The organism is Gemmatimonadota bacterium (assembly GCA_026706345.1).
Classification (GTDB): Bacteria; JAAXHH01; JAAXHH01; order JAAXHH01; family JAAXHH01; genus JAAXHH01.
Genome location: JAPOYX010000011.1, coordinates 405 through 58,075 on the forward strand (window position 1 = coordinate 405; position 57,671 = coordinate 58,075).

A 57,671-nucleotide genomic window follows, 5' to 3' on the forward strand; every position below is an offset into this window, starting at 1 on the left:
CGCACCGATTGAAGTGGTTATGAACCATATCTTGGCGTTTGAAATGTCGGTTTTTGTCGCGTGGTGTTTGAGTTCGGATTCCAACGATGCGATTCTCTCCCCAATGACAATGAGTTGGTCCATCAGCCACTGATCGTAACCGCCTTGAGGTTTCTGGTTTGAGTGGTCTGCCTTGGCAACTCTGTCAGTGTATTCAGTCATTTCATCCCTGATCCATTTCCCCAGATTCACCCGGTCCAAAGCCTGAGTAACGGAGAACAGGGCATATGACCTCACGCCCGGTTCTCGTCATTGAATCCTATGTCGTATTAGTCGCGGCCGAGAACGATTTCTCGCACCGGTCGCGCATTTTGTTTTAAACGCAACGATGGACCGCGCGCCGCAGGATGATGCGAGCGATAGCTGCGTACTATGAGTGGTTTTCGGGTGGTGTGGACTTAGTCGGGTCGCAATGCAGATACATGGACCCTGAGGACCGGAATATCCGGTACATCGCGAGGACGTTCAGGTCTGCCGGAAGAGCGGATGAGTAACTACGGAGTGCTTCAGGCTCTTTTCCCCGGGGACAGGCCCAGGCCTTCCCATACTCTTCCCAGGCCTTCCCATACCCGGTCGAACCTCAGCGACGCTTCCGTTTCGCCCCGGCAACTGTACCAGCACCGGTTGCAGTCGATCTTGCGGGAAACCGGTTTGTAGTCGGCGTATCCGGACTGTACGGGCAGTTCCGCGCAGGGCTTTACGTCGCCGTCGGGGGTCAGCTGCACCAGCCACTTGCCCGCCGCCGTGCAGGTCCGTGGGAGGGAATTCTGGAAATAGGCGGGGATGCGGCGCAGGTACCAGTCGGAATTGACGATGTTGCCCAGACGGGACTTCTGGTAGATCAGATCCTCGATCACGGATTCCAGCCGTTCGGCGTGACCGGTATCCACCAGGTGGGTTTCGTTCCCGTTCTTGAAGTCGCTGTAGCAGCTGTAGGAGACCTTAGCGCCCATGGTTCGCGCCAGATGCGCTATGGGGACGACGTGGTCCAGGTTGTCGCGCATGATTACGGTGTTGAAGATCACGTTGATTCCCCGGGCCGTCAACTGGGGCACGAGCGTGGAGATATGCTCGTACAGGCCCGCGATCCCCCGTTCCTCGTCATGTTCGCGGCCGATGTAGTTCAACGAAATCGAGATGTGGTCCATGCCGGCTTCCCACAGCGCCATGGCTTTTTCCACGGTCAGGAGAGATCCGTGGGTGACCATGCCGATATAGATGAAACCCAGGGACTCCTTGATGCGCCTGACCGCCTCGGGCAACTGCTTGTTGATCGTCGGTTCCCCGCCAGTCAGCGTGACCGTCAAGGGGTTCAACTTCCTGAGCGCGTCCACGTAATCGTAGTCGCCCAGCTTGCCCGAACGCTTCGTTTTCCAGTAGTCACAGAAATCGCAGGTGGCGTTGCAGAGGTACGTCACCTCCATGTTCACCGCCATCGGTCCGCCCTTCAGCCGCACCCAGAGGTACTTGAGCACGGAACGAAGCTTCCTGACGGGGGACATGGGACGCAACAAGGCCCGGTCGTACCCGAGATAGCCGGCATCCGGCTGCAATACGGGCGGCGCGGGAGGCGGCGGATAGCTTTCCACCGTCGGAGCGACCTGGATCTGTTCGGACATGGACTGCTACTCCTTCATCGCCGCATTCAGGCGGCGGCGACGAAACAGGTGCTATGCCGTACCTCAGGCGGCGGCGACGAAATCGGTACCGTCTATCTCGCCTTCGACCGAATGCCCCGTGAGACTCAACATGGAGGGAAACAGGTCCACGGTGCGTACGTAGTCTGCCGAAATCTGCGCATTCATGAACAACGGGACGTGCATGTGTTCGCGATGGAGCGAACCATGGGACGCCCTGTGTTCGGGATGCTCGTGCCGGATCCTCAGATCGTATCCCTTTCGGGCGCTGACGATCACGTCACCCGACCGGGCCGACCCAATGACCTTCAGGAGTTGGTATGGCGCGTCCGGATAGTCCGTGTCGAACGTGGCGGAAAGCGCCTCTTCCTGGGACATCTCTACCGGCATGTCGTCGTAGCCGAAGGGATCCTCACCCTCGCGCACCCGGTAGGACAGGCCGTTCCGCGTCTCCCGGATCTCGGCCATTCCCCGGCGTCCCCATACGACAACCCCCTGGTCGTGGGTTCTGACCGCCAGTCGTGGGTTCTGACCGCCACCAGGTCGATCGCTTCCTGTGAGAGCAGGGCTTCGACCAGGTCCGTATCCCCCATGGAACGGATCTCGTCACAGGAAGGCCGCTCCGCCCACGTATCGCCCTTCTTGAGGTAGATATGGGCCATTCCATTGCCGGACACCATCGAGGCCGCGTTGCATCCTTTACGCAGGATCTTCGGATAATACAGCGTGTTGAACCCCAGTTCGTCCAGAAACGACCAGAGTTCGAAGTGCGTGTGGGTGGTGGTCAGGCCATGGTCGCTGGAGACCACGAACAGCGTGTCGTCCAGCCTGCCTTTACGGCTGAGCCGTTCCGCCAGTCTGCCGAGCCCCCGGTCGAACGCGCGGTACGCATCCAGGGTCTCGTCCGAAAAAGGATCGGTGTAATGCGAATACTCGTCCACCGCGGGGAACACGACCGACAGGAAATCCGCCTCCCGGTCGATCGCACGGTCCACGTAACGCCACGCCGCGTCGTCCACGGCCTGCCAGCGGCCGGAGTAATGGGCATAGAGCCAGTACCAGTTCTTGACCAGCAGCGTCTGGTTCGCGAAAACATCCAGGCCTCGGTTCAGAAAACTGAAGACTCCGGCGGGCTGTTCGAAGTATTCGAATATGGTGCGGATATCCTCCCTGAGGTCCCTGTCCATATACAACCCGCCCGGGCCCACGTAACTGCGCGACTGGTTGAAATGGGTGAACCCATGGGACCTGGACCGGTCAAACCAGCGAATGCCGGGAAGATTGGATGAACCGGGCGTACAACCCGTAAGAAAGGGGACATGGGCCGGGCCGGTCGTGGACGGGAAGGAAGTCACCGTCTTCCGGTAGTCTCCCCGGTCGAGCACGAATCGCCGCAGGTTCGGAAACTCGCCCGCCTCGATGAAATCTTCCATCACATCCGCGCGGGCGCCGTCGACCAGGAAGAAGACACACCGCTTGAACGGCGTTCTCGCCATGCTGTCTCCTAAAAACTTAGGACATGGTCTTATGAAAAACGATCGAATCCTGCTATACAGGCTGCAGAATATACATGGTTTCTCATTCAGTTTCAAGGGTTTTCGCACGGAGGGTGCTGAGGAGTTCCTCGTAAGAGGACTGCCTGATCTTCTTGTAAAAGGCGTCCCGGTTGGCCAGCGCCACGCTCGCCCCGTCTATCACCATGTCATAGATGAGCCACTCTCCCTGCTTAAGCTCCATCTTGTAGTCGACGAGCGTTTTGGTGCCCTTGTACCATACCGTGGTTCTCACCAGCGACCGGCTGCCCCGCGTTTCCTCTCCGTCATACGTCGTATTGTCCGATCGCTTGCGCAGCTTCTCGAGCGCCCTGTTCTCCGTCCATAGACGCAGGACCGAAACGAATTCTTCCCGCTCGGCCGCGGTCCGCTCCCGCCAGTACCTGCCGAGGGAAATCCGGCTGTGCCGTTCGAAATCGAAACCCGAGACGACGGACTGGCGCACCAGGCTGTCCCGGACGGCTTCGGTCGTCGACCCGTCCACGGCGCGTAACGCGGCATCCCGTCGCTTCAGTGTCTCGACAGGCGAGGATACCTGCGCGTAACTCCCGAAAGCCGGCAAAGACACCGCCGCCCAGGCGGCCAGGCAGGCTATCCGGCGAATCTCACGGCGTAGCAAGTGCATGTCTTCCCTCCATCCATCCGCCCGGGTCAGGACCCGCGGCGATGAACCACGAAGTCGTCGTAATCCCCCTGCGAATCCGTCCCCGTCGCGTTGCCATCCGTCAGAATACCGATCCCCACGGCTTTACGGGGCGGTTTCTTCCCGAAGATCCGGACATAATCCGCATGCACGTCGACCGACTCCTCTACCCAGCGGCCGAGCTTCTCCTCCCCGCTTTCGAGCACGATCACGTGGGGACGGCCGATGCCGTCGCGCCGGTGGTACGTGCCCACCGGCAGTGTGGTGCTCCAGACGTACTTCAGGGTCTTGGGCACGCCGACGAAATTCTGGTCCAGGACCACGTATACGGCAACCGCGCTGTCGTTCCTGGAACCGATACGTTCATCCCCGCCTTCGGGCAGGACCTGCGCCCTCCAGCGCCAGGAAAGCACCGGATATTCGTTTGCGTCCCACTCTCTCAGTTGCTTGCGAATGATGATGGAGGAACCGTCGTCGGCTGCGTGGAGATACCGGTTGCCGTTTTCTTCCTGGACCGTGTACGTGTTGCGGGCCAGTCCATCGTCTCCCCGCCAGGCCTTCCAGGTCAGGGGGAAGCCGCCCGTGTCCGAACCACCGAAGTCTTCGATGATGATAGACTGTTGAAGATCATCACGGCGCTGGGGATGGTCCGCAGGGGCCGCCCGGGCGACGGCCGGAGTGAACGGATCAGTCCCGGTCCGGGGCCACGTAGAGACGGGTGCCGGCCTCATGTCCTCCGGAATGGGACGCAGGACGGAAGACGGATCGATGACCGCGGCGCAGCATAGAAGAACGCCTCCGGCCAGCCAACTAAGCGTCCTGCCCGCCCCCTTGCGTCGTTTTTTCATGATCCTGCTCCGTTTCTTCCGCTAGCGCTGCGTATTTGAAACTCCGTTACCCGTTACGTGGTCGAGTTCAGCCAGCGAGACCCGGTATTCAAACAGGGACTGCCGGTACGCATGCTGCATTTTAGCGTGCGCGGTATAGGCGTCCAGCAATTCCGAACTGTCCCCGGTCACGTCGAAACCCAGTGTCGCGGCCGTCAGCCAGGCCCTGGCGGAGCGGAGCGCCCGGTCGCTGTTGACTACGTTTGCCCGGGCCTCGATCACGTCCCTGTAGGTCTGTTCCACCTGCAGTTCAATCGCGTTCAAGGCCTGCGATTCCCTGCTCGCCAGAGACTCCAACTCCGCCTTCCGGGCCAGGTACTTGGCGCGGGTCAGGCCGAAATTGAAGTTCTGCCGCAACGTGATCACCGCGCCGCCGCGAATGAAATTGAACTCGTCCCTGAGAAACGGATTGTCGAGTTCCGGCCTGTGGGGCGCGATACCCCACTGGAGCGACCCCGCCAGGGCGATCTGGGGGTAGAAGTCGCTCTTGGCCACCTTCAGCAGCGCCCGGCGCGCCAGCACCCCCGCCCTGAGCTGCCGGATGTCGTGCCGCCGGCTCTTCGCCTGTTCGATGTAAACGTGCAGTCCCTCGAGCTTTGCCGGATCGGTCCCGGCGGCCACGTAGACGATATCGAAATCGCTGGAGCGATCGATTCCGAGGAGGGCCATCAGCGCCGCCTTCCCCATTTCGATCGACTTCTCGGCACGCGCACGGCTCTGTTGCACTTCGAATTCGAAGACGTCGATTTTCAGGAGGTCGTTCTGGCCTACATCTTCTGAATCCTCCTCGATCATCTCGTTTACGCGCTGTCTGGCTTCCCGCACTTTCTCTTCGCTTTCCAGGATGATCTCTCTGAGCTCCCTGGCCAGCACCAGACCGTAGAACAGCTTCTTAACCTGTAGCACCACGTCGCTTTTCTTCGATTCCAAGGCCGCCTCGCCCGCTTCGAGACCGAAACCGGCCGCCTTCTTCGCATTGCCGAGTTTTCCGAAGGTATACAGCGGCTGGACCAGTTCGATGTGTGTACGGGAGAAAACGCCCAGATCGGAGAGATCGCTCCGGATAGTCTCGATCTGTTCCGTATCGCCTTTTATTCCAGGCGCCGGTCCGAATATGTTGGTCCACTGCAACTGAGGCATTATACCGGCGAATCTCGCCTCGCTCAGCCTGGCTTCCAGGCCCTCTACGGCAAGGACAGCCTGTTCGATATCCGGACTGACCATCAACGCGCGGTCCACGCACTGTTCCAGCGTCATCCGGACCGCCTGGACGGTCCGGGGCGGTCCCTGCGCGATGACAGGCCCTGTAATCAGCAATGTCGCCAGCAGGTGGGTCAGCAGACGAAACACGATGCCTCCGCTTGGCATAGTCGTCGAATTTCTTCCTGACTTAAGTATATTAGACGCCGCTGTTCTCCAGTTGATCCAATAATTAATGCCGCCGTTCTCCAGTTGATCCAGGTAATTCCCGCTGACTAAGCCCGCGGAGATCGAGATCGGCAGCCGACAGCCTAAACAGACCGGTTCTCCTCGTCAGCTGCCGCGGGCTTCGACATCAGCCAGATCGCCCGCGTCCAGTGAAATGCCGCCGTGATCACCGTCCAGATGGCCACGAAGGTAAACGCCTCCTCCAGCATGCCGGCCGCCGTACCTCCCAGCAGCAGGAGGACGTTGGTGTTTCGCCGGGCGCCGATGCGACGAAAGAAGCGGTCCACGGGTTCGCAGTCGAACAGCTCGATACCCTGCCTGGACTTGAACATCCCCGTCGCGGTCTTGTCAAGCAGATAAAACAGGGTGATCACGGTACTCAGCACGAAAGGGCCGACCAGGGCTCCGCCGCCGCTGAGCATCCACCCCAGAGCCCAGTACCAGGTCAGTTCCCAGACCACGTCCAGGATGTGTTCGTAGCGGTCCCCGAACCGGGTGCATCGCACCGTCACGCGGGCCAGCTTGCCGTCGACTCCGTCCAGTACGCCGACGATGAAGGCGATGACCAGTCCGGCGATCAGGTAACCCGACGCCAGTTGCCCCGCGGCCAGCAGACCGGTAGTCAGAAAGGCGAGCACGATGGTGAGAGTGGTTACCTGGTTGGGCGTGACGGGACCGGCCGAAACCCATTTCGTAAGCACGTTCTCCAGGGGCGGGTGGATGAATTCCGCGGGGAAGTCCAGCGTACCCTTCTGCGCGGCGTCGATCAACAGCATTTCCGCCTGTTGGACCTTCCGGTCCGAATCGAGGACCAGCCAAAAGGGGGGCAGGCTGCGGCGGAGATCCACGATATAGGGATCCATATCGCGGAGATCGTAGACAGAACAGGCCGACTCCGGCGCCGTGTCCAGCGCCGACCACAGCGATTCGGAGCCGGTCCATGATGCCGCGAGCTCCGTAAGCAGATCCGCGTCGGCCACCAGGAGCCTGCAGGATGCCCGGACCGCCTGATCGACGGCCCTTCTGTTCGAACCGCCGTCGATCAAGTCCCGCAATACGCGGGGATCGTACAGGTGATGGGCGTCCAGGACCAGGGCCGTTTCGTCCTTTCCAGGCAGCCAGCGGGCTGGGCTTTCGTCGGTCCGTACGCAGTCGACAGCGCCAAGCTCCCGGAACCAGCGCCCGTCAAACCCGTCGATCCGGACACTCGATCCCCGCCCGGGTGCGGGTCCGACCACCGAAACCCGCCGGGCTCCCAGGGAGGCAAAGACCCTAAGGTGCCGTTCGAGCAAGGGAATGCCGTAAACCGGCCGCGCGGCTCCGGCCGCGGTGGCGTCCGTATCGGCGAATAAGACCACGCTGAATTTCAAAACGATTCAGACTCTCTTTCGAGACTAACCCGCGGCACGCGCTCGTCCTCAGTTTCCCGGCTTATGCCGCCCTCTTCCTCAGAAAAGGCAGCGCGCCGCATTGCCCACGCAGGCGCCGGAGTACGGTCCGGTCATCCTCTTCCAGTCCCAGCAGGCTCAGAACGCCCAGGTAGACGGCCAGGAAGATCGAGGGCAACGCGGCCGTGCGCAGCCACGGAACATCGGGCACGTAGCTTCCCGCCAGTAACGCGCATCCGAAGGCGAGGACCGCGGCGGAGCAGGGCTTCAAAAGGCGCCAGGCCAGAGGATGGATCCGGAACAGGTAATATACTTCGAACAGGCGGATCAGCGTGAGCAGCATGAACGACGCCAGCGTTCCCAGGGCGGCGCCCAGGATGCCCAGACTCGGAATCAGCCACAGGTTCAGAACGAAATTCACGGCTACGACCACGACCGTGTTGACGAGGTTGAGCCAGGGCCGGCCCGACATGATGAGCACGGTATCGCCCGAACCCATGGCGGCGTAGACGACCTGGCTCAGGGCCAGGACGACCATCGCCATGAACCCGGCGCCGAATTCGGGGCCGAACAGTCCAAGCAGTTCATTGCCGATCAACGACACGACGCAGAGGAAACCCACGCCGATGGTCAGCACCCACCGGGTGACCAGCCGCAGGTTGTGCTCCAGCCGCCGCAGGTCGTTCCGGTGGTTCAGTTCGGCGACGATGGGGCTGAAAATCGGGTCGAACCACTGGCGGACCTTCTTGGTCAGCAAGGCGATTTCGACTGCGATCACGTAAATGCCCACCTGCGCCGCCGGCAGAAAGTAGCCGACCATGAGCACGTCGAGCCGGATCATGACCATGTAGACTAGCTCGTAGCCCATTACCGGCAGCGAGAAGCGGGTCAGCGGGGTGACGATACGCAGTTTGCGCAATTGGACGAGGCATGCGCGCCAGGAATAGAACCTGGTGAACACGCGGACGGCGAACAGCAGGCCGCAGGCCAGCGCGGCCAGGTGGGCCGCGGCGATGCCATAGGTGCGCCAGCCCCAGTAGAACAATGCGCAGGCCGCCCCGAACAGCACCAGCGGCTCGACGACGCCCCGGACCATGGCATCGTATTTCATGACCTTGTGGGCCCGGGTAACGCCCAGGATGATGTGGGTCACGGCGATCAGCGGCAGGGCGACTGCAAGCAACCGCAGCATGCCGGTAAGCCGGGGTTTCTCAAGCAGGCCTTCCGCCAGCGCGGGCGCGCCAAGAAAGAGCGCGGCGCCGGTCACGGCACTCAGCAGCAACCCCACGCCCAAAGCCTGCGCGATGGTCCGATGGATGGCACCCGTATTTCCGTCCTCGCGCAGACGCGGGATGAAATTGACCAGCCCCTTGTCCAGCGAGAACTGACCGACCTTTGCCACGAGGTCCACGATGGTCCACCCGAGCATGTACAGGCCGAAGACCTCGGCCCCGAACAACCGCGTAAGGACGATGAACGAAACGGACTTTGTCAGTCGCGCCAGCGTTCCGATGAAATTGACGGCCGCGCCCCGGACGATGGTCAGTGCGTCGGATGCGGGCCGGACCGGAACCGGCTTCTCTCGGGTACGTGTCATGACGGGGAACTCGCCGGTCGGGACGTCATCCTGCTTGCTTCGATCAACAGGGTCCATCCCCGGTGGTTTCGGGTGAACAGGTTAAACGCGGCGGATACCATCCTGCCGATCGAGACCAGCCCCAGTCGGGTCACTGCCGCCGGTATCGCGTGCATGCGCTCCGTGGCATAACTCAGCCGGATCAGCGCCAGGTCCGGACTGGAACGAAGCAGGTATCGGTATCTTTCCAGTTTGAATCCACACGACTCGAGCAAAGACCCGACCTTCGGGTACGTGTAGAACTGCCGGACGGCGTGGAGTTCCCGGTGCTCGTCGCGCCACGCCTTGCCGATTCCCTCGAGGCTCAGGCTGTCCAGCGTCAACAGGATGCGTCCTCCGGGCCGCAGTACGCGCCACATCTCCAGCAGCGTTTGCCGGTCGTCGGGCAGATGCTCGAAGACACACAGGCTGATGACCGTGTCGAACTGGCCCGAGCGGAGGGGGAACGCGCCGGCATCGGCGCAGAAGAAGCCCGTAGAGGGCGTCTTGTGACAGACCGCGGCACGGCGCAACTGGTCCCGGTTCAGATCGAAGCCGAAAATCCGGGCACCCCGCAAGGCGATCCGGTAATCATAGGTCCCCTCTCCGCAGCCGATATCGAGGATGCGCTCGTCCCGGCCCGGCCTCAGCCAGCGCAACGCCGGGACCGTTTCCTGGACCCTGCGGAAATTGAAGTCCTTTCTGATCCGGAGGGAGAAAAAACCCCGAACCCGGTACATCAGCCCGCTCTGTCCGCTCATGTGCTCTGTCCGCTCATGTGCTCACATCCATAACCGGCCGGTCCCGCGCCAGCAGCCGGCCCGTCGAAATGAATATGGCGAGGCCCATGACCAGGCCGCCGGCCGTAACGGTCCAGAACATCCAGTTCAGGAGTCCCAGCGCGGCGAAGCACAGCAACAGCATGGTAAAGAAGTCTCTCTTACTCATCATCCGGAACACGTTGAGCAGCCGGGCGGCCAGGGCGCGGCGCCGGCCGACGGCATGCCGCTCGAAGGCCCGGTTGAACCGTACGAGACTGCCGCTCCCGCCGGTCTGCAGCAGATAGTAGTACATCACGAGGATCGACGCGGCCACGACGGCGACGGACCCTATCCCCAGAGACCGGACCACGGTCTCATCGGAGTCGCCCGCGTAAGCCCAGACCACGGCGGAAAAGAACGCCAGGTAGGTCAGGTTGTCCGTGATCGTGTCGAGCCACGACCCGTATTTCGATTCGCGGAAGGTCAGGACGGCCACCTCCCCGTCGCATCCGTCGAGAATGGACGAAACCTGGAAAAGAAAGGCGCCCAGCAGCACCGTCCAGTAGGTGCCGTCCAGCACGAACCAGGCTCCGAGCAGGCCGGAAAGAAACGTGACCAGGGTGACCATGTTGGGGGTGACCGGCACCTTGACCAGCCATCGGCTGATGCGGGTCGAAACCGGCCTGTTGACATACCGGGCAACCCAGCCGTCGGTGGGCTTCACGAGACGCCTGATCAGGGCCTTTTCACCGTGCGCCAGCATTTCGGGCGTATCGACGTCCTGCCAGAAACCCTCGCCGATGTCGAAGGCGCGCATCCTTCCTTCCCCGGCCAGCGCCCGGATGCCGTCGCTCAACGCGCACCCCCCGGGGCCGTCCACGGCTTCGAGGGCGTCGAACAGGGCCGGCGTACAATGGAACATGCCGGTGTCGACCGCGTTGTACTCCCGAAGTTCCTTGTCGATTCGGACCACCCTGTCTTCACGCACCTCCACCTTGGTGGCGTCGTCCAGGTCGTACACGGTTTCGATTTTCCGGTCGACGGCGAGCAGACACTCCCCTTCGGCGACCGGTTCTTCGAGCAGTCGCTCCAGCGTCCGTTGCTCGAACAGGTGATCCGCCATGAGCAGGACAAAGGGCTCGGCCAGGAGAGACCGGGCGGCCAGGACGGAAACACCGTTGGGCATGTGCCATCGTTCGTTGTGCACCCATTCGATCCGGCAGCCGTCCAGGCCGGAATCATGCGACAGAGTCTCGTGAAAGCGGTCCGCTTCGTACCCCGTTACGATGACGAAGCGCGTTATGCCGGCCCTGCCGGCCGTCAGTATGATACGCTTGATCAAAGGCACGCCGCAGAGCTTCAACAGCGGTTTGGGCACCGGACCGGTTACCGTTTGAAGGCGCGCGCCCGCGCCGCCGGCGATGATGAGCGCCGAAGTCGCGCTGCTCATATGCTGATCCATTTGTCGAGATTCAGATGGTCATGTGGACGGATGAAGGAACCAGAAGATGAGCCAGAAAAGACGAGCTAGAAGATTGCGGAAAAGCCCAAGGTCATCTCCGGGTAAAGAGGACGGGAGATGACATCCAGTTCCTTCCGGTAGGCCGCCTGTACCACCATGGCGACGTGCCGTTCCCAGAAGTAACGCATCCCTACCCCGGCGTCGACCATGGCCATGTGGCGGTTTTGCGGTCTGATCTCCAGGCCGGTGCCGCAGCCGAAGAAGGGTGTGAAGGATCCGCCCGGGACGGTAAGATTGTAGCGATAGAAAGCCCCGATTCGGGTAATCCGGTCGGCCTGCTCTTCTTCCTGGACTTCAAGCACGTCCCTGCGCAGGGACGTGCTGCCGAAACCGGCCAGTTTCCTGGCCCGAAGCAGATTGCCGGTGTATGAAACGCCGGGAGACCGCCCGGCATCGTCAAACGCCTCCGTATCATCCGGCCGGTGGATGGAAAACACGCCGCCGAACTGGTGGGTGGGCGTAAGGAAGTAACCGGCGCTCAGGGAGACGGTGGCCGGATCGAACAAAGCGTTACCCGTCTGGCCCACACCCTGCACCTCGATACGTCCCTGCCTGAGCCTGTTCCCCGCGGACCGGGGTCGATCCGGCACGAGCGCGGCAACGGAAGGTCCGGGGGCGGCGGGGCTTATACCCTGGTGTCCCACGGGCTCGAAAGCCCCGCTTGAGTAACCGGCGTTCGGTCTGATCATCATGGCAGCCGTGGACCTGCGCGGCGCGGGCCGGCCATCGACCATGATCCTGGGAAAATCATTACGGGCGACCGAATCCGTCCTGCGCTCAACCAAGCCGGCCGGAGAATCCAATCCGCCGGATTCCACGGCGCCATGCTCCGGCCGGGACGGGACCGGCTCGATCCGGCGGGGTTCCGGCCCGGCGATGATACCGCCAGTCCGCGCGGCGGCAGGCATATCGACCGAGCCAGCCAGGCGGGCAGGGCCGACCAGGTCGACTGGACCGACTGCCTCGTGCGAGCCGTCCGGACCGATCGGGCTGACCGGGCTGACCAAGCCGCCCAGGCTGACCGGCGCATTCAAATCGGAATGGAACAGGGGCATAACCGCGATCAGCGTACAGAAACCGACGGCCAGCAAGGAGAAGAGGGCACTTTGCTTCTGGCTCACCGCCGAACCGAGCAGGTCCCGGATACGTATGGCTACCACGGAGGCCGACCTCGCCAGTTCGAGGACCGCCTGCCAGTGCGTCCGGACCTTGCCCCCGGCAACCTTCAGCAGGGTGGAAGCGTAGCGCTCCGGATGACTGGATACACGGACGACGGCTGCGTCGCAGGCCCGTTCCGCTTCGATATCGATTCGGCGTGTAGCGTACCAGACCGCCGGATGGAAGAAAAAGAAGATCCTGGCGAACTGTACCAGGACGACCGTCAGGTGGTCCCGCCGGGCGTAGTGCGCCAATTCATGAAGCAGGACCTGTCTGAGTTCCGCGTCGGAAAGTTCCAGGATGCACCATGAGGGGATCACGACGACAGGCCGCCCCACGGCGATCAGCGCGGGTCCTTCAAACTCGTCCGAGACCCGCAAGGCCACCTTACGCTTCAATCCCAATTCGGCCAGGCAACTGTCGAACGACGCGCGTACCCGGAGGACGGTGACCGGAACGGCCCTGCGCTTTCTCCGCGTCAGCATGATGACCGCGGATACGACTCGGATCACTCCGAGACCGGCAATGGCGATCCAGGCCAGTCCCGTACCGGCATAGATATAGGTTTCCAGGAAGTAGCGACCGCCCGGGGCGGGTCCTGCGGCGTGTACCACGGGCGCCCACGGGATCTCGAACGGACCCGGCCAGGGCAGCACGACGGAGAATATCAGTTTAGCCAGTACCAGCAGCCAGAGGAAATGCCTGATCCTGGGCGGACAGCCCGGGTTCAATAAAAGCAACGCCCAGACCAGAACGCCCAGGATCAACGCTTCCAGGCTTGGCAGCCACAACAGGTCCACGACCCCGCGGCCCAACCGGTCGAAGAGCGTGATTGCGTAGCCCGGGTCAGTCATCCGATGCCTCCGAGGCCAACCGGTCCAGCAGATTGCGCAGGCTTTCGGCTTCTTCCGCGGTCAACGCGTCCGATTCGATCAGGTGCAGCACCAGGGACTGCGGCGATCCGGCGAACAATTTGTCCACGACCGCCGTTATGACTTCCTGGCGCACGCCTTCCGGCTTCACGATGGCGGTGTATACGAAGGCCCGACCTTCGCGGCTATGCCGCACTACGCCCTTCTGGGTGAGTATGGACAGGACCGTCTGAACGGTCGTGTACGCCAGGGGACGCTGGTCTCGAAGCGAATCGACGATCTGGCGCACCGTCGCCCGCCTCAGGCGCCAGACGACATTCATGATGTCGATTTCCAGGTCCGTCAGCGAAGACAGCTTCTTTCTGGCCATCCGGTCCCTTGTCCAGTGCACCGCGTCCGCACGCCGAAGCCGTGGCCGGCGCGAACGCATGACTAAGTTTTTAGTAGTTAAATATATGGCCCCATGTATCTTAATTAACGCGCTGGACGTGAATTGTCAATGCAAACGTTGTCCTCCCGGACGCCGGGAAAACCGACCGGTTCCGGACAAAATTCAGGTCTGATACCGGCCATGATGGAAGACCCCGTCTACTTCATTTCCGATGCCCACCTGGGGATCGAAGATTACGCGGCGGAGGAAGGTAGAAGAGCGCGCCTGCTGACCTTCCTGCGAAGCCTCCGGGGCAAGACCCGGCAATTGTACATCGTGGGCGATCTGTTCGATTTCTGGTTCGAGTACCGCACTGTCGTGCCGCGCCAGCACTACACGGTGCTGCACGCGCTGAGTTCGCTGGTCGAGAGCGGGGTCCGGGTAATCTACCTTGCCGGCAATCACGATTTCTGGCTGGGTACGTTCCTGAACGAGCAGGTCGGTGTGGAAACGGCCGACGGACCGCTGACCGTCACTCACCACGGCCGGAAGATCTATATCGCCCACGGCCACGGGCTCATATCCAGGGACCTTGGATACCGCCTGCTTGCGAAGATCATGCACAGCGCTTTCAGCATCCGCCTGTTTCAGCTGATTCATCCGGACTGCGGTTTCAGGATCGGCCGCCTGGTATCGCGGTTGAGCAGGCGCCACGGCACACCCACGGCGTGGGACCCGCGGGAAGCCTACCGGGACCTGGCCTTCTCACTGCTCGACCAGGGCTACGACGCAGTGGTCTTCGGGCACAACCACTACCCGACGCTGCAGCATAAGGGGGACAAGGTGTATATCAACCTCGGGGACTGGCTCCGGCACGATACCTATGGCGTGTTGCGCGACGGGGAGATGACCCTGGAGAAGCACGGGGCCGCGGGGAGGTAGTACGGGACGAGATAACTGGAAAGCGGGGGCGGTACCCGGGTGCAATCGCGATTGACCCTGTCACTCCAGGCTACCTGCAAGCATTCCGAAGAATGAAGCCCCGGCGCGTTCCTGCACCGGGGCCTTGCCGTTACCCCCGACTACGGACCGGGGTTGTTCCGAACGGTGTGAAAGATTAGGACGAGGGCTTGTTGATGATGATCGGTGCCAGAGGCAAGTCCTTTGCACCAGGAATCGAAACCACCAGGTACGCCGTCCCATGACCTACAATCCAGGTGTCGCCGGTCTCGATGGTTATTGTCCCTTCAGCGCCGTCTATCGCAGCCGGAGCAGCGTCTTCGGGAATGGCGATAACCTCCGGGCTCTGGCTTCGGACCGTCGCCGTCAAAGGATCGTTATTGTTGGTTGTCCTGCCATCGGGACCTACCTCCCGCACCCGGATTCGCAACACGATATGCTGATCGGGTTCGACCGCTCGGTTCACCGGAGGATCCGCATCGGGATCTGCAAGCGTCAGGGTCCTGGTACGGTCGGACGGTGTGGAGGGGTAAGGATTCATCACGTGCGTGATGACACCGGTACCCTCGGCGACGGTGACTCTGATCCCGGACTTGGACGCGACGCCCTGACCCCGGGCCGTGATCTCGGCCTCTCCTTCGCGTTTCGCCGTAATCGTGTTGCCGTTCACACTGACTACTCCTGGCTCGGAACTCACCCAGGCAATTAGCGCTTCGGCGCCTTCAATGGCTTCCCCGCCCTCTTCCTTGTTATAGGCGACCGGTGTCATCAACTCGATCTCGCCGCCGACCGGCAGAACATAGGATTCCGCTTGGTCTGGAGCAAACTCGATCCGTCTTATAACTTCGAGCACTTTGACCGTCAACCTGATCTCCACGCCTCTGCCCACGACCCTGATGGTAATCCTGGCGCCAGTGGCCGGCCGCACGGCTTCGATCATACCTCCATCGACCAGGACAGCGTCAGAATCGGACTCCCAGTCGAAACCAACGGTTTTCAGGAACGTACCGTTCTGTGCGACGGCCTTCGCGACGATCATGGTCATTCCGCCCACGGCCATGGTCAGATCCAGCGAATTCACTTCATTTCCGTTCTCATCAATCCTGGGGTCGTAATCAGGCGCGTCAAACACAGCGGCCATCATGTCATCGCCATCCTGGGTAAGCTTGATGTGATGAATGCCGGTCAGCGCTTCGCTCTCAATAATGTAATCCACGATACCCTGACCCGGAGGACCGGGTGGACCCGGTTCACCCCGATCGCCCCTGGGACCCTGCGGGCCCGGTTCACCCCGATCGCCCCTGGGACCCTGCGGGCCCGGTTCACCCCGGTCGCCCTTGGGACCCGGAGGACCGGCGGGTCCCCGCGGACCAGGTGGACCGGCAGGACCCACAGGACCCTGCGGCCCGGTCTCGCCCTGAGGACCCGGAGGACCGGCCGGGCCTGTCTTACCTTCGCATCCCGTCATGGATAACGCGAACGCAATCATCATTACTATGAGGTAGTGCATTGTTGTCTCCCGTTTATCGAATGTCTCTTTTTCTGTAAATGTCGCCGCGTAAAAGGCACGGATCTATACGGCCTCCCTTCCTATCCCGTGCGTTGTGAGGAACGGACACTTGCCCGCTGTCGAGATTGCGTGAATCCCGGTACCAACCGAATCGAATCATTCAGACACACATTTGTTATAGTTTAATTAATCAAAGATTTCTCTTATTTTAATTGTTTCATGCTTGATTTCATCTGGCCGATATCTTGTATTTAACCCGGACTATTACTATTGCCCAGACCCGGGTTCACGAGGAACAGGAGGAAGTCTCCCGGGACGCGAGATAGACGCGGCGCGCCGTGCGGGGTATTGTATTGTGCGTAACAGCGGGAGGTCGCGGGGAAAGATTCAGGCAGGATATTATGCTACATACGTATTTTAATTTACTTAAGTTATCTATGTTTCACTGTTCTTCGCGCCGTGCACGGTGCTTCCCGGTCTGCCCGGCCGTGGGCCACCCTGTAAAGGATGCATTCAGTCCACCGGAAGCAGCTACCCACCACCAGATATGAATAAAGACCATCACTTCAGGGTGCTCGAGAAAAACCAGGAGAAGCTGCTGGCACTCGTCGTCAGGTTGGAACACGAGGTGAGAGACTTGCGTATCCTTGTAAGGGAGATACTGCACGCCATGAAGAAGACGGAAAACCGCCGCTAGGAGAAGACCTGAATGACGTGAGCGTGAGCGTGAGCGTCTGCGTCGGGTTGCGACCCGGTCGCGGGTGCGCCGGGTCTGTAGCGGACGCCCGGAACCTATGACCTGGGCGCTACCCCGATTCCCGGTCTCTCCGGCAGAACCAGGCGGCCCCGGCACACGGCCGCCCCGCTGAAAGGATCGTTGGAAATCAACAGGTTGCCGTCCAGGTCGGCATAATCCGCCAGGGGGGACAGGTGGGCCGCCGCGGTGATGGCGACGGATGTTTCGATCATGCATCCGATCATGACCCGCATCCCGTGGGCCCGCGCCGTATGGATGAGACGCAGCGCCTCGCGGATACCGCCGCACTTCATCAGCTTGACGTTGACGCCGTCCACGAGACCGGCCATGGCCGGAACATCGGTAGAGACCAGCACGCTTTCATCGGCGATGATCGGCATAGGCGCCGCCTCGCGCACCCTGCGCCAGTCTCCCGGCGAACCCGGGGGAAGGGGTTGCTCCACGAGTTCCACGTCGAACTCTTCAAGGCACTTCACCATTTCCACGGCCTGATCCACCGTCCACCCCGCGTTGGCGTCGATCCGGATTCGCGCATCCGTTTCGCTCCGGATCGCCCGCATTATATCGAGGTCCCTTTCCGATCCGAGCTTGACTTTCAATGCGGGGTATCCGGCGGCTTCGCCAACCTTCCGGCGCACCGTTTCCGGTTCGTCGATACCGATGGTGAAGGAAGTAACGGGCGTTTTTCCGGGATCGAGGCCAAGCCATTTGTAGAGGGGTACGTCAAGCCGCTGCGCGGCGAGGTCGTGGAGTGCGATATCCACCGCCGCGCACGCCGCGGGATTGCCCGGAATCCGCGACACGAGGCGGCCCATCGTGGCCTCCAGTTCGAAGGGATCGCCGCCCAGCAGTACCGGCGCCTCCTCGAGCGCACCCAGCACCGACCCGGCGGATTCGCCATAGAAGCGGGAAGGCGCGGCTTCGCCTATGCCGGTCTGCCCGCCGCCGGAGATGCGTACGAGCACGTTTTTCTTGTGGGCGCTGACCTCGCGGGCGATACGAAAGGGATGGATGAGGTCCAGGCGGATCGTCTCGGTGCTGAAACGCATTGCGGCGGGAACCTTCGTCTAGAGACTCGTGAAGAGATTGGTCATGAGATCCAGGCAGATCTGCATCGGAATCAGGATCCAGGTCCGGATGATGCCCAGCCTGAGCATCTGGTCCGAGATGATCAACCCGATCAGCAGGATGGGGCCGTACATCTCCAGCTGGCCGTACCGTTGCGCCTGCGCCGGGGGCAGCAGTCCTTTGAGCACCCGCGATCCGTCCAGCGGAGGGATCGGCAGCATGTTGAAAAATGCCAGCGCCAGGTTGATGATGATGCCGTACCGGATCATCTGGCGCAGCGTATCGGTCAGGGCGCCGTCCGACGGAAAATGGGTGAAGACCCCCACCAGGATGAAGGCGAGGATGATATTGGACACCGGTCCGGCCAGGGCGATCCAGAGCATGTCCTTCCGGGGATTGCGCAGGTAGCGGGGATCCACCGGTACGGGTTTCGCCCAGCCGATGCCGAATCCGCTCATAACCGTAATGATCAGCATGATGGTACCGGCCGGGTCCAGATGCACCAGGGGGTTAAGCGACAGCCGCCCCATGCTGCGCGCCGTGGGATCGCCCAGTTTCCACGCCGCCCAGGCATGGGCGTATTCGTGAAAGGTCAGGGCGAAGAGGATCGCGGGCATGGCGATAAACAGGATGGTAAAATCAAACATGCGTACTCCTTCGCTTCGACCGCGGGTCCGTTCAGGTCGAGATATGGTTCCGGCGCGACCAGATTTCCCGCGCCGCACGGCGTTCCTCCTCCGCGGTCCCGATTTCGCCGTTTATCTTCATCGAAAGGACTTCGTCCAGGATCCGGCCGTATGCCGGACCCTCGGGGATTTCCAGCTCCTTGAGCGTTCCTCCGTCGATGGACAGGCGCATATGCCGGTGGTGGCGGTAGTAGGACTCGCAACGCCGTCGCAGCGCGTCGTCCGGATGGGTCAGGGTAAGGAACAGCATCGTGTCCTCCGAGATCGTCCGGACCGCGCGGCAGAAGTCCGCGGGCGTGTCGATCCGGTCCGATTCGACGGCCTGCTCGACGGAGGACCAGCGGGACATGTCTTCGATGGCCTTCCGGAGCCGCCGGTTGGGCTTCAGCCGGTCCACGACGCCTTCCAGGGTTTCCGCCCGGCGGGGCCTGAACAGCGCGACCAGGTACAGGATCCACCAGCCGTCATACGTGGAAGACGCCAGGTCGACGGACTGGCTGATCTCCCGGACCAGCGATTCCAGCCCATCGTCGGACGCGAGGGCGGGGTGGATGGCCTTGAGCGCGTCGAGTCGTCCCAGCCGGTTGAATACGGGCCAAGGATCGGGTTCGACGCAGATCAGCCTCAACTGCTCCAGCAGCCTGGGACCGGAAAGGCTCTCGATCATACCGTCCGAGACCGCTTCCCGAAAACTGTGCGCCGTCCCGCGCTCCAGCCTGAACCGCAGGCGCTGTTCGAACCGGATCGCCCGGAAAAGCCGGGTCGGGTCATCGACAAAGCTCCGGTCGTGGAGGATGCGGACCAGGCGCTTCCGCAGGTCGTCCCGGCCGTTGAAGGGATCGACCAGTTCGCCGAAGCTTCGCCCGTTCAACGAGACCGCCATGGCATTGATGGTAAAGTCGCGGCGCGCCAGGTCGACGTCCATCGACGCGGGCGCCACCCGGGGCAACGCGCCCGGGCGTTCATAGGTCTCGCCGCGGGCCGTGGCCACGTCCAGGCTGTTCCCTTCGGGCAGATCCACGGTGGCCGTCAGGAACCGGGAATGGGGCGTGCAGCGGCCTCCGACCCCGCGGGCCAGGCGGCCGGCGAATCCCATCCCGTCCCCGTCCACCACCAGGTCTATGTCCGTCCTGGAACGGCCCAGGAGCATATCCCGCACGGTCCCGCCGACCAGATACAGGTCCAGTCCCGATTCATCGGCGAGGCGCCCGGCCTGGCGCAGCCGCTCCCGGACTTCCTCCGGCAACTGGGCGATGGTTTCTTTCATATCCGATCCGGGTCAGGGGTTCAGGCCTCTTTCAGAAACCGGTGAACGATGATCCTGTTGTCGTTCCCTTCGAACTTGATCCTTCGAGGCTGCGTGCTGTGGCGGTATCCCCGGGCGATCATGGATTCGACGAAGGGGACGGCCGCCCGGCGGTCCGGATCGCTCGCGAGGAACATGCCCCCCGGTTCCAGCGCGTCGCTCAGCAACCGCTGGATCGGTTCGTGATTCGGCCTTTCGTACAGGATGTCCGAACCGATTACAATGGCGTACCTGCGGTCGAGATCCGGGTTTCTCCAGTCCAGGAAGCGGAAGGACACGCGTTCTTCCAGGCGATTCATACGGGCATTGTGCCGGGCGAAGGCCAGGGCGTCTTCCTCGTAATCGCACGCGGTGACCGCCAGGCCGGCCGCGGCCGCCGCGATGCCGGCCACGCCGATGCCGCAGCCCAGTTCGAGAATCTCCGATCCGGCAGGAGCGGGGTACTCGAAGAGGTGCCGGCCCAGCCCGATCGCCGAGGGCCAGATTTCAGCCCAATAGGGCAGGCGTTCGTCTTCATCGTAGCATTCCGGGTCGATTTCGTCGATGAGCACATCGGGATCGCGCACCGCCAGAATGTCCAGGTTCACCCACTTGCCAATGGCTATGGACTTGAGACAGACGTCGTAACGGCGGGCCAGCTCGGCGGGTGCGGCGAACGGTGGCATGGCCTTTGAACTTAACGGGGATCGACCCCGCGGTCAATCGAATTCAGGCTTGACACGGCGTGCCGGCCGGACTATTATGTTACGGTATTTTGGCGACGGAACCGCTGCCCGGCTCCGTTTTGACCGATACTGCTTCGTACTGTTTCGACGCATCCGCAAAGCCGGTTGTTTCAAGATGGCATGTTAAGCGAGGAGACTCGTATGACCTACATTATCGCAGAGCCATGCATTGACGTAATGGACAAGGGCTGTGTCGATGTATGCCCGGTGGACTGCATTCACACCAAGGACGGTGAACGCATGCTGTACATCGATCCTGAAGAGTGCATAGACTGCGGCGCCTGCGAGCCCGAATGTCCGGTCGAGGCCATTTTTGCCGAAGAAGACACCCCGGACGAATGGCAGGAATACATCCAGATCAACGCGGACTTCTTCAACGACTGACAGGTCTCCGGGCAGGGCGCTCGCCGCTGCCCGGGCGGTCAGGGCAGTTCGGGCAGTCCCGGGCTATTCGGCCGACGCACCGGCGCAGCCGGGCCCGGCGGAAGGCCGCCTTCCAGCTTTCTACACCATCGATCGATTCCCACCGAAGAGGATCGCGGTACGGCCGGGACCGTGCGGGGCCGAAAACGGATATGCCACATATCGGTTCTGCCGTGCACGGCCCGGGGCGCCGGCCGGCGCCATCTCAGACTACTTTGTCGAATATTATATCCCCAGGCACGTAAAGCAGCACAAAGCCACCCCCGTAAACCCACGGTAACGGTCTCCATTCATGAAGGCACGCACCGTAAAGAACTTCCTGCTGGCCCTGTCCTGTCCAAAGCGCACCGGATTGATCTACACGGTGACCCGCTGGCTGGCGGAGCAGGGCTGCCACGTCATCGAAAGTGATACGTACATCGATCCGTACAGCGAGCGGTTCTTCATGCGCGTGCATTTCGGCGGTCCGGTAACCCTGGGATCCCTGTGGCGGACCTTCGCGCCCCTGGCGGAAGAGCTGGAGATGCAGTGGGACCTGTCGGCCGACGACACCCGGCCCCGTGCCCTGATCATGGTGTCGCGGGAACTGCACTGCCTGCTGGACCTGCTGAATCGCACGCGCATGGACAAGCTTCGGCTGGATACTCCCCTGATCATCTCCAACCACACGGACGCCGAACAACTGGCGAAGGAATCGGCCATCGACTTTCTGCATCTTCCGATTACGCCCGAGAACAAGGAGGAGCAGGAGGAACGCCTGATCGACGAAATCGAGGAAAACAATATCGACTTCGTCGTACTGGCCCGGTACATGCGCATCCTCGGCCCCGAGGTCTGCGCGCGGATGGCGGGACGCATCATCAACATCCACCACTCCTTCCTGCCCGGATTCAAGGGCACCCGCCCCTACCACCAGGCGCACCGGCGCGGCGTGAAGCTGATCGGCGCAACCGCCCATTACGTGACGGCCGACCTCGACGAGGGTCCGATCATCGAGCAGGACGTGGAAGCGGTGACCCACCGCATGTCGCCGGCGGAACTGACGGCCGTGGGACACGACATCGAACGCATCGTGCTCGCGCGGGCCGTGCTCTACCATATCCAGCGCCGGGTCCTGATCAACGGACGCCGTACCGTCGTGTTTCGATGAATATACGGATTGAAAGCGAAGACCGGCCGGGTCTAGCGGCTTTGGAAAAGCGGGGGTGTGAATCCCGGGGTGAGCGGCTAAATTGAGCGCGGGAGTGTTAAGCGCGGGTCGAGCGCCGCCGGGAAGGAGCGGGAGTGTTAGCGCGGGTCGACAGGCTTGGGGCAGAATGGGGAGCTGCCGGCTCAGGCGTACTGGTCCATCAGGGCGTCAATGGTCGCCTGCTCCGTGCCGTAGGCCTTGGCGTACACGTCCTGCAGCTTGTCGGTATAGGTACGGTATTCGTCCTGGAAGAACACGCCGCTGTGGAAAACCCCCTCGCCCACCTCTTCCATGGCCATGTCGATCGCCTTGATCCGGTCGCCGGTGTTCCAGCCGTCCGGCAGCGGCATGAAGGACTCCTTCCAGGGGTCGTAGGTGTTGTAGAAGGTGGGGCAGGGACTCATGGCGTGGACGAAGCCGAACCCGGGATGATCGAGCCCCTGGCCGATGATCTTCGCCATTTCCGTCGCCTGGCTCGAGAAGGTGCGCGCGACGAAACTGCAACCGTACACGATCACCATGGCCAGAATGTTCAACTGGCCTTCCAGCACTCCTTCGTAGGGCGCCATCTTGGGCATGGACACGCTGCGCCGCAGCGCCTGCATCCCCGGGGGCGTGCTGGGTGACGGCTGGCCCTTGGTCAGTCCGTAGACCTGGTTGTCCATCACGATGTAGGTGATGTCCTGGTTGCGGCGCACGGCATGGGGCACGTGGCCGCCGCCGATGGCGAACCCGTCGCCGTCGCCGCCGACGGCGATGACCGTCAGGTCGGGATTTGCCGCCTTGACGCCCTGGGCCGCGGGCAGCGCGCGGCCGTGGACCACGTGCAGGCCGTAGGCGTTGACGAATTCGGGCAACCGGCCGGAACAGCCGATACCCGATACGATGACCACGTCCCTGGGATCCAGGTTGCGTTCGGCGAGGGCGCGCTGCAGCGCGGCAAGCACGCCGAAATCTCCGCATCCGGGGCACCACGTCGGCTTGACTTCGCTGCGGTAATCCTTGAGCGTGCGCTTGACCGGTTGTGTTGCTCCGTCAGCCTGTTCGGTCCGCTCGGGCGCCTTGGTTTTGGCGGTGTCGGCCGTACGGACTTCAGCCATACTGTAGCACTCCTTCGATGTACTCCTCGATTTCACCCGCCTTGAAGGGCAATCCCGTTATGATGTTGAACCGCTGCAGCGAAACGGCGAGACGGCCCTGCAGGTAATTCGCGAACTGGCCGCTGGCGTTCAGTTCCACCACCGAGACCACCGGGATGGACTCGATGAAGGCGCGCGCTTCTTTTTCCGGCAGGGGATGCAGCATCTTGAAAATCAGGGCGGCCACCTTGTACCCCTTCGCCAGGGTCCGGTCCAGGGCTTCCAGAATGGGACCCTCCGACGATCCCCAGCCGATCAGGCCCAACTGGGCGTCCTCCGCGCCGTACCGCTGCACGAATCCGGGTTCGTTCACGGCGGACTCGATTTTCTGATGCCGTTTTTCCGTCATGCGGATATGGGCTTCGGGCGAGTAGTCGATGTGGGCGTGCTCGTCGTGTTCCAGGCCCGTCGCCACGTAGTGCTGGCCATGACGGCCCGGCAGGGGCATGGGAGAAACGTAGTCGTCCGTCATCTCGTACCGGTCGAATTCCTGCGGGGAGACCTCGCCGTTCAGTTCGGGCTGCTTACGTTCGACGATCTCGATCCGGCTCAGATCGGGGCGGGACATGACCTGCGCCCGCTGCGAAAGATGCTGGTCGCTGAGCAGGATGACCGGAGTCTGGTATTTCTCCGCGAGATTGAAGGCCTTGACCGCCGTGTAGAAACAATCCTCGGTGTTGGTGGCCGCGATCACGATGCGGGGCGCCTCTCCGTGCGCGCCGTGAATGGCCAGGTTCAGGTCCGACTGCTCCGTCTTGGTGGGCATGCCGGTACTCGGTCCGCCGCGCTGGACGTCGACGACCACGAGAGGGATCTCTTCCATGGTGGCCAGGCCGAGCGCCTCGACCATGAGGGACAGCCCCGGGCCCGCCGTGGCGGTCATGACCTTCGCACCCGTGAAGGAAGCCCCGATGGAGGCGGTAATGGCCGCGATCTCGTCTTCGGTCTGCATCAGGACGCCGCCCACCCGGGGCATCGCTTTCGCCAGCGTCTCCATCACGTCGCTGGCGGGCGTGATGGGATAGCCCGCGTAATACCGGCATCCAGCGGCCAGCGCGCCCATGCACAGCGCGTCGTTTCCCGTCATGATCAGCTGGGCATGGCCGTTCTTGCGCTCGACGGCAACCCGCAGACCCAGGTCGATGCCGTTTTCGTCCACGTATACATAGGCCTGCTTCAGCGCGTTTATGTTGGACTCGAGAAACTCCTTACGGCGGCCCCACCGGCTTTCGGCCACCATCTGCTTCGCCGAATCGAAGGGAATGCCCAGGCAAACGGTCAGGATCCCGAAGGCCAGCACGTTCTTCGACTTCATCGTCTTGATGACGGTCTTCGTGATCTTCTGGAGCGGCACGCCGATCTGGGTCAGCGCCAGGCTTTCGTCCGCCTCGCATTCGTCCGGATCGTATATAACGACGCCGGTGGGCTTGACCTCGCCCACGTGAATGTCGTAATTCTCCTGGTTCCAGACCATCAGGATGTCGAGCGCGTCGCCGGGCGAACGGACCGGCGTGTCCTGCACCCTGACCTGGGTCATGGAGGCCCCGCCCTTGATCTCGGCCGGGAGGTTCTTGAAGGTATAGATATAGAGACCCGACCGGGCCAGCGCTTCGGCCAGCACGTCGCCGACGGTAAGCACGCCTTCGCCGTTCTCTCCGGCAATGCGTATGGTCAGATCCAGTTGATCCATCAAACGGCCCTTCACATCCGTCCATCCGGCGGATTCGGCAAAATCATTTGATTATACAGGGTTGAACACCCGAAAGTCAATTCTAATCGTTACGGAATCGTAACATCTTTACCTATTCGCACTTATCTGTACGCTGGACCTCCGGCGGGCTCCTCGTGGGTGGTCCGGGGGCGGCTGCCGGCGGGGCGGGCCCTTCGCACCGGACAACGGGACACACGGCAGCTACCAGCCGTGTATCCGGTGGCCCTGTCCCGGAAACCATATGATGTCCACGAGGTTGGACAGGACCAGTCCTGTGCAGAACCCGACCAGCATCCCCATGATCAGCGGCTGGGCGCGCCGGAACAGGCTTATGCCGCCGGAGCGGAGCAACAGGACCTTGACCGCCCAGGCCAGGAAGAGGGTGAACGCCCCGTTGTCTATCGCCACGCCCCGCGCGATCATAAGTCCCACGGGATGCAGCGGCCATCCCGGAAACTTGTAGCGGAGGAAGATCAGCGCCATCATGAGGAATCCCCCCAGGAAGAACCAGGCCGTTTCCATGGCCGACATCCGGGTCGGGTTCTGGATCCATATCTTGACGCTCTCGAAAAAGTGGATGTTCCCCGTGGTGAAGGCCCACTGGTCGAACTGCGACGCGCCGACGGTCTCGTATCCGGAATAGACGGTATAGGCGACACCGACCAGGAACGCCAGGGCAAAGGCCCCGCAGATCACGGCGAACATCAGTTTCTTGTCGGTCCAGACCCGGTCCCCTAACCGGGTGATATGCGAAACGGAGACCATGGTAAAGGTCTTCCAGTTGCGGGCGAAGGCATTGCTCAGGCCGAAGGCCGTAAGGGACGACGGATCGATGCCGGAGGAGCCCACCCCGCGTATGAGGAACTCGTGGGAGTTCATGGGGAGGTCGAGGGCGACCAGGCCGGTTTCCGCCACGATCCGGGCCACGCCGACGTAGAAGATGAACAGCAGCAGCAGGAAAGGCACCATGATGACGAGATCCATGCCGGCCATGTGCAGGAAGGCCGCCATGTAGGCCACGCCCAGCAGCACACCCAGGACGGCCGCCCGATAAGAAAAGAACTCGCCGGAATCGTCCACTTCCGGCGCCCGGCCCAGGGCCTTCCGCACCACGTCCCACAGGTGGCGCCGGGCGATCCAGAACCCCCAGAGCACGAAGACGATCAGGGCGCCGATCTCCTGCAGCCGCACCGCGGCGTCCGGCGAAGCCCCGGTTTCGAGCAGGCCGACCGCGTTCATGCCGCCCGATTCGAGGATGGCGAACAGGTGGAAGACCCAGATGCTGAACAGGATGTCCACCGGGGAAAAGAGCGCGAAGCAGAACAGGTAGATGTTGACCTTGATCTTGATGGCGGGGAAGAGGTGGCCGATGACGAGGTCCGTCGCGTAGGGCTGTCCGATGGGGATCACGCCCACGGGGGTGAAGTAGTCCACCATGTTCCAGCCGATCACGCCCAGCGGCAGGGAAAACCCGATCCAGAAGAGCCGTCCCCGCATGAAGGACGGCAGGAACGAGCGGCCGCCGGGATCCTCGATGACCCGGGAGAGGACCTGGGCCAGCGGGAAGCTGAGCTTTTCGTGGACGATCCACTGTTTGCGCAGGATCACCACCAGGCAGGACCCCGCGAAGAACAGGGCGAGGAAGAACGTGCCCCACCAGAAGAGCGGGACGATCCAGGGGCGCCACGGGAACCGGGCGTAGGCGGGCAGCCCTTCGTAGAACCATCGTACGGTCTGGTCGGCGGGGTCGACCAGCAGCCAGGCCGGAAGGTATTGAAAGAAAACCTCTACCCACTGGTTTTCGGGCGACGCAAAATAGTATGGCGTGGTAATCACGCCGATGAAGTAGCTCATGAAGGCGTGGGACGGCACGGTGGACGCGATCAGGCCGAAGGTCAGAATGACGAGCAGTTCCGAAGTGCTGAACGTCGAGACCGGCCGGTACTTGCGCAGCAGGCCGTTTACGACGATGACGAAGAACAGGAAGGGCGCCATCAGGGACGCGGAGACGTGCTCGAAATCCATGAAGGTCCCCCGTACGACCCAGACGTTGTACGGGATCCAGAGGCTGATGAAAACGGCCAGGACGATCCCGATCAGGATCGAGCGGGGGGTCACGCGGCGGGGGTTTTCTTGTCGCATGTTCGGTTAGTCGGGATTCGGGTCTTCTGCGTGCCGGACAGACCTTGAGGAGACGGTTTTTGATGTCCGGAAATGTATACGAGCCCGATACGCTGAACAGGCTGTACCGGACGGGCGGCGATCCCGTGGACGACGGACGCTGCCGGTTGCGCCGCCCAAGGTTCGATTCCCGCTGGACCGGCCTGCTGCTGCCGGAAGACCGGGACATCCCGGAAAACCGCGGCTTCAACTACCTCATGGTGGAACCGGTCGACCTGCCCGCCGGCGGCGGGGACGAAGTCCTCGTCATCTTCCACGGGCTGAACGAGGGCAGTTATGCCAGGATGCTGCCCTGGGCCTGCAGTTTCGCCCTGCGGCTCGGCATCCCCGTCATCCTCTTCCCCCTGTCCTTCCACGTGGGGAGGCGTTCCGACCTCTGGCGCACGCAGGACCAGACCCGGATCGCCGCGCAACGCGCCGCCATGGACGGCAACGGGCGGACGAGTCCCTTCAACGGCCGCATAAGCGAACGGCTGTGCCGGTCGCCCGAACGCTACCTGCTCGGCGGCCTGCAGTCCTATTTCGACGCCGTGGACCTGGCCGCGCGGATTGAAGCGGGCGACCACGAATCCTGCCGGGCAGGGGCGCGCCCGCGTTTTCTGGGTTACTCGGCCGGCGGCTACCTGGCCCTGGTCCTGTTGCTGGCCGATCCCGGCGGCCGGTTTTCCGACTGCCGCACCGCGCTCTTCGCTTCCGGCGCTCCCCTCGACGGCATCCGGCCCGGAAGCCTGTTCATCATGGACGATGCGGCCGCGAAGCGCCTGTCGGCGTACCTTCGGGGCCGGTCTTTCCCGGACGGCGCGGTCGATGGCCGTCGCGGGGAACCGGCCGATGCGCCCGGCCGCTGGCTCGCGGAGGTGCTGTTCCACGGCGACGGGCTGGCGGAGCGCCTGAAGGCCATGCGGGACCGGCTGCTGGTCGTGGTCAATCCCTCCGACCGGGTCATATCCGCCGAACAGGCGGCCTGGAACCTGCACCCGTCGCCCGTCCTGCGACTGGACCTGGGCGTGCACGAGTTTCCCTTTACCACGGGAGATCCGCTGCCCGCCGTCTACGACCGGAGCGACCCGGAGACCCGGACCCTGATCAGGAACGTCCGGAACGTCCACCACATCGGCCCGGACTACCGGGACGCCTTCGACCGTTTCATCCGCGAGGTATCGGCCTTCCTGTTCCCCGGCGGACCAAATCCGGCTTGACAACGGCCCTTCGCGCTTCTTATCTATTAAGATACTAAGGTAACCTATTGTAAATAGCCGATGTTACACACGCATTGCACACCGGATGACTGAAGAGGACAGCAAGTAGTGTAAATCGGCCCATGGCCCTGTCAAGCGACTTCAGGCCGCCTTTCGGCTGGCCGGGCGAGTATCCCGATGACTGCCACGGTTGAAAACGCCCTTACGAGCTTCGCGATCGTTCCGGTCCAGGTACTGCTGGAACAATACGCCATTTCCCATCCGGAGATCGATTCCGACGAAGCGCTGGAAGCCCAGCTGGACCTCATCGAACGGGCCTACCACTTCAGCACCCTGCACCACGCCGGACAGGTACGCAAGTCGGGCGAGCCCTTCATGGTGCACTGCACGCAGGTCGTACTCACGCTGATCGGCCTGCAGCTGGACGCCGTGACCATCGCGGCGGGCCTGTTGCACGACGTCGTGGAAGACGTGGAAGACGTGTCCATCGAGCAACTGGCCGCGGAATTCGGCGAGGAAGTGGCCGTCCTGGTGAACGGCGTAACGAAGATCACCGGGCTGTCCTTCAGAAGCCAGGAGGAACTCCAGGCCGAATATTTCCGCAAGATGCTCGTATCCATGGCGAAGGACGTACGGGTCATCCTCATCAAACTCGCGGACCGGCTCCACAACATGCGAACCCTGTCCTTCCTGGAAGACGAAAAACAGCAGCGCATTTCCCTCGAAACCCGCGAGATCTACGCCCCCCTCGCCCACCGGTTCGGCATGGCCAAGATCAAATCGGAACTGGAAGACCTGAGCCTGAAATACCTCTCGCCTGAAGTCTACCGCGATCTCGCGAGTAAACTGGACCAGAAACGGGCAGAGCGGGAAAAGCTGATCGACGAGATCCGCCAGCCCATCGTCAAGGCCCTGAAGGACGCGGGCATCGACGCCACGGTGAACGGCCGGGCGAAGCATTTCCACAGCATCTACACGAAGATGCAGCGCCGCAACCGTCCTTTCGAGGAGATCTACGACCTCCTGGCGCTTCGCGTCGTGACCGACACGGTGCCCAACTGCTACCACGCGCTCGGGATCATCCATACCCTCTACACCCCCATCTTCGACCGCTTTAAAGACTACGTATCCCGCCCCAAGATGAACATGTACCAGTCCCTGCACACCACGATCATCGCGTCCAACGGGGAAACGGCCGAGATCCAGATCCGCACGCGGGAAATGGACCGGATCGCCGAAGTGGGGATCGCCGCCCACTGGCTCTACAAGGAAGGGCGGGAAGAGGCCCAGCACGGCCAGGCTCGGCAGGACGGGGACCGGGAAGACTGGCTCAGCCAGGCGCTGGACTGGCAGACCGACATGACCGATCCGAAGGAATTCATGAATTACCTCCGCATGGACCTGTACGACGACGCCATCTTCGTATTCACCCCGCGCGGGGATCTCAAGGAGCTGCCGCAGGGCGCGAGCGTGCTGGACTTCGCCTTCGCCATTCACACCGATATCGGACTCCACTGCAGCGGAGCGAAGGTGAACGGCAACATCGCGCCGCTGGCCGGGAAGCTGAACAACGGCGACACGGTCACCGTTTTCACTTCCCCCCACCAGACGCCGAGTTCGTACTGGCTGGATATCGTCAAGACGACCAAGGCTTCGTCCAAGATCCGGGCATGGTTCAGAAAGGCCACGCTGGAACAGAGCATCAGCCTGGGCGAAGACCTGCTGGACCGGGAATTGAAGCGGCTCAAGGTCAAGCGCAAGGTGGGCGACGAGCTGGAGGCTCTCGCGAAGGAGTACGGGCTGTCAGACGCGAGCCGGCTCTACGCCGCGATCGGGCGCGGTGAGTATTCGGCCGCCCAGGTCGCCCAGAGACTGCTTCCCGAAGAACCCGCCGCCGAAGAAGAACCCCCAAAAGAGTCGGTACTGACCCGGTTCGTGGACCGGATGCGCCGGTCCCGCGGCGGGGTCAAGGTCACGGGCATCGACAACCTGATGATCCGCTTCGCGCAGTGCTGCCAGCCGGTCCCGGGAGATCCCATCATCGGCTTCATCACTCGCGGGCGCGGCGTGACGGTGCATAACAAGGAATGCGCGAACATCGTGGACGACCTGGAACGGCGCCTCGAGGTGCACTGGGACGTGGAGAAGGACCAGTTCTTCGTCGTTGGGCTGCGCATCTACGGCAACGACCGGCCCGGCCTGCTGGGCGAGATATCCAGGACGATCACCGAGGCCGGCATCAACATCACCCACGCCGCGATGGACACGACGGACGGGCTGGCGGACGGCAATTTCGGCATCGAGGTGGAGCATCTCAACCAGCTGGAACGCCTGATCGTCCGTATCAACAAGATCAAGGGCGTGGACCGGGTGGAGCGGGAAACGGGCGTGAGACACGGCGGCGTGTCGGAAGACGTCTTCGATCATCTCGAGCAGGATCCCGGCAATTGATCCCGGTCCGCAACGGGCCGTCCGTTCTGAGCGTTTTCTTCAGAGTTTTTCGTCCGCGATCACTATTTCGATGGATCAACCGCGTGCCTTTCCCGAACAGACCTGACGACTCCGAACATCCCTTGCAGGACCACCCGAACGAATTCCCGTCGGACGAGTACCCGCCGGACGAATTCAACGGGGACGATCCGGTATCTCGGAGGGACTTCCTCCGGGGCGGCCTGGGCGGACTGGCGGGCGCGGCCGCCCTGACGGCGGGGCTGGCGGAACCGGCCGCCCTGGCAGCGGGACCAAGCGGACCGGGCGGACCAGGCGGACCGGGCAGACCAGGCGGACCGCATGCTCCCGAATCGGTCGCGGCACAGCTTTCGGGCCGCAGGCCCGCGGACGTACAGAGCGTCGGGGTCGAGCCGGGCCGGGTACGGCTGGCCTTCAACGAGAATCCCCTGGGCGCCTCTCCCGCAGCCATAGAAGCCGTGCTGAGGCACCAGGACTGGATGAACCGGTACGACTACACGACCACCCTGCAGCAGGCGATCATCCGGCACCACGGCCTGGACATCCCCCGCCCGTCGGGCTTCGATTTCAAGGCCACCGGCGACCGCCACGGGGTGATGCTGGGCGTGGGAACGACCGAACTGCTCCAGATCCTGGCCCTGCAGGCCCTGGTGAAACACGGCGAAGTCGTGGAAGCCCACCCTTCCTACGGCCAGATCACGCGCGTCGGCGACGAACTCCGCGACGCGGGGCACGAGGTACAGGCGCACAAGTCGCCCGTCCTTCCGGACGGGAACCACGATCTCCAAGACATAAGCAAACGGATCGGCGACCGCACCGGCCTGGTCATCATCTGCAACCCCCACAACCCCACCGGGGCCCTGCTGCCCCACCAACAGATCCTGGATTTCATCGACCGGGTGCCCCCGCACGTCCTCGTGGCCATAGACGAGGTCTACGTCCATTTCGTCCGCGACCCGGGATACCGGGACTTCATCTCCGTCGCCAAGGAGCGGGAAAACGTGATCGTGCTCCGGACGTTCTCCAAGGTGTACGGTCTTGGGGGCATCCGTGTCGGTTACGCTGTCGCCCACCGCGACGTGATCTATCAGCTGGCGCCATTCTCCATAGGCCTCCTGGGCCGAAACGTCCTGTCCGTCCACGCGGCCGCCGCGGCCCTGGGCGACGGGGAGCACGTCAGGCGGTCCCGGCAGGCCGTATGGGACGGGAACGACTACCTGACCGCCGAGCTAGAGCGGCTCGGCGCCCGGGTCATACCCAGCCACGCGTGTTTTCTCTGGGCCGACTTCGACCGGGAGACGCAAGGCATCGTACGCCAATTATGGTCCAGGCGGGTCATGATCCGCGCGGGCGCCGGCCAATGGGACTCACCGAACCACATCCGCGTTTCGACGGGTTCGAGGGAAGAAAATGAAGCCTTCGTCTGGGCATTGGAACGGACCCTCGGCTAAGCCAGCCTCATCGACCCCGGCATCTCTGCCTCTGCCCGACCATGGCACGCCCGGGCACGGGGATGAGTATCGCGCCGGGGACCCCAGGATCAGCATCATCATCCCCACGCTCAACGAAGCCACGACGATCACAGCCTGCCTGGACCAGTTCGCATGCGACTTGGATGGATCGAGCATACCCGGCGAATCGGATGGACCGGTCGGACAGGACGGATCGGGCGTACACGGCGGCCGGGGGCACCGTGAAAGTACGGACCGCCCGGATGGAACGGCATCCCTGGAGATCATCGTCGTGGACGGCGGAAGCGACGACGGCACGCCGGAGATCGTCCGGTCGTGGCCGGGGGCAAGGCTCATCGAGTCCAGCATACGGGGCAGAGCGATCCAGATGAACGCGGGCGCCGCGGCCTCGTCAGGAGACGTGCTGCTGTTTCTTCACTCCGATACCAGGCTTCCGGTTCGCTGGCGGGAGCTCGTGACCGAATCGATCTTCGGGCGCGGCAAAACGGGAGGACGGTTCCGTTTCGACATCGCCCATGCAAAGGGGATATACCGATGGATCGCGCGGGGCACCAATTTCCGGTCGCGCTTTCTGGGCATTACCTACGGCGACCAGGCGATCTATACCACGCGGGAGGCGTTCGAAGCCGTGGGAGGATTTCCGGGTATTCCGGTCTTCGAAGACGCCCGGTTCGCCGACCGGCTGAAGAACGCCGGCGGGCTGGACTGGATCGACGAAGCCGTGCTGACATCCGCGCGGCGCTGGGAACGCCGCGGACCGGTGCGCACGCTGCTGCTGACCTGGCTCCTGCGCCTGCTCTATACCCTTTTCGTCCCGCCCAGGTTCCTGGCACGGTTCTACGGGGTGGTCAGGTGACGGTTTCAGTCCCTGCAATCTGGCGATCTCCGCGACGGAACGGTCCGGTCCGAGGCCGCATGTGGAATCCAACACACGGGAGGATCACGTGAACAGAACGTCTTTCTTATTGGTGCTGCTGCTGGTCGGAGGATGCGGAAGCGAGTCCGAGGAACCCATGGTTCATGCGCAGGTCATGGCGGATGCACTGCACGCGGTCATGGAGGCCGACAGAACGGTTTACGCAAGCCAGGTCGCCCATCATCTGGAGACCGAAGAGGCGGTTATCAATACGAGCGAGCACTGGATGGAAGACGGGTCCTTGCCGCTTCCGGCCCAGATGTTCCGCATGGGGGCCGAACTCGTTTCGAAGAACACCGATACGTTCAGTTATTCGTTGCTTTCCAAGTGGCCTGTAAACAAAGACAATGGACCCAGGTCCGAACTGGAGGCAGCCGGTCTGGACAGCGTGGCCAGAGACCAGTCAAGGCCATTTTATGGTCGAGAAACGCTGGACGGTGTCGAATACTTCACTGCCGTCTATGCGGATATAGCGGATTCACCGGCCTGTGTAACGTGCCATAACACGCACCCGGACAGCCCGAGGAACGACTTCGTACTTGGCGAGACGATGGGCGGCGTGGTCATTCGAATCCCCTTGCGATAGTGCGGGTGAAGATGCGTTAGGGATTCGGTCGACCGGTTCAAGGACCGCTTGTTCCGGCAGCCAGGACGAGCGCCGCGAGGATGATCGCAACCAAACAGGTAACCACGACCAGTACGCACATGCGGAGCAGGTCGCCGGCCTGGCCGCCTTCCGGATCGTTTTCGTCGCCTATCCAGATCTCCGTGACCAACTTGCCGTCCTGCCGGACCGGTCCGACCAATCGCCGCTGCACGGCGCCTGCCGCCGCCGCTTCGCTCCAGCCTGAATTCGGACCCGGAACCAGCGCATGCTGCCGCCAACCCACCACCAGGGCCTTGCGGCCCGAATATCCGGGCAGGAGAAACGCTACCCCCGCCATCAGCAAACAGGTGAGCCTGGCGGGTATGAGATTGAACAGATCATCCAGCCGCGCCCCGCACCAACCGAAGCGCGCATACCGGGGCGTCCGGTACCCCACCATGGAATCCATCGTGCTGATCACCTTGTAGAGCACGATGCCCGGCAACCCCAGCAGGGCATACCAGAACAGCGGCGCAATGAACCCGTCCACCGCGTTCTCGCTCAGGCTTTCCATGCCCGCCCGACGGCAGGCCGCGGCGTCCATGGCGGACGTATCCCGGCCGACCAGCATGGACACGGCCCGGCGCGCGCCTTCCAGGTCCCCGGCGCGCTCGATGGCCATGCCGTGGCGGCACAGATCCCTGAGCGCCACCATGCTGTAAATCACGAAGACCTGGAAGACGCCGTTCAGGATTGGATGCTGGTCGTTCAGCACGAGGGCCAGCGCCGCGCTGACGCCGATCCAGAAAGCGGAGAGCGCCAGGAACAGCATGCATCCGCCGGCGTACCCATCCAGTCCGGTCCGGCGGAGCACGCGCTCCATTCCCGTTAGCGTGTGGCCCATCAGGCGCACCGGGTGCCACCGGTAGACCGGATCTCCCAGGATGCCATCCAGTACCACCGCGCAGAGGAGCAGAACGGGATCCGGCGCAAGTACCGTCAGGTCCATTTCAGACGCCATCCCAGGGCGATTGCGTCGTAAACGGTGTCCAGCAACGCGTCTTCATGTACGACAAGCTTTTCGTAACAGGTCGGCCAGGCCTCCGGTTTCGCCGCGACCGAGGACGCCAGGACCGCCGCCTGCTGTCGCAGTAACGGGGCGGCCAGTTCAGTAGAAAGCGTCCCGTGTCTCAGCCGGTCCCATACCGCCGCAAAGGCGTACGCGGCGGCCGAAACGCCCGGGTCGTGGACGACCGACCGGATGTTTTTGTCCAGGAACGCGAACTCGTCGGTTTCCAGGCGGCTTTTCATGGCGGGCAGAAACAGTTCCGCTTTAAACCCGTATCGTCTCAAAGCGTGATAGAGGCTCCGAGTGCTCGATGCTTCCAGTCCGTTCTGCCATCGAAGCGCTTCCATGGTCGCCCTGCGGACGGACCTGCCGATCAATTCGCCCAGTTTCGCGTGGTGGCCCGCCCTGGCCTTGGGCCGTTTCGCGTCGTCCAGGGGCGCGGCGATACAGTACTGGTCCGTGCCCGTCCCGGTCGCCAGGTCCCGGGAGTACCGGCTTGAAACGGCCAGGTCCCGGAGGGCCGCCGACTTGCCCTCCGTCATGGTGACGACCGCGCGCGCCATGGCGCCGGGGGTAAGCGGCCAGTTGACGAGCAGCATCGTGTTGATCGTACCGTCGTGGGGATGTCTCTCGTGGGAATGTCTCTCCATCTGCCCGGATTCCGTTTCATGCCAGTTCGCGGGATCGCCCGCGCATCCGGCGTTTCCCTCGACCCCGGCGGTCACGACGGCGCACACGCGCAGTTCCGCGAAGGTCTCCACGATCCGGGCGGCATAGTTCATGTTCGCGGCCGTGCCCATCATCGCGACGGCTTCCGGTTCCAGTCCAAGCTCTTCACAAACGTGGTGATGGTATCCCGTCTCGCCGATTTCCATCATCCATTCGAAACGCTCCAGGTGGCCCTGGCCCTCGACGCTCTGGTGGTTTACGAGGAAACGGACTCCGTCGGCCATTCCGCCGCTGCGGGCGGAGGTGCTCAGCACCTGGTGGGGCGTCTGAAGATCCACAACGAGGAATCGCCCATCCCTTCTGAGTACGTAGTGCTCGTGTTGGTCGAGCGTTTCTTCCACATTCACCTCCGAATGCGATTCAACCCTACAGCCTGCTGTCCCAAAGCGGTTCCTCGACGCCCCGTTCCTTGTTTTCATACCGCGACATGACGAAGAGCAGGTCGGAAAGCCGGTTCAGGTAGGCCAGTACGTACTCCCCGATCGCCTCGTCACGGGACAGGGCGGCCACGTCCCGTTCCGCACGCCGGCAGACGGTTCGTGCCAGATGCAGGTACGCGGCGCCCGGGCACCCACCGGGAAGGATGAAGTTCTCGAGCCGTCCGACGATGGGATTCAGTTCGTCGATGATCGCCTCGAGTTTCTCGACGTGCCGCGCTTCGATCAGCGGGATCTGGTACTTCACCTTGTCCTCTTCGGTGAAGCACAGGTCCGATCCCAGGTGAAACAGCTCGTTCTGGATGACCGGAAGCGTGCTGGCCAGCCGGGGCGTCAGTCCGTGCGCCAGTGCGATACCGATGACGGAGTTGAGCTCGTCCACGGTGCCGTAGCTCGACACCCTGGGTGATTCCTTGGGTACGCGCTGCCGGCTTCCAAGGGCGGTGGTCCCGTCGTCGCCTTTGCGGGTATAGATCTTTGTAAGCCTGGGCATGCGATCTCCTTGGTTCAGGTGCGGCGTAGTCGCTAAAGAAGGCGTTGCCGGTTCAATCCGGCGCAGCCGATTCAGACCCGGCGCAGCCGATTCAGACCCGGCGTTGCCGGTGCAGCAGGTACAGGAAGAACGGGGCCCCGAGCAACGTGGTCAGGATGCCAATGGGCATTTCGGCCGGAGCCATGGCTGTCCGGGCGACCAGGTCGGCCAGCACCAGCAGCAGAGCGCCAGCCAGCGCGGCCATGGGCGTCAGGATGCGGTAGTCGGGTCCCACGATCAGCCGGACCATGTGCGGCGCCAGCAGGCCGACGAAACCGATGATGCCGCTCACCGATACCGCGGCGGCGGCGAGGCAGGCGGCAGCCGTCAGCAGGATCAGTTTGACCCGTTCGACGTGCACGCCCAGCTGGGACGCCTGCTCATCCCCCAGCAGCAGCACGTTCAGTTCCCGCGCGTATACGAGCACGACGGCCAGACCCACCGCTGCGTAGGGCAGAAGCATCCAGACGTGGTCCCATCGCCTGGCGGACAGGCTGCCCATGAGCCAGAAGAGCAACTGGCGCTGGTTCTCGCCGCCCATCACGAGCATGTAGGACGTGAAGGAAGTCGCCATAGCGCCGATGGCGATGCCGGTCAGAAGCAGGGTGGTCGAAGCCACGCGGCCTCCCCGGCGGGAAAAGGCGTACACCACCATGGTCACGGCCAGTCCGCAGAGGAACGCCGCGATGGATACGGCGTTCAGCCCGAACATCCAGAACTGCAAGTCCAGGGTGACCGCGACCGTGGCGCCCAGCGCGGCGCCGGCCGATATGCCCATGATATAGGGATCGGCCATGGGATTCTGAAAGAAGCCCTGCATCACCCCGCCCGAACTGGCCAGGGCGGCCCCTACAAGCACCGCCAGGAGGGTTCTCGGCAGGCGGATCTCCCAGACGATCGTGTCCGTCGCCGTCTTCGCCGTCTCGAGCGTGCCACCTGGCCACAGGTGATCCGCCAGCACCTGCAGCACGGCGCCGGCCGGGATATACACGGCGCCCACCCCCATGGAGAATACACAGGCGGCGAAGAGGATTACGGCCGTCAAGACCAGTATGAAGGGTCGTTTCATCGTCAAGCCGGTCAGTCTCCCGGTTTCAGGATGATCTGCGGCGAACCCGAATAGGGGCTTTTTATGACGGTCACATCGGTCTCGAAGACCGCCTTGATGTGTCCCTGGGTAAGGATGTGCTCGGGCGGACCGTCGGTGTAGATACGCCCTTCTTTCAGCATCATCAGCCTGTGGCAGTATTCTGACGAGAGATTGAGATCGTGGGACACGCACAGCACGGCGAGCCCGTCACGGGCGCACACGTGGCGGAGCAGATCGAATATCTCGACCTGGTGGTTCAGATCCAGGAAAGAGGTCGGTTCGTCCAGGAGAAGGATCGACGGCTGCTGCGCCAGCGCCCGGGCGATGATGACCCGCTGCCTTTCGCCTCCGGACAGTTCGTGTATGGGACGATCTCTGAACGCGAGGCAGTCGGTCCGCCTCATGGCTTCGAGGGCGATGTCGAGGTCTTCGGGGCCCTCTCTCCTGAAACGCTTCAGGTGGGGCGTCCTGCCCATCATGACGACGTCCAGCGAGGAGAAGGCGAAGGTAACGGGCGTCTGCTGGGGAATGACGGCGACCTCGCGCGCGATCTCGCGGACCGTGTAATCCTGAAGCGGCGTCCCGTAGAGCGCGATGCGTCCCCGGCTCAGCGGCAGGATCCGCGTGAGCGCGCGTATCAACGTGCTTTTCCCCGATCCATTCGGCCCGATCACCCCCAGCATCTCGCCCTGGCGCAGGTCGAACGACAGGCCCTCCAGCACCGGGCGACGATCATAACCACAGGAGAGGTTTTCTACGCGGATGGCGGTTTCCATGCTGCCCCGTCCCCATCTGGCTAAAAAAAAAACCAGCCGCTCCGCAAGGGAAGGGCTGGGTCGGGACGGCAGGCATGCGCATCCGCGCTCGGCCTCTCTGCTCACGGAGAAGCGTTCGCACAGCGTGCAGGCAGGTCTCCTGACTGACGGATCGTCCTACTCCTCAAGTCTTCCCGCCGGTCCATGGACTCAGCCTGACCGGCAGTGACGAGTTTGAGTTTCGTCCCCGAACACAGTGGCGGGACCGTGATGGATTCGCACCATCTTCCCTTTTCAGCGTATGAGCTTACCGCCACCTGCGGCTGTATTCGATTGTCCTGTTAATTTACGATTTGCGTTCATTTATGCAATGCAATTTGTAACCCGTCGTCGAATCTGACAGAATAAAAACACCATGGCAACAGAACAGTTGTAGCGGTTTGACCTATTGACCTCCTACGGCAATGCCGTATATTATCCCTATGTACAGCTTTATTGAGACAAGGCTCTTTACCCGTTTTATTCGGGAATACCTGACCGATCATGAGTACTCGGAATCTGTGAGGGACAACATCGCCACTGATGTCCTGCGCCAGATCCGCAAGGAGGTGGAAGATGAATGAAATAGATCGTGATGTAGCCAAGGGGGTTCTTGAAGGACTTCAGGAAATCAAACGAGGTGAACACGGCCGCGTAATCAATGTGCCTGATGTTATCGGGATTCGAAAGGAAGCGGGGCTTTCACAGGTTAAGTTCGCCCGCTTGTTAGGTGTATCGGTTCGAACGTTGCAAGATTGGGAGCAAGGCCGGCGGCGCCCGTCGGGTGCCGCCCGAACATAGATGGTGATCGCGTCGAAGAATCTCCAGACGGTTCTGGACGTGGCGTGAGGAACTGCGATAGTTGTACAATTGTACAACTGAATGACCAAAAACGCTTCACGACCAGACGTAGACTTCCGGGTCGTCGGGGGAGTAGCCGATGAAGGTGGCCAGGACGATGCGCGGCAGGTCGCCCTCCACGGCGGGGACCTCGTGGATGAGGCGGGTGTTGAAGAAATAGAGATCGCCCTGCTCGAGGTCGACGGTGTAGCTGCTGACGCCGTTGCGCCGGGCGTATTCGGGGAAAGTATCGGTGGCGATGGACTCCTGCACCTCGGGCGTCCACATGCACCGGTGCAGGATGGCCTGGGTGCTGCGACCCTCGTGCAGGGCGTTCTGGAAGCAGAGGACCCCGGCGAACTGGTGGCCGAAACGGGTCACGTCGTAGTCGAACCGCTTTTCCCGGAGCGTGACGTGGTCGATGTGGGGCTTGTAGGTATGCCCCCCGTAGTGGATGCGGAAGATGGCCGGGCCGTACTTGCGGCCGTCCGGCTCCCGGGCGGTCATGACGCGCTTCTCTCCCGCGAGCGTGTCCAGCGCCCCGTACAGTAGCTTCACGGGATCGTCATACCCGTTGAACAGGGTCTCGTACAGGAGGCGCGTTCCGACCGCGTGAGTCAGGAATGCCTCCTTGTCGGAACCCCGGTTCGCCAGGCTCGTGCCGATGTCGATCCGCGTACGGTTGTCTTTTTCCGCGGCCTCCGCGTCGTCAGGATCCCGCATCAGCCCGCGATCGATAAACCGCTCGATCAGGGCCTGGCAATGGGCGGGCGAATAGGCCTGCCGGCATATGATCGCGGGAATCCGGCCCTCCGACAGGGCCAGGAGCGGATCGCTTTCGGCGGCCAGGATGGACTCCACGTCGGGACCGAGGGGCTCCCACCGGTGATTCTCCGTCATTTAAATCTCCTTACAATGCGCACACCTTACGTTCGACCTCGGCCTACCTGCATTCCCTTTACGCGACCGGGCGCAACGCGATTCCTACACCCGCATCCGCAGCATGGGATGTGAAAAAGAAACATCGATGTATTCCCCGTCCCGCATCCGCTTCGTGCCGGGCGTCATGTAGTGGATGGCGAAGGCCCTGCGCGGCCGGTCGGTGACGTTCTCCGGGGTATGGTGCATCGTCTGGCAGTGGTGGAACATGACGCCGCCCGCGGGCAGGTCCACTACCGTCGCCCTCTGCGAATCGGCCTGATCGCCCAGATCAAGGAGGGCGCCGGTCTCGGCCGACCGTTCGTGGGAAACCAGGTGCCGGTGGGACCCCGGTATCAGGTGCATGGCCCCGTTCGACACGTCCACGTCGTCCAGGGTGAGCCAGCAACTCACCAGGTTAGCCGGGGTGCATTGCCAGTAGCCGTTGTCCTGGTGCCAGAAGACAGGACCGCCCTGCCGGGGCGGCTTGTACAGCGCCTGGTCGTGAAACAGTTGGATGTTCGGCCCCAACAGGGACTCCACGATGTCCAGGATGGGCTCGTGGTACAGCAGTTTCCTGAACTCGATGCTCCGCTCGCACATCTGCATGATCTGCAGCATCTGCGACCGGGCTTTACGCTTACGCGCCTTGTCCTCCGTATCGTCGATGGACAGGTTCCGGTACCGGCCGCTTTCGCGGGCATTTTCGAACAACCTGTCATACTCCGCCCTGAGGACCGTGACGTGATCGTCGTCCAGCAGCTTGCCGGCCACCAGGAACCCCTGGTCGTGGAAGCGTCCGACCTGATCCACGGTCAACCCGCGGTGCGTTTCGGACTGTTCCGCAGCCATGTCTGTCTCCCTTCGGAATGAAGCCGGGACACGGCACGCCGCGAGGGAAAATCGATCTTGCCCCGCGGTAAGATCTGCCTGTATTTTTTAAGGACATTCGACAATGTACAGGGCCATGTGCAACAGGCAAGTTTTTTAGCCGGAGATGGTTATGCCCGTCGAACGCGGAGACCAGTTCGAACTGTATCGATGGCTGTACCGGAACATGTTCACGATCCGGACCGTGGAAGAACGGCTGGCGCGGTCCTTCATGGCCGGACTGATACACGGCGCGTGCCATACCTACGTCGGAGAGGAAGCGGTCGCCGCCGGGGTATGCGCCGGCCTGAAGGACGAAGACGCGGTCTTCAGCACGCACCGGGGCCATGGACACGCGCTGGCGAAAGGAGTATCTCCGGCGGCGCTCATCGCCGAGCTGTACGGCCGGGAGACCGGCATCTCTCACGGACGGGGCGGGAGCATGCATCTCTTCGCCCCCGAAATCGGTCTTATGGGCACCAGCGGAGTCGTAGGCCCATGCATCCTGCAGGCCGCCGGTGCCGGATACAGTGCGAAGCTGCTGGACAACGGCGGGGTGGGCGTCGCCTTCTTCGGCGACGGGGCCGTGGGGAACGGCGCCTTTCACGAAGGCCTGAACCTGGCCGCCATTTACGACCTTCCCGTATTGTTCGTCTGTGAAAACAACCTGTACGCGACCGAGGTCGCCTTTTCCTACGCCTCCCGGAACCCGGACGTGGCCTCGCGCGCGGCCAATTACGGCATGCCGGGCGTGGGAGTCGACGGCAACGACGTACTGGCCGTGCACGAGGCGGCCACTGAGGCGATACGACGCGCCCGGGCTGGGGAAGGACCGACGCTGCTAGAAGCGAAGACGTACCGGACACGGCCCCATGCCGAGGGTATGGGCCTTACCGGCGTGTATCGGACGGACGAGGAAATCGCGGCGTGGCGGGAGAAAGACCCCATCGCCAGATTTCGGAGCCGCATCCTGTCGGAGGGAACGATGACGGAGTCCGACGTGGACCGTATCGAGTCCGATGTCCGGGCGGAAGTCGATGAAGCGGAAAGGGAAGCGTCCGCCAGTCCGTGGCCCGACGGCGGAACGGCGGACAGGCACGTGTACCGGGAGACGACATGACCGAGCGTACCTTCACGGAAGCCGCGCGCGAAGCCCTGGCCAGCGCCATGGACGCGGACCCCACCATATTCGTGGTCGGCGAAGGCGCGGGCGAACGCGGGGGCAACTTCGAGACCACGGCCGGTCTCTACGAAAAACACGGTCCCCTGCGGCTCTGCGACACGCCCATCTGCGAGCGGGGGTTCATCGGGATGTGCACGGGTGCGGCCATGACCGGAACCCGGCCCGTCGTGGACTTCATGTTCACGGATTTCATTCTGGACGGCCTAGGCGAGTTGATCAACCAGACCTCCAAGATGCAGTATATGAGCAGCGGCCGGTTGAAGATGCCCATGATCCTTCGGGGCTGCATCGGCATCGGCCACTCCGCGGCGACCCACCATTCCGGAAGCTACTATCCCTTCTTCGTCCATATCCCGGGGTTCCGCGTGGCGCTGCCGTCCAATCCGGCGGACGCGAAGGGCCTGTTCGCCACGTCGCTGCGCAGCGAGGACCCGGTTTTATTCATGGAGCACCGGCATCTGCTGAACATGAAGGGACCCGTACCGGACGGCGAGCACCGGGTGCCTTTCGGACAGGCCGCCGTGGTGCGTGAGGGGACCGACGCCACGGTCGTGGCGCTGACCGTCATGGTCCACCATGCCCGTCAGATCGGGGAAGAACTGTCCGGCAAGGGGATTTCCCTGGAGATCATCGATCCGCGCACCGTGGCGCCCCTGGACGTGGAGACTATCCTGTCGTCCGTGCGGAAGACCGGCAGGCTGCTCATCGTGGACGAGACCTTCATGCCCTGCGGGATCGGCGCCGAGATTTCGGCTCATGTGACCGAACACGGCTTCGACGAACTCGACGCGCCGATCAAGCGCCTGAACGGGGCGCACGTGCCCACGCCCTACAGTCCTTCGCTCGAGCAGGCCGTTGTTCCGGACAGGGCGTCAATCCGGCAGGCCGTCCTCGATCTGCTCGCGGAATAGGTATGCCATGTCCTACGAAATCGTTATGCCCCGTCTGGGCTGGAACATGGAAGAAGGCACGCTGGTCGAATGGCTGAAGCAGGACGGCGAGACCGTCCACCAGGGCGAAACGGTGTGCACCATCGAGGGCGACAAGGCCGCGACGGATATCGAATCCTTCGATAGCGGGATCCTGAAAATCCCGGATGCTTCGCCGCCTCCGGGCAAGACGGTGCCGGTGGGGACGTTGCTGGGGTACATTGTTGCCGAACACGAAATAGAGGCCTTTGATCCGAACAAGGTCCAGTCGGTCAATATGCATGGGGCAACATCCGCGGGGGTATCTTCTCCGGAGCCCGCGATCAGGGTCGAACATGAACGGGCCGCGTCGGCGGCGACGGGCCGCGAAAGCGGCGTACCCGCGATCAGCCCACGGGCCCGGCGAGCGGCAAGAAGCGCGGGGATCGACTGGCGCCGGCTCAAGGGTACCGGGCGATCGGGCCGGATCGTGGAGCGGGACGTACTTGAGGCCGCCCGGTTCCTGCAGCGGATCAGGCAGTTGGATGAAAAACCGGAAATAGGTTTCGGGGAAAGCAAGGAACTGTAAACCCGATCCTCTTGAAGAAAGGGGACGACCATGTCGTCAGACTTACTATCACGAACGGCCGAATCCCCGGCTGATCGATCCGGGGATAAAAACAGGGGAAAGGCCGTGGTCGAACAGTCGATCGCGATCATCGGCATGGCGTGCCGGTTCCCCGGCGCACCGGACCTGGATTCATTCTGGCAGCTGCTTGAAGCGGGTGGGAATGCGGTTACCGAGGGCGTTCCCGGATCGGGCATCGGACGAATCGGCACCCTTTTCCCCGAAGGCGCGGTGATCAGCGACGGCTGCAGGTACGGCGCCTTCGTGGACGACATAGACCAGTTCGACGAGTCCTTCTTCCGTATTTCTCCGGTCGAAGCACAGTTGCTGGACCCGCAGCAGCGGATGACGCTGGAGACAAGCTGGCAGGCCCTGGAGGACGCGGGGATCGAACCGGACAGCCTGAAAGGCAGCCGTACCGGGGTCTACACCGGGATCAGCAACGACGAATATCGCATGCTGGTCCTGGAATCCACCCGGCCCACCGACGCGGCCTCCTGTCTTTACGCCCTGAGCGGCACGAATCTGAACGGTACCTGCGGCAGGGTCGCCTTCGTACTGGGTCTGATGGGTCCCGTAAAGGCGGTGGACGCCGCCTGCGCATCATCGCTGGTGTCGATCCATGACGCCGTGTCGGACCTGCAGCACGGCAAGGCGGACCTTGCCCTTGCGGGCGGCGTGCAGGCGCTCCTGAATCCGCGTATCTACGAATTGCGCGCCGACGCGATGATGCTGTCTCCGGACGGACAGTGCAAGACGTTCGACGCAACGGCGAACGGTTACGTACGAGGCGAAGGGTGCGGCGTGGTGGTCCTGAAGCGGCTGAGCGAGGCGGAGGCCGATGGCGACCGGATCTGGGGCGTAATCCGCGGTTCGGCGATAAACCACGGCGGCGCCAGCACCGGTTTGACCGTCCCCCATACCCCCGCACTCATCCGGGTGATCGAAGACGCGCTGGACCAGGCGGGGGTATCTCCTTCCGATGTGGAATACCTTGAGGCGCACGGAACCGGAACGACCGTCGGCGACCCGATAGAGATCGATGCCGTGTCCGAGGTCTACTGCCGGGGACGCGACGCCGACCGTCCGCTGCTGACGGGTTCCGTTAAGACAAACGTAGGCCACCTGGAGTCGGCCGCGGGGGTCGCCGGACTGATCAAGGCCGCCCTGGTGGTAAGGCACGGAGTGATCCCGAAGCACCTTCACTTCCACGACCCGAACCCCGGTATCGATTGGGAAAACCTTCCCTTGCGGGTTACATCGGAGATGACGGACTGGCCGCGTACCGGTGGACGTAAGCGCATGGCGGGTGTGAACTCCTTCGGCATTTCCGGTACCAACGCCCACATCGTGGTGGAAGAATACCGCCCGCAGGATGAAAACCAGGACAGCGGACGCGAGGTTGCCGGCTCGCCCATCGCTCTGGCCGTTTCGTTGCCTGAAGCGATGGATACCGTATCCGGTCCGCCGGGCGACATGGAACCGCGCAAGGCCCGTCTGCTTCCGCTTTCAGGCAAATCGGAAAACGCGTTGCGCGAACTGGCGGGCCGTTACCTGTCCTGGCTCGACCAACGTGCCGCCGATTCGACCGCCGGCGATGCCGGCCTGGAAGAGCACCTTGCAGACATGGCTTGGACGTCCGGTGTGGGCAGGAGCCATTTCGATCACCGTGCGGGCATTGCCTTCCACGACCTCGGCTCTTTGCGCGAACGGCTCACCGGACTGACTGAAGACGGCCCCATCGAGATCTCCCCGAAACCGGCGAAGGTCGCGTTTGTCTACACCGGACAGGGAAGCCAGTGGGTCGGCATGGGCAAGGCGCTGTACGAACAGGAGCCCGTAGCGCGGGCAGTGCTGGATCGATGTGAGGCGGTATTTCACGAGGTCCGCGGCACCTCCCTCCTGGACGTGATGTTCGGCCGTAACGATGCGGAAGGGCCGCTGAATGACACGGCCTGGGAGCAGCCGGCGCTTTTCGCGTTGGAAAGCGCGCTGACGGCCCTCTGGTCGAGCGTGGGCGTACGGCCCGGCGTGGTCATGGGACACAGTGTCGGCGAACTGGCCGCGGCCCATGCCGCGGGCGTATTCAGCCTGGAGGACGGGATGCGGTTCGCCTCCGCACGCGGCATCCTGCTGTCCGGAACCGAAGAGGGCGCCATGGCCGCGGTCTTCGCTCCGGTGGAACGGGTCGCATCGGAATTGGAAGCATTGAACGGGGAGAACGGCGCGGACGGCGGAATCGGATGCAATGTCTCTGCGGACAACGGTTCGCACCAGGTGGTGAGCGGGACGCTCGCCGGCATCGAAGCCGTCCTGCGTCACTTCGAATCGAAGGAGATCCGTGTAAGGCGGTTGAACACCACCCGGGCATTCCACAGCGCCCTGGTGGAACCGGCCCTGGATGCCCTGGAATCCTCCCTCGATGGGGTAACCATCCATTCCCCTTCGATCACCGTCGTCAGCAATCTCACCGGCCAGGCGGTGGAGCCGGAACACGCATTTGACGGGGCCTATTGGAAACGGCACGCGCGGGAACCCGTGGCTTTCGCACGGAGTGCCGGCACGCTGGCCGGACTCGGCGTGGACCTGGTCGTCGAGATCGGTCCGCATGCGATCCTGACGCCCATGACGGTCTCGGCGTGGCCGGATTCGCCACAGTCCCCCGCACCTTCGATAGTACCCAGTCTAAGCAGGCCCTCCAGTGATACCCCCGAGACGGAAAAAGGCAGTTTCCTGAAAGCGATAGCGTCGGTGTACGAAGCCGGACAGCCGATACGCTTCGAGGGACTCTTCGCCGGGGAATCCAGGCGAAGAGTTTCCTTGCCGGGATATCCTTTCCAACGCCAGCGTCACTGGGTCGAAACGTCCAGGCAGCATAGGAGCTCCGCCGGACACCCCCTGCTGGGCGAACGCCGCGAGTCCGCCCGCGGAGAGATTACGTTCGAGACCGAGATTTTCCCCACTGATCCCGTATGGCTGGACGACCACCGGGTGTTTAATCGCGTCCTGGCACCCGGCGCCCTATATGGATCCATGGCATGCGCCGTGTCGATGCTTGAGGAGAGTGGGCCGATCACCTTGGAAGACATGCAGTTGCACAACGCCATGGTCTTCGAGGATGACGAGACGGGAGAGAACGGCCGAAGCGTACAGGTCGTACTCGATGCTGCCGAAACGGCCTCAGCCAGGAACCTGCAGATATACAGCAAGGGGAATGAGGGCGTTTGGACGGTCCACGTGGAAGGACGCCTGGCACAAGGCGTTCCGGATCCGGAAGCCGGCAGGCGGTTCGACCTGGAATCGCTGAAAGCCGGACTCGCGTCCGTGGACGCCGCGGACTACTACCGGCACAGAGCGAGTACGGGAGTCGATCTCGGTCCCAACTTCCGCACGCTCGGGAACGCATGGTCCCGGCCGGGCGAGGCGGTAGCGGAGGTATCTTTACCGGAATCCCACGCCAGGGACGGACTGGACGTGCACCCACTCGTTTTGGACGGTTGCTTCCAGGTCATGGGCGTGGCGCGAAACGTGACGGGAACCGAGGGCGGCGTCACTTATCTTCCCTTCGGCTGGGACCGGATGTGGCTGGCCGGGCGGCTTCCGGACCGGGTAGTCTGCCACGTGGCGCTCAGCGAATCTTCGCGCGATGCCGAAGCCAACCCGGATGAGACGCCGGAGGTACTGAGCGGGGAAATGCGCATCTTCGACCCGACCGGAATGCTGGTCGGTCGCCTGAGTGGCTACACGGTGAAACGGGCGACCCAGTCGGCCCTGCTGGCGGCGGTCGAAGGGGTCCAGGACCTGCTGTACGAGGTGGTGTGGCGAGAGCGCGCTTTGCCGCAGGGTATCGAAGCGGCGGATTTCTTCCCGAGTCCATCCGCGGTAGCGGATAACGCGCAGCTGTTTACGGGCTACCTGACAGACGCCGAGGTCGATCCGGAGAACCGAAGCGCCCTGCTGGCGGATCTGGAGCGATGGTCGCGGTCCCGTGCGCTCGCGACACTGGGGGAACTGGGCTGGCAGCGTGAAAAAGGGGCCGTGGTGGACCCGGAGGATCTCAGGCAGAAGTTAGACGTACAGCCCGAGCACACCCGCCTCTTTCGCCGGCTCTTCGAGATGCTCGCAAAATCGGGCGTGATGGAGGAGCGGGATGACGGATTCCTCGTGGTCGTGGGTCCGGAGGATCCGCTCCCGGAGCACATGCCCGCCGACCTCGAGGAGTTCGCCGACTGGATGAAGGACACGTATGCCCAGGGACAGATCGAGATCGGACTGTTTCGCCGGTCCGGCCTCGCCCTGGCGGAAGTGCTTCGCGGAAGGGAGGACCCCCTTACCCTCCTGTTCAGCAGCGGAGAACCGACGGCGGGAGACCTGTATCTGAAGGCCCCCGTCGCCCATGCGGCAAACAAGATGCTGTCGGAGGCGGTCCAGACGTTGGTGTCCGCACAGCCGGAAGGCCGACGCCTCAGGGTGATCGAAGTCGGTGCCGGCACGGGGTCCGCGACCGCGTCCGTACTTCCGGAGCTTCCGGAGGGGCGGTTCACCTACACCTATACGGATATCTCCGCGGGCTTCTTCTCCGAGGCGGAGGCACGGTTCGGCGATAGTGGCGGGTCCATCGACTATCGACCGCTGGATATCGAGAAGGATCCGATCGAACAGGGATTCGAACCGCACGGCTACGACCTGCTGATCGCGTCAAATGTATTGCACGCGACACGGTACCTGCAGGAGACGCTCGGTCACTGCAGGGATCTGCTCGCGCCGTCCGGCCATCTGATCGCGCTCGAGAACCTCAGTGGACTGGGTTGGATGGACCTCACCTTCGGTCAGCTCGACGGCTGGTGGCGGTTCGCGGATGACTACCGGCCGCATCATGCCCTGGCAAGCCCCGAGGTCTGGCGGCAGGCCCTTGGCGACGCGGGTTTCGCGGAAGCGGAAGTGCTGGGACCTGGCGGACCGGACGATTCGGAGGCGTCCAGGACGCTGGACAAGGGGGTCATCGTAGCCCAGGGTCCGGCGAAGGTGTCCGAGCCTGCCGGCGCCTGGATTCTCACCGAGGACCGGGGAGGACGCGCAGCGGAACTCGCCTCCGCGCTGGCGGCGCGGAACCAGACGGTATACCTGGTGCGGCATGGCACATCGCAAGGCGCACCCCCTGCCTCGACCGGACCCGGCATCATCCGGACCAACCTGGAAAGTGTTCGCCGCGAATCCTGGCGATCGCTGATAGAAAGCATACCGCGGGAAACCTCATTCAGCGGCGTGGTTCATCTCGCGGGAATGGATGGCAACGGTGTGCAGTCCACTACAGATGAAATGGCGGAGGATGTCAAGCGCGTCGGCGCCAGCGCCTTAGCCATCGTTCAGGGACTGATAGACGCCGATTCGAACCCCTCCAGCGGGGTCTGGTTCGTCACCCGCGGCTCGCAAGTACTGGAACGTGAAATCGGCGGTGAGATCGTTGGCGCCGCCCTGTGGGGATTCGGCAAAGGCGTAGCCCGGGAGGCGCCCCATCTGCAACCCAGGATGCTGGATCTGGATCCCGCTGAGATGGCGCCGGCCCCCGACCTCGTCAACGAACTCATGTACCCCGACGATGAAAACCACATCGTCTACCGGCGGGAACGCCGGATGGTGGCACGGCTGGTTCGACTGGGAGACGGAGCAGACCGCCTGGACTTTCCGGAAGATCCGGACTGGGTGCTGGCTCCCGACACGGCGGGCGTGTTCGACCAACCCTTTGTACAGCCGTTGCCGCCGCGTCCCCTCGAGCCCTGGGAAGTCCGCGTCGCCGTCGAGGCGGCCGGCCTTAACTTCTGGGATGTATTCCGGTCTCTCGGTTTTATCGAGGAGGGGCTGCTGGGCCGCGAGATGTGCGGCTACATCATGGAGGTGGGCTCCGAGGTCTCGTCCGTAACCGTTGGCGACCATGTGGTGGGACTGGGATTCGGCGCTTTCGGGCCCCGGATGATTACCCATGAGGAACTCGTGGCGCCCGCGCCGACTGGTTTTTCAGTCACTGGACTCGCCACCATTCCGAGCGCTTTCGTATCGGCCGCGCTGTCCTTCGAGTATTCGGGACTCGAGGCCGGGGAGAAGGTACTCATCCACGCCGGGGCGGGTGGCGTGGGCCTGGCGGCAGTCCAGCTGGTACAGGCCGCCGGGGCGGAGGTTCATGCCACGGCAAGCGCGCCGAAACAGGCGTACCTGCGGTCGCTGGGCGTTGAGCACATTTACGACAGCCGCACGACGGAATTCGGCCAGGATATCCTCGATGCCACGGACGGCGAAGGGGTGGACGTGGTGCTGAACAGCCTGACTGGAGAGGGTTTCATCGAAGCCAGCCTGTCCTGTCTCAAACCCGACGGCCGTTTCGTGGAAATGGCCCGGCGGGATATCCTGAGCGAGGACGAGATGGCCGCGTTGCGTCCTGACGTGGCCTACGACATCTTGGAACTGGATGTGCTGAAAAAGACGGATCCCGCATGGGTGGGCCGCGTTCTCAGGAAAATCATGGAGCGCCTGGAAGCGGGAGAACTGAAGCCGATCATACACAGCCGGTGGCCGCTGGCCGAGGCAGGAGCCGCCCTGTCGTTCATGCGATCCGCCCGGCACCTTGGAAAGATTGTCGTAACTCCTCCACCCCTGGTCACTGGCCGATTGAAGCAGGATCGCACTTACCTGGTGACGGGGGGCCTGGGAGGCATCGGATGCGCTGTGGCGGGCTGGCTGGCGGACCGGGGCGCGGGCACGATCGTGCTGAACGGACGTCGCAGTCCGGACGCGGAAGCCGAGGAGGCCATCGAGGCGCTCCGGAAACAGGGTGTAACGGTTAACGTGGAATTGGCGGACGTGACGGACCAGGCCGCGGTGGATGCCATGCTTGAGCGCATGGATCGGGAACTGCCTCCCCTGGGAGGGGTGATCCACAGCGTGGGCGTCCTATCGGACGGCGCCCTGGGGAATCAGAGCTGGGAGAAATTCGAGACCGTGCTGTGGCCAAAGATCCTCGGCGCCTGGCATTTGCACCGGGCGACCCTGGACCGGGATCTGGACCTGTTCGTACTGTTCTCGAGCAGAGTCGGCGTCATGGGCAACCCGGGCCAGTCAAACCACGCCTCGGCCAATGCGTTCCTGGATCAGCTTGCCGGCTACCGACGGGCAATGGGGCTTCCGGGCCAGGCCATTGCCTGGGGCGCCTGGTCGGAGATCGGCGAGGCGGCGGAGCAGAAGGAACGGATCGAAAGCCAGCGCGCGGCGCTAGGCGGCCGCTGGTTTACCCCGCAGCAGGGCCTGAGGGCGCTGGACCGGCTGGTCCGGCAGAATGGAACCCATTCCGTGGTCATGGCGATGGACTGGTCCGTGTTCGAAGAAGCGGCGGAAAGCCGGCCGCCCTTGCTCGAGGACCTGCTTACGGCTGCCCAGGAGGCGATTGAAGAGGCTCCGGATTCATCCGATGACGTGCTGACGCGCCTGCAGCGTTCACCGTCGGGGGAGCGCGAAGGCCTGTTGACTTCCTTCCTGCAACAGGAAGTGCAATCGGTGCTTCGGCTGCCATCCGCACCCGCTCCTTCGGTGGGGTTTTTCGACCTGGGCATGGATTCGCTGATGGCGGTCGAACTGCGGAACCGGTTGAACCGCGCCCTTGCGGGCAGCTATACGGCGCCCAACACCCTGGTCTTCGACTATCCGGATATCGCGTCGCTTGCCACCCACTTGATGGATGAGATCGGTGACGCGGAAGTGGACAGCGGTGATCCTGTATCCAGCGGCAGTGGCGGAAGCGAAACCTCGGCTTCGGAGGCACCCGCCGAATCCGGCCGCTTTGCCATCGCCTCCCCGGAATCGCCCCCTGGGAAGGAGAGCGTTTCCTCTGCCGCCCCGGCGGCGCCCACCGGGACCGCGAGCGGTACCGTTTCTCGGACCGAAAACGAAGGCATCGCCATCATAGGCATGGCGTGCCGTTTTCCCGGCGCACCGGACTTGAACGCCTTCTGGAGCATGCTGGAAAAAGGTACGGATGCCGTCGTGGACGTGCGTCCCGACACCGAATCGGCGAATGTATCGCCAGACGGGTCGGACCCGGGCGGCGAAGGTTGGCGCCGGGCGGGATTCATAGAAGGCATCGACCGGTTCGACGCGAGATTCTTCAGGGTATCGCCCCTGGAAGCGCGCAGCATGGATCCCCAGCAGCGGCTCCTGCTGGAGACGAGCTGGCACGCGATCGACGACGCGGGAATCAATCCCGACCGGCTCCGGGGTTCGCGTACGGGCGTGTACACGGGCATATCTTCCAGCGAGTACCGCGATCTGATGCAGAGCCGGGGAGGCGGGGTCAATTACCTGGGTACCGCAAGAAGCCTGGCCGTAAGCCGGATATCCTTCCTGTTGGGCCTGGAGGGTCCCTCGGTACCCGTGGAACTGAACTGCGCCTCGGCGCTGTTCGCCGTACACCAGGCCGTGGCCAGCCTTCGTCTCGGAGAAGTGGACCTTGCCCTTGCCGGCGGCGTGAATACGATACTGTCCCCCGATATCACGTCGGAAATGGCCTACCTGGGCATGCTGTCCAATCAAGGTCGTTGCTACGCCTTCGACGCCAGGGCTGACGGTTTCGTGCGCGGCGAAGGCTGCGGCGTGGTGGTGTTGAAACGATTAAGCGATGCGCAGGCGGACGGCGACCGCATCTGGGGGGTCATCCGGGGTTCAGCAACCAATCAGAACGGCGCGACCGCTGGTCCCACCGTGCCCAACGGTCCCGCGCAGGAACGCGTGATCGAAGACGCGCTGGCGCAGACGGGCTTTGATCCTGCGGAAGTGGACTACCTGGAAGCCCACGGCGCCGGCTCGGCGCTGGGCGACCCGATCGAAGTGCAGGCGGCCGCCGCGGTTTACGGCAAGGGCCGCGCGCCGGACCGGCCGCTCCTGGTCGGGTCGGTGAAGACCAATATCGGCCATCTCGAGTCAGCTGCCGGTCTCGCCGGACTGATCAAAGTGGTTATGGCGATTCGCCACAGGCGCATTCCGAAACAACTGCATTTTGAAAACCCGAACCCGAACGTGGATTGGGATCGACTTCCCGTGCGAGTGGCCTCGGAAGCGGTGGACTGGCCCACCCATCCCGACCGGCCGCATCGCGCGGCGGTCAGCGCCTTCGGCATATCCGGGGCGAACGCCCACGTGGTGGTCGAAGGTTATGGGTCGCGCGACGACGGCGCGCAATCGGCGGAAGCGGAGATCGATGCGGCCGGCGCCCGGCAGACCGTCGCGGTGAAACTGCCCGCGGGCGTCCCGGAATCGCAGGGGGGCAAGACCGGTCCCGGAGCGCGGGCGAACCGCCTCCTGCCGCTCTCGGGCAAGAACCCGGCGGCGCTCAGGGAACTTGCGGAAAGTTACCTGTCCTGGCTGGATCGATATCTCGCGGACGGTTCAAACGCGGAGTCGGAAGAAGAGTTCCTGGCAGACATAACCTGGACCGCGAGCGTGGGAAGAAGCCACTTCAATTGCCGGAACGGCGTGGTGTTTCGCGATGTCGCGACGCTCCGAGAAGCGCTGGAGAAACTCGCGTCGAATGAAGGCCGTTCAGATGCTGTCGAGTCGAACTGGATAAACATGGCCGCGACCGCGCCGAAGGTGGCTTTCGTATATGATGGATGGGACGGCGGATGGCGGGATATCGGCAAGCGCCTGTACGATTCGGAACCCGTTGTGCGAGGCGTCCTGCATCACTGCGAAACGCTGTTCCGCGGCGTAACGGACGCCTCCCTGCTCGATCCCCTGTTCGACGGGGAAGGTACGGAGCATCCGATCGACGATCCGGCCTGGACGGATCCGGCGGCCTATGCGATCCAGTGCGCGATCACCGCGCTGTGGTCCAGCATGGATGTACGGCCCTCGGCAGTCTGTGGCCGAAACGCCGGGGAGATCGCCGCCGCGCAGGCTGCCGGAGCGTTCACACTCGACGAGGGACTCCGCATCGCACTGGCGCGCGGGGAGATCCTCAGGTCTATTGATGAAGCACGCGATGTACCGGCAGCCGCAGTAGCATCGAAGACCAAACTGGATGGGATATCCGTATCGACGCCTTCACTGACGATCATCAGCGGCGACACGGGTAACAGAGTGGGACCGGCGGAGATGGCGGACCTGGACCGCTGGATCCATCAGACGGTCGAGGACAAGGGCGAGGGATCGGGGGCTACCGCGCGAGGCCTGGTCGACCTTGCTGTGGATACGCTGATAGAGATTGGCCCGATTTCGAAGTTCGCGTCGAGTATCACCGAAGCATGGCCGAAAAAGTCGGCGGATGAAACCGAAGCGGTTCCCACCCTGTTCGGCAGCGTCTCTCATGCATCTGATGAAATCGACGGCGAGGAAGGAGACGGTTTCCTGCAAGCCGTGAAGACGGCCTACGAAATCGGATTGCCGGTATCACCTGGAGGGCTGTTCGCGGGCGAATCCCGTCGAAGACGCTCCCTGCCCGGCTATCCGTTCCAGCGCATGAGCTTCTGGATTCGCTAAGCGCCAACGGCAGGCCTACTACGCTAAACACACGAAACCCGTCTGCGGATTCTCGGGTGAATTCACAGACGGGCTGGTATTTCGCACGACTAGTCGTAACGTGCGACAGTCGGAAGGAGTGCTCAGGCGGCGGCGTCCAGGCGGCTGACCAGCTCCTGCACCGTCTTGACGTCGACACAATCCTGAGGGGAGAATTCCATGTTGAATTCCTCGGCGACAAGCTTGGCAAACGCAAGAATGTCCACGGAGGAAACGCCAGCATCCGAAAGACTGATGTTGAGATCATCCGGCAACGCGATGGGTTGCCCGTCGACCTCCAGGTTGTCCTCGATGAGTTTTCTGATACGATCAGCGGTCGTTGCCATAGACGCCTTCCTTTCAGTAAGGGAACGAACAATAACGATTAATTGAAGTACGAACAATAGTATAATAACTGTACTTTACAAAAGCAACTGAACTTTCAAAGAAATCGTGCAGACCATACGCAGGCGGCAGACAGGAGAAACTTCCAAATGAGTTCCGGCGGATCCGTCGTCCGATCAGGCTTGCGGTATCAACCGGATGAACCTCCTCCGACGATGCTCGCGCTCGGCCTCGGACTGCAGTTGGCCCTGCTCAATATCGCCGCGGTGATGATTATCCCTACGATCGTCATGCGGGCGGCGGGACAATCGGAAGACTACGTCGCGTGGGCCGTGTTCGCCTCCGTCGCGGTCTGCGGCGCGACCACGATGCTGCAGGCCCTTCGCTTCGGCAGGATCGGTTCGGGCCGTCTCCTGGTCATGGGTACGTCCGCGGCGTATATATCGATCTGCATCGAGGCATTGGCCGCAAGCGGTCCGGCCCTTCTCGCGGTACTCGTCGTCATATCCTCGCTTGTACCCATTGCGCTTTCCTGGCGGCTTTCGTTATTCCAGCGGATCCTCACTCCGACGGTTTCCGGCACCGTGATCATGCTGATTCCGATTACGTTGATGCCTGTTATGGGCGATATGCTGTCGTCGACGCCGGATGGCCGGATGTCGCTCGGCGCCATCCTCAGCGCCGCGATAACCGTGGTCGTCATTTCGGGACTTACGCTGAAAGGTACCGCCGGGCTGCGACTCTGGGCGCCCATCATTGGCGTGGTGGCAGGCTCTGTGGTGGCAGGCTCGTTCGGCCTGTATGACGTGCATCGCGTTCTCATGGCGGACTGGATCGACCTGCCCGCAATGGAATGGCCTGGTTTCAACCTCGATTTCGGGACCGACTTCTGGGTGCTGTTTCCGGGCTTTCTGCTGGTGGCGGTGATCGTCTCGCTCCGAACGCTCAGCAGTTGCGTCGCCATACAGCGCGTCTCATGGAGACAGTCCAGGGCGGTGGATTTCAGATCGATTCAGGGCGCCATGACGGTTGACGGCGTCGGATCTTTTCTCTCCGGACTCGCGGGGACCGTACCGGGTACGACCTACACGACCAGCGTGCCGCTTATCGAACTCACCGGCGTCGCCGCCAGGAAGGTAGGTCTTTTCACCGGCGGAGCGTTTGTGGTGCTCGTGTTCCTGCCGAAGGTGTTCGCCCTGGTCCTGGCGATTCCGGATCCGGTCTTCGCGGCGTACTTCATCGTGCTGCTGGCGATGCTCTTCATCGTGGGTCTCAAGATCGTCATCCAGGACGGACTCGACAAGAACAAGAGTTTCATCGTAGGCGCGGCGTTTCTGGTGGGATTCAGTTTGCAATACGAACTGATCTACCCGGAGTTTGTCTCGCAGTTCGCGGGCGGTCTGTTTCGGAACGGCATGACCGCGGGGGGCCTGGTGGCTATTCTCCTCAACCTGGCGCTCAGCGCCACGGGATATCGCCGCTACCGGATGGAAACGGAACTGGACATGTCCGCCTTGACTGAAATCCGATCGTTCCTCGGAGACTTCGCCTCCCGGTCCGGCTGGGACGCGGCCATGGCAGACCGGCTCGACGCCGTCGGCGAAGAGGCCCTGCTGACGCTCCTCCGGGAGGAAGAACGCGGAGAGCGTGAGCGGAGAAGTCTGCGGCTGGTAGTATTCAGGGAAGAAGGCGGGGCGGTACTCGAGTTCGTCGTTACACCGAGGGGCGGGAACATCCAGGACAGGCTCGCCATGTTACCCGACGAGTCTGACGAAACGTCCATCGAACAAGAGGTATCTCTTCGGCTCCTGCGGCACCTCGCGTCGTCCGTACGCCACCAGCAGTATCACGACACGGATATCGTCACCGTGCGCGTTAAAGCCGCGGCGGCGGACCCTGACGGTTAAAGCGCTCCAACCGGCTCAAGCCGGATGCGCCAGCCCGTTGCTTTCGAGGAAATCCCGGAGCAACGATACGCATTCCCCCGGCTGTTCCAGTGGAAAGAAATGGGTCGTTTCAGGCAGGAAGTCGTAGTCGACCGTCACCATGTCGCGCAGGTCCAGGGTCGGCAGGTAGGAATAGGGGAGCGTGGGGTCCGCCCCGACGACCTTGGTCGGGCAGGCAAGTTCATCAAAATCCACAAGTACCGAGTAACTTCTCGAATAGTCGATGATCTGGGCCTCGTATTCCCGCGGACATCGCAATTCGAAACCGTCCCCCTTCTCGGTCTTTCGCAGCGTCGTCTTCGCCATGAGTTCCCGGCCCCCGGGTACGACATGGACGAAACTGGGCGAGTAACTGAGGATCTCCACGAAATCCTCTTCCGTCTGAAACAGATGCCCGCGGCGTCTCGTGGCGGCGGCGACCTGTTCCGCGGCGGCGTCGAATTCAACCTGGCTTATCCCTGGCTTGCAGAGGGGGGGATCGAATAGGACCAGTCCGGCGAAATCAATCGCCGGGCCCGACGAAATCAGATCCTTGAAAGTCGAGATGGACAGCAGGGTGATCAATGCCGAGACGGAGTGGTATACGCCGACTTTCGGCTTCTGACCGAATTGATCATCGATGGCCTTGAGGATCAGGCACTGGTCGTGGATCAACGTCGGCACATCGTGTTTC

44 protein-coding genes, 2 pseudogenes and 1 riboswitch (1 of these 47 only partly in view) are annotated in these 57,671 nt (G+C 62.7%); of the genes and pseudogenes, 15 read left to right on the plus strand and 31 right to left on the minus strand.

The window, feature by feature from the left end:
- The 13 genes from OXG98_00635 to OXG98_00695 all read right to left on the minus strand — a co-directional run.
- A partial coding sequence (locus tag OXG98_00635) for a hypothetical protein (protein ID MCY3770519.1) occupies nucleotides 1-276 on the minus strand: 276 nt, incomplete at its 3' end.
- A 269-nt stretch (nucleotides 277-545) separates the two neighbouring features.
- A complete protein-coding gene (locus tag OXG98_00640) occupies nucleotides 546-1,658 on the minus strand; it encodes a radical SAM protein (GenBank protein ID MCY3770520.1) in 1,113 nt (370 codons plus the stop codon).
- A gap of 63 nt (nucleotides 1,659-1,721) precedes the next feature.
- Complete coding sequence (locus OXG98_00645; GenBank protein MCY3770521.1) at nucleotides 1,722-2,144, minus strand: hypothetical protein; 423 nt, start codon at nucleotides 2,142-2,144, stop codon at nucleotides 1,722-1,724.
- Nucleotides 2,057-3,172, minus strand: coding sequence for an alkaline phosphatase family protein (locus OXG98_00650; protein MCY3770522.1), 1,116 nt, complete (start codon nucleotides 3,170-3,172; stop codon nucleotides 2,057-2,059). Before OXG98_00650 ends, OXG98_00645 begins: the two co-directional genes overlap by 88 nt.
- An 82-nt stretch (nucleotides 3,173-3,254) precedes the next feature.
- The gene (locus OXG98_00655) at nucleotides 3,255-3,854 is read right to left on the minus strand and encodes an ABC transporter substrate-binding protein (protein ID MCY3770523.1); all 600 of its coding nucleotides are present in this window, start codon (nucleotides 3,852-3,854) and stop codon (nucleotides 3,255-3,257) included.
- A 26-nt stretch (nucleotides 3,855-3,880) separates the two neighbouring features.
- Entirely contained in the window at nucleotides 3,881-4,720 is an 840-nt protein-coding gene (locus tag OXG98_00660; GenBank protein ID MCY3770524.1) for a DUF3047 domain-containing protein, read from the minus strand.
- Between the two features lie 21 nt (nucleotides 4,721-4,741).
- The gene (locus tag OXG98_00665; protein ID MCY3770525.1) at nucleotides 4,742-6,109 is read right to left on the minus strand and encodes a TolC family protein; all 1,368 of its coding nucleotides are present in this window, start codon (nucleotides 6,107-6,109) and stop codon (nucleotides 4,742-4,744) included.
- Nucleotides 6,110-6,270: 161 nt separating this feature from the next.
- Nucleotides 6,271-7,557: a CDP-alcohol phosphatidyltransferase family protein gene (locus OXG98_00670; protein MCY3770526.1), complete on the minus strand. Its 1,287-nt coding sequence runs from the start codon at nucleotides 7,555-7,557 to the stop codon at nucleotides 6,271-6,273.
- A gap of 61 nt (nucleotides 7,558-7,618) precedes the next feature.
- Nucleotides 7,619-9,172, minus strand: a complete 1,554-nt coding sequence (locus tag OXG98_00675) for an oligosaccharide flippase family protein (GenBank protein ID MCY3770527.1) — start codon at nucleotides 9,170-9,172, stop codon at nucleotides 7,619-7,621.
- Nucleotides 9,169-9,951 (minus strand): class I SAM-dependent methyltransferase, encoded by a 783-nt coding sequence (locus OXG98_00680; GenBank protein MCY3770528.1) that lies wholly within the window; start codon nucleotides 9,949-9,951, stop codon nucleotides 9,169-9,171. The genes OXG98_00675 and OXG98_00680 overlap by 4 nt, the downstream gene beginning before the upstream one ends.
- A 13-nt stretch (nucleotides 9,952-9,964) precedes the next feature.
- Entirely contained in the window at nucleotides 9,965-11,401 is a 1,437-nt protein-coding gene (locus tag OXG98_00685; protein MCY3770529.1) for an NTP transferase domain-containing protein, read from the minus strand.
- Nucleotides 11,402-11,478: 77 nt separating this feature from the next.
- A complete protein-coding gene (locus tag OXG98_00690) occupies nucleotides 11,479-13,485 on the minus strand; it encodes a M56 family metallopeptidase (protein MCY3770530.1) in 2,007 nt (668 codons plus the stop codon).
- On the minus strand, nucleotides 13,478-13,873 hold the full coding sequence (locus OXG98_00695) for a BlaI/MecI/CopY family transcriptional regulator (GenBank protein MCY3770531.1): 396 nt from the start codon (nucleotides 13,871-13,873) through the stop codon (nucleotides 13,478-13,480). Before OXG98_00695 ends, OXG98_00690 begins: the two co-directional genes overlap by 8 nt.
- Before the next feature lie 201 nt (nucleotides 13,874-14,074).
- Between OXG98_00695 and OXG98_00700 the strand changes: the two genes are divergently transcribed.
- Nucleotides 14,075-14,815, plus strand: a complete 741-nt coding sequence (locus OXG98_00700; protein MCY3770532.1) for a UDP-2,3-diacylglucosamine diphosphatase — start codon at nucleotides 14,075-14,077, stop codon at nucleotides 14,813-14,815.
- A 175-nt stretch (nucleotides 14,816-14,990) separates the two neighbouring features.
- Here OXG98_00700 and OXG98_00705 read toward each other — a convergent pair whose 3' ends face one another.
- Nucleotides 14,991-16,049, minus strand: coding sequence for a hypothetical protein (locus tag OXG98_00705; GenBank protein MCY3770533.1), 1,059 nt, complete (start codon nucleotides 16,047-16,049; stop codon nucleotides 14,991-14,993).
- Between the two features lie 9 nt (nucleotides 16,050-16,058).
- Nucleotides 16,059-16,298, minus strand: a pseudogene (locus OXG98_00710) (hypothetical protein).
- A 592-nt stretch (nucleotides 16,299-16,890) separates the two neighbouring features.
- On the opposite strand from OXG98_00710, the gene OXG98_00715 reads away from it, so the two are divergent.
- Complete coding sequence (locus OXG98_00715; protein MCY3770534.1) at nucleotides 16,891-17,040, plus strand: hypothetical protein; 150 nt, start codon at nucleotides 16,891-16,893, stop codon at nucleotides 17,038-17,040.
- A gap of 95 nt (nucleotides 17,041-17,135) precedes the next feature.
- Here OXG98_00715 and OXG98_00720 read toward each other — a convergent pair whose 3' ends face one another.
- From OXG98_00720 to OXG98_00735, 4 genes are read right to left on the minus strand one after another with little or no spacing between them, the layout of a single operon-like run.
- Nucleotides 17,136-18,149: a dipeptide epimerase gene (locus OXG98_00720; protein ID MCY3770535.1), complete on the minus strand. Its 1,014-nt coding sequence runs from the start codon at nucleotides 18,147-18,149 to the stop codon at nucleotides 17,136-17,138.
- A gap of 18 nt (nucleotides 18,150-18,167) precedes the next feature.
- Nucleotides 18,168-18,815, minus strand: coding sequence for a site-2 protease family protein (locus OXG98_00725; protein MCY3770536.1), 648 nt, complete (start codon nucleotides 18,813-18,815; stop codon nucleotides 18,168-18,170).
- Nucleotides 18,816-18,846: 31 nt separating this feature from the next.
- A complete protein-coding gene (locus OXG98_00730; GenBank protein ID MCY3770537.1) occupies nucleotides 18,847-20,121 on the minus strand; it encodes a hypothetical protein in 1,275 nt (424 codons plus the stop codon).
- Between the two features lie 20 nt (nucleotides 20,122-20,141).
- Nucleotides 20,142-20,825, minus strand: coding sequence for a methyltransferase domain-containing protein (locus tag OXG98_00735; GenBank protein ID MCY3770538.1), 684 nt, complete (start codon nucleotides 20,823-20,825; stop codon nucleotides 20,142-20,144).
- Between the two features lie 201 nt (nucleotides 20,826-21,026).
- Here OXG98_00735 and OXG98_00740 point away from each other — a divergent pair.
- A pseudogene (locus tag OXG98_00740) lies at nucleotides 21,027-21,266 on the plus strand (ferredoxin family protein).
- A gap of 334 nt (nucleotides 21,267-21,600) precedes the next feature.
- Nucleotides 21,601-22,458 carry a formyltetrahydrofolate deformylase gene (gene purU / locus OXG98_00745; GenBank protein ID MCY3770539.1) on the plus strand — a complete coding sequence of 286 codons (858 nt, stop codon included), beginning with the start codon at nucleotides 21,601-21,603 and terminating at the stop codon, nucleotides 22,456-22,458.
- 182 nt (nucleotides 22,459-22,640) lie between these two features.
- On the opposite strand, the gene OXG98_00750 is transcribed toward purU, so the two are convergent.
- From OXG98_00750 to OXG98_00760, 3 genes are all read right to left on the minus strand, one after another.
- Nucleotides 22,641-23,597 (minus strand): 2-oxoacid:ferredoxin oxidoreductase subunit beta, encoded by a 957-nt coding sequence (locus OXG98_00750; GenBank protein MCY3770540.1) that lies wholly within the window; start codon nucleotides 23,595-23,597, stop codon nucleotides 22,641-22,643.
- The gene (locus OXG98_00755) at nucleotides 23,590-25,326 is read right to left on the minus strand and encodes a 2-oxoacid:acceptor oxidoreductase subunit alpha (protein ID MCY3770541.1); all 1,737 of its coding nucleotides are present in this window, start codon (nucleotides 25,324-25,326) and stop codon (nucleotides 23,590-23,592) included. Before OXG98_00755 ends, OXG98_00750 begins: the two co-directional genes overlap by 8 nt.
- 222 nt (nucleotides 25,327-25,548) lie before the next feature.
- Nucleotides 25,549-27,489, minus strand: coding sequence for a hypothetical protein (locus OXG98_00760; GenBank protein MCY3770542.1), 1,941 nt, complete (start codon nucleotides 27,487-27,489; stop codon nucleotides 25,549-25,551).
- A 62-nt stretch (nucleotides 27,490-27,551) separates the two neighbouring features.
- Between OXG98_00760 and OXG98_00765 the strand changes: the two genes are divergently transcribed.
- From OXG98_00765 to OXG98_00785, 5 genes are all read left to right on the plus strand, one after another.
- Nucleotides 27,552-28,727, plus strand: coding sequence for a DUF6051 family protein (locus OXG98_00765; GenBank protein MCY3770543.1), 1,176 nt, complete (start codon nucleotides 27,552-27,554; stop codon nucleotides 28,725-28,727).
- Nucleotides 28,728-28,904: 177 nt separating this feature from the next.
- On the plus strand, nucleotides 28,905-31,178 hold the full coding sequence (locus OXG98_00770) for a bifunctional (p)ppGpp synthetase/guanosine-3',5'-bis(diphosphate) 3'-pyrophosphohydrolase (GenBank protein ID MCY3770544.1): 2,274 nt from the start codon (nucleotides 28,905-28,907) through the stop codon (nucleotides 31,176-31,178).
- Between the two features lie 83 nt (nucleotides 31,179-31,261).
- Entirely contained in the window at nucleotides 31,262-32,647 is a 1,386-nt protein-coding gene (locus tag OXG98_00775) for a histidinol-phosphate transaminase (protein MCY3770545.1), read from the plus strand.
- Nucleotides 32,607-33,524 carry a TIGR04283 family arsenosugar biosynthesis glycosyltransferase gene (locus OXG98_00780; GenBank protein MCY3770546.1) on the plus strand — a complete coding sequence of 306 codons (918 nt, stop codon included), beginning with the start codon at nucleotides 32,607-32,609 and terminating at the stop codon, nucleotides 33,522-33,524. The genes OXG98_00775 and OXG98_00780 overlap by 41 nt, the downstream gene beginning before the upstream one ends.
- A gap of 88 nt (nucleotides 33,525-33,612) precedes the next feature.
- A complete protein-coding gene (locus tag OXG98_00785) occupies nucleotides 33,613-34,170 on the plus strand; it encodes a DUF3365 domain-containing protein (protein MCY3770547.1) in 558 nt (185 codons plus the stop codon).
- A 37-nt stretch (nucleotides 34,171-34,207) separates the two neighbouring features.
- On the opposite strand, the gene cbiB is transcribed toward OXG98_00785, so the two are convergent.
- The 5 genes from cbiB to OXG98_00810 all read right to left on the minus strand — a co-directional run bounded on the left by cbiB (nucleotide 34,208) and on the right by OXG98_00810 (nucleotide 38,803).
- Nucleotides 34,208-35,179, minus strand: coding sequence for an adenosylcobinamide-phosphate synthase CbiB (gene cbiB, locus OXG98_00790; GenBank protein MCY3770548.1), 972 nt, complete (start codon nucleotides 35,177-35,179; stop codon nucleotides 34,208-34,210).
- Entirely contained in the window at nucleotides 35,170-36,309 is a 1,140-nt protein-coding gene (locus tag OXG98_00795; GenBank protein ID MCY3770549.1) for an adenosylcobinamide amidohydrolase, read from the minus strand. Before OXG98_00795 ends, cbiB begins: the two co-directional genes overlap by 10 nt.
- Before the next feature lie 25 nt (nucleotides 36,310-36,334).
- Nucleotides 36,335-36,898, minus strand: a complete 564-nt coding sequence (locus OXG98_00800) for a cob(I)yrinic acid a,c-diamide adenosyltransferase (protein MCY3770550.1) — start codon at nucleotides 36,896-36,898, stop codon at nucleotides 36,335-36,337.
- A 91-nt stretch (nucleotides 36,899-36,989) separates the two neighbouring features.
- Nucleotides 36,990-38,006, minus strand: coding sequence for an iron chelate uptake ABC transporter family permease subunit (locus tag OXG98_00805; protein ID MCY3770551.1), 1,017 nt, complete (start codon nucleotides 38,004-38,006; stop codon nucleotides 36,990-36,992).
- Nucleotides 38,007-38,017: 11 nt separating this feature from the next.
- Nucleotides 38,018-38,803 carry a heme ABC transporter ATP-binding protein gene (locus tag OXG98_00810; protein MCY3770552.1) on the minus strand — a complete coding sequence of 262 codons (786 nt, stop codon included), beginning with the start codon at nucleotides 38,801-38,803 and terminating at the stop codon, nucleotides 38,018-38,020.
- Nucleotides 38,804-38,914: 111 nt separating this feature from the next.
- Nucleotides 38,915-39,118, minus strand: a riboswitch (cobalamin riboswitch).
- Nucleotides 39,119-39,397: 279 nt separating this feature from the next.
- Between OXG98_00810 and OXG98_00815 the strand changes: the two genes are divergently transcribed.
- Nucleotides 39,398-39,622, plus strand: coding sequence for a helix-turn-helix domain-containing protein (locus OXG98_00815; protein ID MCY3770553.1), 225 nt, complete (start codon nucleotides 39,398-39,400; stop codon nucleotides 39,620-39,622).
- Nucleotides 39,623-39,718: 96 nt separating this feature from the next.
- On the opposite strand, the gene OXG98_00820 is transcribed toward OXG98_00815, so the two are convergent.
- On the minus strand, nucleotides 39,719-40,561 hold the full coding sequence (locus OXG98_00820; GenBank protein MCY3770554.1) for a hypothetical protein: 843 nt from the start codon (nucleotides 40,559-40,561) through the stop codon (nucleotides 39,719-39,721).
- Between the two features lie 84 nt (nucleotides 40,562-40,645).
- Nucleotides 40,646-41,431 (minus strand): phytanoyl-CoA dioxygenase family protein, encoded by a 786-nt coding sequence (locus tag OXG98_00825; protein ID MCY3770555.1) that lies wholly within the window; start codon nucleotides 41,429-41,431, stop codon nucleotides 40,646-40,648.
- A 151-nt stretch (nucleotides 41,432-41,582) separates the two neighbouring features.
- Between OXG98_00825 and OXG98_00830 the strand changes: the two genes are divergently transcribed.
- The 4 genes from OXG98_00830 (at nucleotide 41,583) to OXG98_00845 (ending at nucleotide 54,689) form a co-directional block, all read left to right on the plus strand.
- Nucleotides 41,583-42,569 carry a thiamine pyrophosphate-dependent dehydrogenase E1 component subunit alpha gene (locus tag OXG98_00830; GenBank protein MCY3770556.1) on the plus strand — a complete coding sequence of 329 codons (987 nt, stop codon included), beginning with the start codon at nucleotides 41,583-41,585 and terminating at the stop codon, nucleotides 42,567-42,569.
- Complete coding sequence (locus OXG98_00835) at nucleotides 42,566-43,543, plus strand: alpha-ketoacid dehydrogenase subunit beta (protein MCY3770557.1); 978 nt, start codon at nucleotides 42,566-42,568, stop codon at nucleotides 43,541-43,543. Before OXG98_00830 ends, OXG98_00835 begins: the two co-directional genes overlap by 4 nt.
- A 7-nt stretch (nucleotides 43,544-43,550) precedes the next feature.
- On the plus strand, nucleotides 43,551-44,129 hold the full coding sequence (locus OXG98_00840) for an E3 binding domain-containing protein (GenBank protein MCY3770558.1): 579 nt from the start codon (nucleotides 43,551-43,553) through the stop codon (nucleotides 44,127-44,129).
- A 105-nt stretch (nucleotides 44,130-44,234) separates the two neighbouring features.
- A complete protein-coding gene (locus OXG98_00845) occupies nucleotides 44,235-54,689 on the plus strand; it encodes an SDR family NAD(P)-dependent oxidoreductase (protein ID MCY3770559.1) in 10,455 nt (3,484 codons plus the stop codon).
- A 122-nt stretch (nucleotides 54,690-54,811) separates the two neighbouring features.
- Here the strand turns inward: OXG98_00845 and OXG98_00850 are convergent, their stop codons facing one another.
- The gene (locus OXG98_00850; GenBank protein MCY3770560.1) at nucleotides 54,812-55,054 is read right to left on the minus strand and encodes an acyl carrier protein; all 243 of its coding nucleotides are present in this window, start codon (nucleotides 55,052-55,054) and stop codon (nucleotides 54,812-54,814) included.
- A gap of 147 nt (nucleotides 55,055-55,201) precedes the next feature.
- On the opposite strand from OXG98_00850, the gene OXG98_00855 reads away from it, so the two are divergent.
- Nucleotides 55,202-56,959 carry a hypothetical protein gene (locus OXG98_00855; protein ID MCY3770561.1) on the plus strand — a complete coding sequence of 586 codons (1,758 nt, stop codon included), beginning with the start codon at nucleotides 55,202-55,204 and terminating at the stop codon, nucleotides 56,957-56,959.
- Nucleotides 56,960-56,974: 15 nt separating this feature from the next.
- Here OXG98_00855 and OXG98_00860 read toward each other — a convergent pair whose 3' ends face one another.
- On the minus strand, nucleotides 56,975-57,671 hold the 3' portion of the coding sequence (locus tag OXG98_00860; protein MCY3770562.1) for an alpha/beta hydrolase. The gene runs 245 nt beyond the window's last position; only the last 697 of its 942 coding nucleotides appear in the window; the start codon falls outside the window, past its right edge; the stop codon is at nucleotides 56,975-56,977.

What these genes read in the sequence shown, in the direction of transcription:
- OXG98_00640 (MCY3770520.1), bottom strand. Translation starts at nt 1,658, where the DNA reads ATGTCCGAACAGATCCAGGTCGCTCCGACGGTGGAAAGCTATCCGCCG.
- OXG98_00645 (MCY3770521.1), bottom strand. Translation starts at nt 2,144, where the DNA reads ATGGCCGAGATCCGGGAGACGCGGAACGGCCTGTCCTACCGGGTGCGC.
- OXG98_00650 (MCY3770522.1), bottom strand. Translation starts at nt 3,172, where the DNA reads ATGGCGAGAACGCCGTTCAAGCGGTGTGTCTTCTTCCTGGTCGACGGC.
- OXG98_00655 (MCY3770523.1), bottom strand. Translation starts at nt 3,854, where the DNA reads ATGCACTTGCTACGCCGTGAGATTCGCCGGATAGCCTGCCTGGCCGCC.
- OXG98_00660 (MCY3770524.1), bottom strand. Translation starts at nt 4,720, where the DNA reads ATGAAAAAACGACGCAAGGGGGCGGGCAGGACGCTTAGTTGGCTGGCC.
- OXG98_00675 (MCY3770527.1), bottom strand. Translation starts at nt 9,172, where the DNA reads ATGACACGTACCCGAGAGAAGCCGGTTCCGGTCCGGCCCGCATCCGAC.
- OXG98_00680 (MCY3770528.1), bottom strand. Translation starts at nt 9,951, where the DNA reads ATGAGCGGACAGAGCGGGCTGATGTACCGGGTTCGGGGTTTTTTCTCC.
- OXG98_00685 (MCY3770529.1), bottom strand. Translation starts at nt 11,401, where the DNA reads ATGAGCAGCGCGACTTCGGCGCTCATCATCGCCGGCGGCGCGGGCGCG.
- OXG98_00690 (MCY3770530.1), bottom strand. Translation starts at nt 13,485, where the DNA reads ATGACTGACCCGGGCTACGCAATCACGCTCTTCGACCGGTTGGGCCGC.
- OXG98_00695 (MCY3770531.1), bottom strand. Translation starts at nt 13,873, where the DNA reads ATGGCCAGAAAGAAGCTGTCTTCGCTGACGGACCTGGAAATCGACATC.
- OXG98_00700 (MCY3770532.1), top strand. Translation starts at nt 14,075, where the DNA reads ATGATGGAAGACCCCGTCTACTTCATTTCCGATGCCCACCTGGGGATC.
- OXG98_00715 (MCY3770534.1), top strand. Translation starts at nt 16,891, where the DNA reads ATGAATAAAGACCATCACTTCAGGGTGCTCGAGAAAAACCAGGAGAAG.
- OXG98_00720 (MCY3770535.1), bottom strand. Translation starts at nt 18,149, where the DNA reads ATGCGTTTCAGCACCGAGACGATCCGCCTGGACCTCATCCATCCCTTT.
- OXG98_00725 (MCY3770536.1), bottom strand. Translation starts at nt 18,815, where the DNA reads ATGTTTGATTTTACCATCCTGTTTATCGCCATGCCCGCGATCCTCTTC.
- OXG98_00730 (MCY3770537.1), bottom strand. Translation starts at nt 20,121, where the DNA reads ATGAAAGAAACCATCGCCCAGTTGCCGGAGGAAGTCCGGGAGCGGCTG.
- OXG98_00735 (MCY3770538.1), bottom strand. Translation starts at nt 20,825, where the DNA reads ATGCCACCGTTCGCCGCACCCGCCGAGCTGGCCCGCCGTTACGACGTC.
- purU (MCY3770539.1), top strand. Translation starts at nt 21,601, where the DNA reads ATGAAGGCACGCACCGTAAAGAACTTCCTGCTGGCCCTGTCCTGTCCA.
- OXG98_00750 (MCY3770540.1), bottom strand. Translation starts at nt 23,597, where the DNA reads ATGGCTGAAGTCCGTACGGCCGACACCGCCAAAACCAAGGCGCCCGAG.
- OXG98_00755 (MCY3770541.1), bottom strand. Translation starts at nt 25,326, where the DNA reads ATGGATCAACTGGATCTGACCATACGCATTGCCGGAGAGAACGGCGAA.
- OXG98_00760 (MCY3770542.1), bottom strand. Translation starts at nt 27,489, where the DNA reads ATGCGACAAGAAAACCCCCGCCGCGTGACCCCCCGCTCGATCCTGATC.
- OXG98_00765 (MCY3770543.1), top strand. Translation starts at nt 27,552, where the DNA reads ATGTCCGGAAATGTATACGAGCCCGATACGCTGAACAGGCTGTACCGG.
- OXG98_00770 (MCY3770544.1), top strand. Translation starts at nt 28,905, where the DNA reads ATGACTGCCACGGTTGAAAACGCCCTTACGAGCTTCGCGATCGTTCCG.
- OXG98_00780 (MCY3770546.1), top strand. Translation starts at nt 32,607, where the DNA reads ATGAAGCCTTCGTCTGGGCATTGGAACGGACCCTCGGCTAAGCCAGCC.
- cbiB (MCY3770548.1), bottom strand. Translation starts at nt 35,179, where the DNA reads ATGGACCTGACGGTACTTGCGCCGGATCCCGTTCTGCTCCTCTGCGCG.
- OXG98_00800 (MCY3770550.1), bottom strand. Translation starts at nt 36,898, where the DNA reads ATGCCCAGGCTTACAAAGATCTATACCCGCAAAGGCGACGACGGGACC.
- OXG98_00805 (MCY3770551.1), bottom strand. Translation starts at nt 38,006, where the DNA reads ATGAAACGACCCTTCATACTGGTCTTGACGGCCGTAATCCTCTTCGCC.
- OXG98_00810 (MCY3770552.1), bottom strand. Translation starts at nt 38,803, where the DNA reads ATGGAAACCGCCATCCGCGTAGAAAACCTCTCCTGTGGTTATGATCGT.
- OXG98_00815 (MCY3770553.1), top strand. Translation starts at nt 39,398, where the DNA reads ATGAATGAAATAGATCGTGATGTAGCCAAGGGGGTTCTTGAAGGACTT.
- OXG98_00820 (MCY3770554.1), bottom strand. Translation starts at nt 40,561, where the DNA reads ATGACGGAGAATCACCGGTGGGAGCCCCTCGGTCCCGACGTGGAGTCC.
- OXG98_00825 (MCY3770555.1), bottom strand. Translation starts at nt 41,431, where the DNA reads ATGGCTGCGGAACAGTCCGAAACGCACCGCGGGTTGACCGTGGATCAG.
- OXG98_00830 (MCY3770556.1), top strand. Translation starts at nt 41,583, where the DNA reads ATGCCCGTCGAACGCGGAGACCAGTTCGAACTGTATCGATGGCTGTAC.
- OXG98_00835 (MCY3770557.1), top strand. Translation starts at nt 42,566, where the DNA reads ATGACCGAGCGTACCTTCACGGAAGCCGCGCGCGAAGCCCTGGCCAGC.
- OXG98_00840 (MCY3770558.1), top strand. Translation starts at nt 43,551, where the DNA reads ATGTCCTACGAAATCGTTATGCCCCGTCTGGGCTGGAACATGGAAGAA.
- OXG98_00850 (MCY3770560.1), bottom strand. Translation starts at nt 55,054, where the DNA reads ATGGCAACGACCGCTGATCGTATCAGAAAACTCATCGAGGACAACCTG.
- OXG98_00855 (MCY3770561.1), top strand. Translation starts at nt 55,202, where the DNA reads ATGAGTTCCGGCGGATCCGTCGTCCGATCAGGCTTGCGGTATCAACCG.